Annotated in this window: 41 protein-coding genes (1 of these 41 only partly in view); 5 read left to right on the top strand and 36 right to left on the bottom strand. The window is 40.1% G+C overall.

Going from position 1 to position 48,559, the window contains the following annotated elements:
* Positions 1–71, bottom strand: partial view of a YitT family protein gene (locus AR334_RS18600; protein WP_066315022.1) — the 5' end (the start) only. 796 nt of this gene lie to the left of the window's left edge; only the first 71 of its 867 coding nucleotides appear in the window; its start codon is at positions 69–71; its stop codon lies off the left edge, out of view.
* Between the two features lie 354 nt (positions 72–425).
* Positions 426–1,527 (bottom strand): peptide chain release factor 2 gene (gene prfB, locus AR334_RS18605; protein ID WP_156431312.1). Its coding sequence is split into 2 segments (ribosomal slippage): positions 426–1,454 and positions 1,456–1,527, totalling 1,101 coding nucleotides; the frame shifts between segments, so codons are not numbered across the junction.
* A 644-nt stretch (positions 1,528–2,171) separates the two neighbouring features.
* Between prfB and AR334_RS18615 the strand changes: the two genes are divergently transcribed.
* Complete coding sequence (locus AR334_RS18615; protein WP_066315034.1) at positions 2,172–4,043, top strand: YecA family protein; 1,872 nt, start codon at positions 2,172–2,174, stop codon at positions 4,041–4,043.
* Between the two features lie 34 nt (positions 4,044–4,077).
* Here AR334_RS18615 and AR334_RS18620 read toward each other — a convergent pair whose 3' ends face one another.
* From AR334_RS18620 to AR334_RS18645, 6 genes are all read right to left on the bottom strand, one after another.
* Complete coding sequence (locus AR334_RS18620; RefSeq protein WP_066315037.1) at positions 4,078–5,988, bottom strand: cytochrome c3 family protein; 1,911 nt, start codon at positions 5,986–5,988, stop codon at positions 4,078–4,080.
* Between the two features lie 279 nt (positions 5,989–6,267).
* Positions 6,268–8,010, bottom strand: a complete 1,743-nt coding sequence (locus AR334_RS18625; RefSeq protein ID WP_066315039.1) for a cytochrome c3 family protein — start codon at positions 8,008–8,010, stop codon at positions 6,268–6,270.
* A gap of 104 nt (positions 8,011–8,114) precedes the next feature.
* A complete protein-coding gene (locus AR334_RS18630) occupies positions 8,115–9,083 on the bottom strand; it encodes a 6-bladed beta-propeller (protein WP_066315043.1) in 969 nt (322 codons plus the stop codon).
* Positions 9,084–9,109: 26 nt separating this feature from the next.
* On the bottom strand, positions 9,110–9,796 hold the full coding sequence (locus AR334_RS18635) for a lipopolysaccharide assembly protein LapB (RefSeq protein WP_066315046.1): 687 nt from the start codon (positions 9,794–9,796) through the stop codon (positions 9,110–9,112).
* Positions 9,797–9,806: 10 nt separating this feature from the next.
* Positions 9,807–10,970, bottom strand: a complete 1,164-nt coding sequence (locus AR334_RS18640; RefSeq protein ID WP_066315049.1) for a NapC/NirT family cytochrome c — start codon at positions 10,968–10,970, stop codon at positions 9,807–9,809.
* Between the two features lie 27 nt (positions 10,971–10,997).
* Positions 10,998–12,377, bottom strand: coding sequence for a NapC/NirT family cytochrome c (locus AR334_RS18645; RefSeq protein WP_066315057.1), 1,380 nt, complete (start codon positions 12,375–12,377; stop codon positions 10,998–11,000).
* Positions 12,378–12,870: 493 nt separating this feature from the next.
* Between AR334_RS18645 and secA the strand changes: the two genes are divergently transcribed.
* Entirely contained in the window at positions 12,871–15,384 is a 2,514-nt protein-coding gene (gene secA, locus AR334_RS18650; RefSeq protein WP_066315067.1) for a preprotein translocase subunit SecA, read from the top strand.
* Between the two features lie 308 nt (positions 15,385–15,692).
* Here the strand turns inward: secA and AR334_RS18660 are convergent, their stop codons facing one another.
* From AR334_RS18660 to raiA, 3 genes are all read right to left on the bottom strand, one after another.
* A complete protein-coding gene (locus tag AR334_RS18660; RefSeq protein ID WP_066315076.1) occupies positions 15,693–16,928 on the bottom strand; it encodes a DUF5667 domain-containing protein in 1,236 nt (411 codons plus the stop codon).
* 152 nt (positions 16,929–17,080) lie between these two features.
* Positions 17,081–17,929, bottom strand: coding sequence for a DUF1028 domain-containing protein (locus AR334_RS18665; protein ID WP_066315082.1), 849 nt, complete (start codon positions 17,927–17,929; stop codon positions 17,081–17,083).
* 147 nt (positions 17,930–18,076) lie between these two features.
* Positions 18,077–18,613 (bottom strand): ribosome-associated translation inhibitor RaiA, encoded by a 537-nt coding sequence (gene raiA / locus AR334_RS18670; protein WP_066315084.1) that lies wholly within the window; start codon positions 18,611–18,613, stop codon positions 18,077–18,079.
* 274 nt (positions 18,614–18,887) lie between these two features.
* On the opposite strand from raiA, the gene AR334_RS18675 reads away from it, so the two are divergent.
* Positions 18,888–19,385, top strand: coding sequence for a spore coat protein (locus tag AR334_RS18675; RefSeq protein WP_066315086.1), 498 nt, complete (start codon positions 18,888–18,890; stop codon positions 19,383–19,385).
* A 122-nt stretch (positions 19,386–19,507) separates the two neighbouring features.
* Here the strand turns inward: AR334_RS18675 and AR334_RS18680 are convergent, their stop codons facing one another.
* The 6 genes from AR334_RS18680 to AR334_RS18710 form a co-directional block, all read right to left on the bottom strand.
* On the bottom strand, positions 19,508–20,233 hold the full coding sequence (locus tag AR334_RS18680) for a ComF family protein (RefSeq protein ID WP_066315090.1): 726 nt from the start codon (positions 20,231–20,233) through the stop codon (positions 19,508–19,510).
* 102 nt (positions 20,234–20,335) lie between these two features.
* Positions 20,336–21,826: a DEAD/DEAH box helicase gene (locus AR334_RS18685; RefSeq protein WP_066315094.1), complete on the bottom strand. Its 1,491-nt coding sequence runs from the start codon at positions 21,824–21,826 to the stop codon at positions 20,336–20,338.
* Positions 21,804–22,826, bottom strand: coding sequence for a nuclease-related domain-containing protein (locus AR334_RS18690; RefSeq protein WP_253701321.1), 1,023 nt, complete (start codon positions 22,824–22,826; stop codon positions 21,804–21,806). The genes AR334_RS18685 and AR334_RS18690 overlap by 23 nt, the downstream gene beginning before the upstream one ends.
* A 554-nt stretch (positions 22,827–23,380) precedes the next feature.
* Entirely contained in the window at positions 23,381–24,220 is an 840-nt protein-coding gene (locus AR334_RS18700) for a DegV family protein (RefSeq protein ID WP_066315124.1), read from the bottom strand.
* 141 nt (positions 24,221–24,361) lie between these two features.
* The gene (locus AR334_RS18705) at positions 24,362–25,045 is read right to left on the bottom strand and encodes a response regulator transcription factor (protein ID WP_066315132.1); all 684 of its coding nucleotides are present in this window, start codon (positions 25,043–25,045) and stop codon (positions 24,362–24,364) included.
* A 170-nt stretch (positions 25,046–25,215) separates the two neighbouring features.
* Positions 25,216–26,358 carry a sensor histidine kinase gene (locus AR334_RS18710; protein ID WP_066315139.1) on the bottom strand — a complete coding sequence of 381 codons (1,143 nt, stop codon included), beginning with the start codon at positions 26,356–26,358 and terminating at the stop codon, positions 25,216–25,218.
* A gap of 262 nt (positions 26,359–26,620) precedes the next feature.
* Between AR334_RS18710 and AR334_RS18715 the strand changes: the two genes are divergently transcribed.
* The gene (locus tag AR334_RS18715) at positions 26,621–27,265 is read left to right on the top strand and encodes a YigZ family protein (protein ID WP_066315159.1); all 645 of its coding nucleotides are present in this window, start codon (positions 26,621–26,623) and stop codon (positions 27,263–27,265) included.
* 129 nt (positions 27,266–27,394) lie between these two features.
* On the opposite strand, the gene AR334_RS18720 is transcribed toward AR334_RS18715, so the two are convergent.
* From AR334_RS18720 to AR334_RS18770, 11 genes are all read right to left on the bottom strand, one after another.
* Positions 27,395–28,459, bottom strand: coding sequence for a glycosyltransferase family 4 protein (locus AR334_RS18720; protein WP_066315160.1), 1,065 nt, complete (start codon positions 28,457–28,459; stop codon positions 27,395–27,397).
* Between the two features lie 152 nt (positions 28,460–28,611).
* Complete coding sequence (locus AR334_RS18725) at positions 28,612–29,709, bottom strand: glycosyltransferase family 4 protein (protein ID WP_066315162.1); 1,098 nt, start codon at positions 29,707–29,709, stop codon at positions 28,612–28,614.
* A gap of 326 nt (positions 29,710–30,035) precedes the next feature.
* On the bottom strand, positions 30,036–30,875 hold the full coding sequence (gene rfbD, locus AR334_RS18730) for a dTDP-4-dehydrorhamnose reductase (protein WP_066315167.1): 840 nt from the start codon (positions 30,873–30,875) through the stop codon (positions 30,036–30,038).
* A complete protein-coding gene (rfbB, locus tag AR334_RS18735; protein WP_066315171.1) occupies positions 30,875–31,897 on the bottom strand; it encodes a dTDP-glucose 4,6-dehydratase in 1,023 nt (340 codons plus the stop codon). Before rfbB ends, rfbD begins: the two co-directional genes overlap by 1 nt.
* Before the next feature lie 11 nt (positions 31,898–31,908).
* Positions 31,909–32,469 (bottom strand): dTDP-4-dehydrorhamnose 3,5-epimerase, encoded by a 561-nt coding sequence (gene rfbC / locus AR334_RS18740; protein ID WP_066315178.1) that lies wholly within the window; start codon positions 32,467–32,469, stop codon positions 31,909–31,911.
* Between the two features lie 14 nt (positions 32,470–32,483).
* Positions 32,484–33,362 carry a glucose-1-phosphate thymidylyltransferase RfbA gene (rfbA, locus tag AR334_RS18745; protein WP_066315180.1) on the bottom strand — a complete coding sequence of 293 codons (879 nt, stop codon included), beginning with the start codon at positions 33,360–33,362 and terminating at the stop codon, positions 32,484–32,486.
* A gap of 124 nt (positions 33,363–33,486) precedes the next feature.
* On the bottom strand, positions 33,487–34,194 hold the full coding sequence (locus AR334_RS18750) for a glycosyltransferase family 2 protein (RefSeq protein WP_066315182.1): 708 nt from the start codon (positions 34,192–34,194) through the stop codon (positions 33,487–33,489).
* Positions 34,195–34,206: 12 nt separating this feature from the next.
* The gene (locus tag AR334_RS18755) at positions 34,207–35,043 is read right to left on the bottom strand and encodes a glycosyltransferase (RefSeq protein ID WP_066315187.1); all 837 of its coding nucleotides are present in this window, start codon (positions 35,041–35,043) and stop codon (positions 34,207–34,209) included.
* On the bottom strand, positions 35,012–36,247 hold the full coding sequence (locus AR334_RS18760) for an O-antigen polymerase (protein ID WP_066315189.1): 1,236 nt from the start codon (positions 36,245–36,247) through the stop codon (positions 35,012–35,014). The genes AR334_RS18755 and AR334_RS18760 overlap by 32 nt, the downstream gene beginning before the upstream one ends.
* Before the next feature lie 62 nt (positions 36,248–36,309).
* The gene (locus AR334_RS18765) at positions 36,310–36,930 is read right to left on the bottom strand and encodes a YveK family protein (RefSeq protein WP_082693014.1); all 621 of its coding nucleotides are present in this window, start codon (positions 36,928–36,930) and stop codon (positions 36,310–36,312) included.
* A gap of 57 nt (positions 36,931–36,987) precedes the next feature.
* A complete protein-coding gene (locus tag AR334_RS18770) occupies positions 36,988–37,773 on the bottom strand; it encodes a glycosyltransferase family 2 protein (protein WP_066315196.1) in 786 nt (261 codons plus the stop codon).
* Between the two features lie 314 nt (positions 37,774–38,087).
* Here AR334_RS18770 and AR334_RS18775 point away from each other — a divergent pair, with 314 nt between their 5' ends.
* Entirely contained in the window at positions 38,088–39,155 is a 1,068-nt protein-coding gene (locus AR334_RS18775) for an LCP family protein (protein ID WP_082693016.1), read from the top strand.
* 97 nt (positions 39,156–39,252) lie between these two features.
* Here the strand turns inward: AR334_RS18775 and AR334_RS18780 are convergent, their stop codons facing one another.
* From AR334_RS18780 to AR334_RS18815, 8 genes are all read right to left on the bottom strand, one after another.
* Positions 39,253–41,946 carry a YfhO family protein gene (locus tag AR334_RS18780; protein ID WP_066315199.1) on the bottom strand — a complete coding sequence of 898 codons (2,694 nt, stop codon included), beginning with the start codon at positions 41,944–41,946 and terminating at the stop codon, positions 39,253–39,255.
* A 27-nt stretch (positions 41,947–41,973) separates the two neighbouring features.
* Entirely contained in the window at positions 41,974–42,366 is a 393-nt protein-coding gene (locus tag AR334_RS18785) for a GtrA family protein (RefSeq protein WP_253701322.1), read from the bottom strand.
* Entirely contained in the window at positions 42,359–43,294 is a 936-nt protein-coding gene (locus AR334_RS18790; RefSeq protein WP_066315208.1) for a glycosyltransferase family 2 protein, read from the bottom strand. The genes AR334_RS18785 and AR334_RS18790 overlap by 8 nt, the downstream gene beginning before the upstream one ends.
* 5 nt (positions 43,295–43,299) lie before the next feature.
* Positions 43,300–43,719: an FdtA/QdtA family cupin domain-containing protein gene (locus AR334_RS18795; RefSeq protein WP_066315213.1), complete on the bottom strand. Its 420-nt coding sequence runs from the start codon at positions 43,717–43,719 to the stop codon at positions 43,300–43,302.
* Positions 43,706–44,221, bottom strand: coding sequence for a GNAT family N-acetyltransferase (locus AR334_RS18800; protein ID WP_066315219.1), 516 nt, complete (start codon positions 44,219–44,221; stop codon positions 43,706–43,708). The genes AR334_RS18795 and AR334_RS18800 overlap by 14 nt, the downstream gene beginning before the upstream one ends.
* Before the next feature lie 12 nt (positions 44,222–44,233).
* Positions 44,234–45,328 (bottom strand): DegT/DnrJ/EryC1/StrS aminotransferase family protein, encoded by a 1,095-nt coding sequence (locus tag AR334_RS18805; protein ID WP_066315223.1) that lies wholly within the window; start codon positions 45,326–45,328, stop codon positions 44,234–44,236.
* 113 nt (positions 45,329–45,441) lie between these two features.
* Positions 45,442–46,839 carry a hypothetical protein gene (locus tag AR334_RS18810; RefSeq protein ID WP_066315227.1) on the bottom strand — a complete coding sequence of 466 codons (1,398 nt, stop codon included), beginning with the start codon at positions 46,837–46,839 and terminating at the stop codon, positions 45,442–45,444.
* Positions 46,840–47,015: 176 nt separating this feature from the next.
* Positions 47,016–48,559: Ig-like domain-containing protein (locus AR334_RS18815; protein ID WP_156431323.1), on the bottom strand; the 1,544-nt coding region annotated here is incomplete at its 5' end.

Consider the following 48,559-nt stretch of genomic DNA (forward strand, 5'->3'; position numbering starts at 1 on the left):
AGCACCAATATGTAATCAATCGCGATTCCCGCTTTTGGATTTTTGTCCATGATCTTGCTCAAAATATTCATGTATGATTCCCCTCTAAAAAGCTTTATTGGAAAAGGGGCGGAGCGTCGCAAAAGCACTCTGGTTTAGACAAGGTAAGTGCAATATACAATTTTTCGGCTTGAATTTTAGTTTAGCCTGGCTCTGCTCACACCGCCTTATTGGCAAGGTTTGGTACACTTATACCATTGTTCATATGATTATGGTTGGAACTCCGGATTGAATTTCAGTAAAGTACCGAAGAGAGTATAGCATGGGCAAATTTTGGTGTAAATGGCATCGGGTTAACGTGGTGAAGGGGTAAATTTTTATTAGCATTTACTAACTCCTAAATAAAAATAAGCCTTTGCCGATAATCCGACAAAGGCTTATTAGTATTATGAAATTCTTGAACGTAAATAGGCGTTAATAAACTGATCCAAATCCCCGTCCATCACCGCCTGGACGTTGCCAGTCTCAGCTGAGGTACGGTGGTCCTTGACCATGGAGTACGGGTGGAACACATAGGAGCGGATTTGGCTCCCCCAACCGATTTCCTTTTGCTCTCCTCTAATTTCCAGAGCCGCTTTTTCCCTCTCCTCGACTTCCCGCTGATACAGTTTGGCTTTTAACATATTCATTGCCCGTTCGCGGTTTTGAATCTGTGACCGCTCCGTCTGGCAGCTAACGACAATCCCGGAAGGAATATGGGTAATCCGGATGGCCGATTCGGTCTTGTTGACGTGCTGGCCGCCGGCACCGCTGGAACGGTACGTATCAACCCGGAGGTCCTCAGAACGAATCTCGATTTCAATATCCTCATTTAATTCCGGCATGACTTCACACGACACAAATGACGTGTGGCGGCGACCAGAAGAATCAAACGGCGAAATCCGGACGAGACGGTGAACGCCTTTTTCAGCCTTTAAATAACCGTAAGCATTATGCCCCTTAATGGACAGAGTCACGCTTTTGATTCCGGCTTCATCACCAGGTAAGTAATCAAGCGTCTCGACTTTAAAGCCCTTTTTCTCAGCCCAGCGCGTATACATCCTGAGCAGCATCGAGCCCCAGTCCTGGGATTCCGTTCCGCCGGCACCCGGGTGCAACTCGAGGATGGCATTATTTTTATCAAACTCCCCGCTTAAGAGAAGCTGCAATTCAAATTGATTCAAGCGGCTTGTTAACTGCTGGAGCTCTTCCTCAAGCTCAGCCTGCAACTCAGCATCGCTTTCTTCTTTTACAAGCTCATAAGATACTTCCAAGTTTTCATACACTTCATTGAGTCCGTAAAACTCATGAACCTGGTCCTTTAAGGCGTTTGCTTCGTTGATCACAGCTTGAGCCGCATTCTGGTCATCCCAAAAATTTGGCTGCAGCATCGTATCCTCCAGCTCTGCTATGCGTGCCTCCTTATTTTCGAGGTCAAAGAGACCCCCTAAAGTCCGCTAATGTTTTAGCCGTTTTTTCAAGTTCATTCCGAATTTCTGCTAATTCCATCTTCGTCACCTCTATTTGAGAACTATAGTATAGTTTATTCTAAATTCCCTTGATAGTCCTTGTCCATTATAACGTGAAAACCGGAAAAAATTCAAAAATTGGTTGGTTTGGATGTGGCATATGGGTGGGAAATTTGGATATTACCATATTTGCACGCGAAATCAACATTTTTCTCAAAGATATCGACACATTTATTGTGGATATCAACACTTATTCGAAGGATATCGACACATTTTTAATGGTTATCAACACATTTTACGATTATATCAGCAATTTAAAGTCGGCCGAGGTGGGAATTCCACACAAGAACCAAATAATTCTACGTACTTTAGTAGAAATTCTACAAAATGCTGCAACAATTCTACGTACTTTAGCCGGAATTCTACATGATCCCAGAGCAATTCTACATAATCTAGGGGGAATTCTACAAAAGCAGCCTCTTCTTATATTTCCTTCACAAAACATTGCAATGATTCGTGTATTTTCGCATCTCATTCCGTCAAAAATGGTACTATTAAAGAAAAGCGAGTGTTTGCTTTGGATTTGTTGGATGAACTGATTGATACTTATTTAATGAACAATATGGACTATGCCTAAGAATGGCTGGAACTTATAGGAATAGAGATATAAAGGAGCAAAGTGCCATGGAGAAGATGAACCGGAATGCCCCCTGTCCTTGCGGGAGCGGGAAAAAGTATAAAAAATGCTGCGGTGCAAATGAAGCTGTTTCGATTACCCAGTTGCTCGAAAGTGAGATTGATGGACTGCAAAAGCAAATGATACAGTTTGCGTTTACCTACTTTGGAGAAGAGATTGAAGAGGATTTTGCGTTGTTTGAGGAGAACAGTGAAATCCAACTGGACGACGAGCAGGAGCGCGAATTTTTCGAAATGATCCATGGTATTTGGTTCTCGCTGTTCGAGGAACTGGATGATGGAAAAACGATTATGGAGAAATTCATTGCATCTGAGGCTGGAAAAATTAGACGGCCGAAGTTACGGCAAATTTTACAATCGTGGGCGAACCCACGAGCGATTGCCGGGAAGGTAATCAAGAGCGAACACAACAAGCTGACGTTTGAGGATGGTTTTTCGGGAGAGCAGCTGGATGCAATTGTGACAGGCACTCCGGTTGAGCTGGAGGCAAACTCCTTTTTCATGGGGATGATTGTCCCGTTCGAGCAGAATTACGTGTTTTTCCCGACACCGTTTGATTTGCCTGATCTGGGAGCTGAAAATGCCTTTGCCTTCATTGCAGACAGTGCGATGGCGAACGGTTACGACTCTCCTCAAGAGTATGTGACCGACTTTTTTATGGAGGTCATGAGCGATTTGCCGATGGTGGGTGCGCAGGTTGACATTGAAGATCTGAACTGGCCGGCACCGGTTTACAAAGAAGTCGCTGATATTTTAAAAACAAGGCTCGATTCGCTTGATATATTGCCTCCGTTTGTGGATATGGGCGTCGTGCTTTGGTACTCCTATTGCCAGAAAAAGCAGAAGCGGATTCAAAATCCAAATGCCACTGCTGCCGGTTTGCATTATTTGATTTCGAAAATTGCCCCTATGGAAAAAGCTTACACGCAAAAAGAGCTTGCACAAATGTACGGCGTATCGGCCGGGGCCATTTCGTCGAATGCCTCAGATTTGGAAACCACCCTGAGTCAGGAAATTGAGGAGATAATGGGGATGTATTCTGATGAGGACAGACCACCAGCTCAGGTAGGGTCCGTGATTGAGTTTCCGACTAAGCGGAGGATCAGTGAGCCAAGACCGCCTAAGAAGTTGAAGAAAGTATCCCGCCGAGACGAAGAACAGGCCCAAGAATTGATCTTTGAAGCACTGCAGGAAGAAGGCCGGAAACGGTATCAATTGGCGGAACAGGCACTGGAGCTAAATCCATTCTGTGCCGATGCCTATGTGATTCTTGCTGAAGATGTAGAATTCCTTGAGGATGCAGCTGTATTGTATCGGAGAGGGATGGAAGTCGGGATACAAGCACTTGGAAAAGAATTTTTCGAGGAAAATAAAGGCCATTTCTGGGGCTTGATTGAAACTAGGCCATATATGCGTGCCAAGCAACATTATGCCGAGGCGCTTTATCGTTTGGGCGATGTGGATGGCGCGATTGGACAGTATGAGGAAATGATTGTGTTAAACCCGATGGACAACCAGGGTGTGAGGGATTCCTTGTTTGTTGCATACGTGGATAAAGGCGAACTCCAAAAAGCCCGCGGATTAATGGAAAATTATGATGAGGATACTACGCAAAACGCGTATAATCGGCTATTGCTTGAGCTGCTTGAGAACGGATTTACAGTGAAGGCCAAAACATTGCTTAAAGCAGCGAAGCAGATGAACAAGTTTGTTGTTCCATATTTGGTTGGGAAAAAGCGGTTGCCAAAGGTTGAACCTGATTACTACGGGTTTGGAGATGAGAATGAGGCGATTGTTTATGCGGGGATGCATTTAACTGCTTGGAAGAAAATTGACCAACTGGAAAAATGGTTGAAGTAAACGGAAAACGAGAGGCTGCTGGCCTCTCGTTTTATTATGGCAATTTTACAGGTGCATGAGCAGCCTCAATTAGTGATTTGGATTCCCCTCCATGGCAGGATGAACAGCTGGTATCCTTATCTTCAACCAATCGATGCCCTTCAATAATGTTACCTATGGCATTTAATTCTTTAAATTGAGCAATCCTTCCGTACATCTCAATCGAATTATTATGGCATTTCAAACAGAAATCTCTCTCTTCGGATGGAAGCCAAGCACCACTGCTCTTGTTAAAGGTTTGTTCCGTTTTTACGTTTCCAAATTTTTCTCTTAGCAATTTTATATTGTTAGAACCATGAGTATCATGGCATTCCGCACAAGGTATTGCCCCTTTAAGATAACTTCCGTCAAGATTTGGTTGATTTCCTTCAGAAACCAAGAAGTGACCTGAATTAGACTTTATATAATACGACTCGATATTTTTATTTTTTTCCGTGTTATGACACCGTAAGCACAAAGAATAATCCGATATCGTTTTGGTAGTAGGGGTGATAATATTATTGGTCAGAGTGCCTTCAGCGGTTATGGACTTCTTATATGAAAACACCTCTTTTATAACATTAGGATATTTGTTTGTATCATAAATGGAATTGTCTTCATGGCATTCAATACACGATGTTTCCAAACTATCGATTGTTAAAGTATTTAATCCCCTTTCAGGTACTAGCTTCTCATGTTTATATACAAAATGGTCTTTTAGCAAATTGGGATTTTCTTCTGACCAGCCTGTATGCGGATTATGACAAGATGTACATGATTCAGCATTTTTTAATTCATTTATTCCTCCACCTGAGTAATCAGCAGGGTTATTATGGTGGTAAGTCTTATCAATTTGGTCAATCATCGGTGCGTTCATTGTGCCATCATGACAAGCCATGCAATAGTTGGATGAAGGGTCAGCCTGAAGTTCACCTTTGAATCTATCTTTATAGGAAACCCCATTTAAAGTACTATCCGAACCTCCTTCATGTGAACTATGGCAGGCCGCACACATATTTGTATTTGCTAAATAATGTCCATGCGGATTATCAGATTCACTCATTTCACTCTTGGTTGTAAATTTAAAGGTCTTGGTATAAATAGGGTTCTTCACATCATCGAGTAAGTCAGGATCGATATATACCTTATAAGTAGAATTCAACTTCCAATATACTGGATCGTCGGGTGTAAATAAAATTTCATACAAATAATTATTATCATTTTGTTTTCCTAAGTCATTTATTTTTGTTGTCCCGCTTACTTGATTCGCACCAAACATTACAATGATTGGATTATACGGAGCGGAAGTTAAATTTATTTTATTTACAAGATTAGTCATTGGGTAATCATCAGAAACCGTTATTTTAATTTTGGCTTCAAGTGGCACCCTGGTGAAATCCTCTCCGATTAGGAAAGTTTTATCAGGAAGCTCAATTCCCGATTTAGTTATGATTGGTCTTACAGTGTCTAAGGGACCTATGGTAATTGTCACAGATTCTTTATCTATCATCGCTCCAGCATCCGGGATATTCTCCTTGATTTCTATAGAAATATTGTGATTTCCTTCCGTAAGCCTACTAGTAGAAAAAGTCCAAGTTTTATCGGTGCCATTATCAATAATTTCCCATTTATCCCCTTTCAAATTATCACCGACTAAGGAAGAGTCTGAAAAAGCTGTATCATTATCGTACGCAGTAAAAAGAAGCTGCTCCATAGAGACATTGTCATCACTGTAGGTTCCTTGAAAGACAATCTCTTTTGTATGAAGGACTTCATTATTAACTGGAGAATTAATTTTAATTGTTGGCGGATCACCTATAGCAGCATTTACTTGTATTTTCGGAATAGCAAAAACTGATGAACATACCAGTAGAAGAATTAAAAAAGCCGGAAAAACTTTATTAAAATATCCGATGTTTTGTTTCATAGACAGTCAACTCGTTTTCATTTAATTTATGTTAGATAATACGCTAAAATATTTTTCAATAGGGATTATATGTATATTATAGCAGTAAGATAGGGTAGAAATTGGGGCAGAAATAGAGCGATTTATTGACGAAAATGTGAATAAAATTTTGACAAATTTGTGACAATGTGGAATAATGAAATAAAAGCAGGGTAACAAATTATGCTACCCCGCTTTTTACTAATCTAATAAGAACTTTTTTCTTAAGCTAACAAGTAGTGGCGCTATTTGTTGGCTTTTTTATTGTTTTACACCTGGTTGTAATGGGCTGTAATTGCTCCAAGTTGTTTCATCGCTTGCAATCGAGCCGTCATGGCATCCGAAGCATACAGACATACCAGTGTAACGTTTTAATGCAGATGATGGGTTTGGATCTTTCAAATAATCTGTAGCTGCTGCTTTAGCTGCAGTTGCATCTCCAGCATATTTTGCAGGGTCAAATGGTGCACCTGCTACAGTTAATTCTGTAAGTCCTCTATCTAAAGAGTCTTTCATGATTGTTGCATCTGTACCGTGGGCATAGTGACAGCGTACGCAAGTTAATCTATCGGTATCTGTTTGGTGACGGTGTGCAGTCGTGTAGACTCCAGTTTCGTTAGAATAAGTTGCAGATAGGTAGTCAGTATGACAAGACGCACAGAATTTGCTCATTTGAACGCCGCTATCTTTTACGTATGTTGAAGCAGCACTATCAAAGAAGTCATAGTTATTGGATACTTTATCAATAGCTGAACCAATTAGGAATGTTGCACTGTCAATGCTTGCAGCTGTTGTATCACTGTTTTTGCTGTATGCGAAACCGTCTTTCCAAACGAACACAAAGTCTGCGGTTGGTTTTTTAACATCAGCACCAGCTTTTAGCTGTGTATCAACAGCTGGCCGGCCACCGTCAGAACGTATCCATAAGGATGAGTCTTCAATGTACTTTTTACCTTTATAATCCCACTTGTATGTGGAAATGACTACAGAACCCGCTGGAACGGCTGCTCTCTTGAAGAATACGTTTGCATCAACTGCAGCTTGGTCTGCTAATGTTTGTCTTACAAGAATGTAATCTCCAACATTTGATGTAGGAAGAGAAGCTTTTTCATAAATGCTGCGGTTGGTAAACTTCATCCCGCCGTTTGTTTTACCGGAAGTGATTGCATTCTCAGTTTTAATCCAGCCAGCAGGGTCAGCTTTAAGCAAGCGTGTACTGTCAGAGCCGTGTGGATTGTGGCAGCTTGCGCAAGTAAACTCTTCAGCCCATTTGCCTGTGTCAGAATGATTTCCACCTGGTGCTGCTTTAATATCTACTGAGCCATCGGATAAGTGGACAGACATATTGTTTGCATGTGAACCGCCAAATGTACCTGCATTAGTCGGTGCACCAAATACGGAGTTAGCCCCCATTGTACCATCATGGCATGCGGCACAAGTGCTGTATGTTCCATCCCTGAACAACAGGTAGTGGTCTTCACCTGTGTGAGTTTGGTGACAGCTAGCACAGGAGTTGGTGTTGTTTTGATAAGAGCCGTGCATTTTTTGCCCAGATCTTTTTTTGCTTAGACCTTCGAAGCCAGTTTCGTTGGCGTTCATCAGGTTTGTGCTGTGGTCAACCTTACTGGTGTCAATAATGGCATTGCTATAATTGCCAACAAGCACCGATGTACTTGCAACTACAACAGTAGGAGCTGATTTATAAGCAAGTTCAACTGTGTATCTTGCTCCTTCTGTTAATGTTGGAGTTGTATAAGAACCAGTTTTGTCAGCAGCAGTAGTGATGTCTTTAGTTTCTACAACCGCATTAGCTGCATCTCTTAATGTTACAGTAAATTCCGTTCCAGCTGCATCTGTAGATAAACCTTTAAATGCAACATCAAAAACACTTCCATTTTGGACCGCTTCAAAGCCGAATGGGCTCTTCGCAAAAGCGCCAGTTGCCAGAATTCCCACTAGAAATAATGCTAGAACTAGTGAGAAACTGAGTTTTGTCTTACTCATTCCAAAAACCTCCCATGTTTCTCTTTTTTCTCTCTCTTTTTTTATAAGCTTATAAAACTATTACCTTCTTCTTTCGGTGCACCACCTCCTTAAATCATAGTTTCCTAGAAGTAAACTGCCACACGTTGATTAAATGTATCTGTTATAAATAGCTGACTCTTTTCGTCGATAAATAATCCATTTGGCAGGAAGAATTGTTCATTATCTCCGCCTAGGCCGCCAAATTGATAGACTTGTTCTCCCTTTTTATCGAATCCATAGACATAGTGTGTCATGTTATCAATCATAAATAGGGTCCCTTTTGAATCAACAGCAAGGCCTCTCGGGTTAACAAACTTAGAATCTCCTTTGGCATCCTTGTTTCCGTTGATAGCGCGCTCGAATTTTCCCTTTTTATCAAAGATGACTACTCGTTGGTTGCCTGAATCTGCTACATAAATATTTCCATCTCGGTCTATGGTTACTGCATTAGGTGAATTCAATTGATCTTCTTCGCTAGAGGCGGACGCAATCTCCAGGAGCTTTTTCCCCTCTAGATCAAAGACAAAGACTTTTTTACTTTCGATATCTGTAGCATATACCTTATTATCAAATATTCTTAGACCAGCAGGACTTGTTAATAATGTTGTTGCATCATTTTTGTCTCCGAAGTATTTAATGAACTTTCCTTTTTTATCGAAGATTGATATCTTGCCATTATATAAGTCTGCTACATACACATTTCCCTTTTTATCACCAGAAATTCCATAAGGAAATTTAAATTCCCCTTGGCCTTCCCCTTCTTTACCAAACTTAAATATTGGGGTGCCTGATGTATCAAATACTTGAACCTGTTTATTATTTGTATCCGTTACGTAAACATATTCTCCAATTTTCGAAACATCCATTGGTTTATCTAAGGGTGTTTTAAAATCTCCTTGAATAAAATAACTGAAATGTGGCGGGCCGCCTTTTACCGTATTTGCTACTTTATCTACATCATTTCCTAAATTTAAAAAGTAAATGACCGCAAAGAGAACAACGGATAATCCGGCAATGGTGCCCATCAATTTATAAACGGTTTTTCTTTTCAAAGGGTCCAACTCCTTTTATCCCAGGTTTATTCTTTGGATGATAGTCGATCGAGTGCTTTTAGCGCAGGTTTATAAAGTGGATCATAGGCCAGTGCATCTTTAAAGATTGCCTCTGCTTCTTTTTTCTTCCCCTGGTCCTCAGCAACTAGACCAATCTCATAAATTGTATCGGTGTTCCCCTGATTTAATCGATCGGCCTCATTCAAGGCTTTATTTGCTTCATCGTACATTTTTAATTTTCGATAACTTCTTCCTTTTAACAGATGGCCTTTATAGTCTTTCGGAGAAATTTCGGTTGCTTTTATTGCATTTTGCAAGGCTGCATCCTGGTCTCCTTTTATATCGTAGACAATGCTTAAATTTAAATAGGCATCAAAGTAATTTTTATCTAGTGATTTTGCAATTTTATATTCTTTAATGGCTTCATCGTAATCTTTTGCTAGAAAATATGAATAGCCTAACTGAACTCGGTTTTTAGGATCATTGGGACTTTTATTAACTTCAGCTTTGTAAAATTTGATTTGCTCAGCAATTTTTTCAGTATCGGTATCCGGCCATAAATATTTTTCACTGATAAAATACCCAGCTACCAAGCAAATGGCTAAAGTCCCAACCAATAGAAGCGTTGATTGCCACCAAGTGAATCGATCCTTCGACTTTTTTTCACTTCTTTTCTCAGGTTCTTTTGTTTGAAGATTTTCCTCCGTTTGCATACGAACCCTCCTACTCTTCCTTATGACATGATGAACATTTTTTTTCATTGTGGCACTGGTAACATGTCTTTGATACCTGGACATTTTGAGGTAATTTAATTGGATGTGTTTCTCTCCACTCTTTACCATCATGACTGCTAGGATGACAGCTACTACATGTGACATTTGAAGTTTTATTCTTTCCGGTCTTTTGATAATCATGGCAGGTTAAACAGGTTTGTTCGTTTTTGTTTGCTTCGATTCCATGATTGCTGATAAAACCTTTGTTATGGCTTGCCGGACGTTGTAAATGACATTTCTGACAATACGTATTTTCTTTTGCGTAATCCTGATGACTTACCTTTTTCGTTTCGATCTTTTCGTTGTTTAAAAATTTTGTGTAGGCTGGCTTATCGTTAAATAACGTAATATCGCCATCAGACATATATTGATGACATTCATTACATTTGGTAATTTCCTTTTCGGCTAGATTACCGTGCGTCTCCAGTTTAAAATCCTCTTTTTTGTGTGTTTTAGGATACATCTCTGATGTATGACATGCTTTACACTCTGTGGTAACTTGACGTGCTCTATGACATTCCATACAAGTATCCATTTTAGGACTAGTAAACTTTTTATCACTCATCATTGATTTTCCGAGCTGTTCATCCCATTTTCCATAGTCTGATTTAAATGTCACTTTACGTTCAGCAATTTTACCGTGGGCAACGCCGCTATGACATTGTGTACACTTGATATCCTTATCCATGTGTTTATCATGGGGAATAATTAGGTCGCCTGAAGCTGTTACGTCCCGCGTTTTCATATTATGGCAGGATTCGCAGGCCGAGTTCGGTATGTCCTTTGGCATCTGAATTGGAGCAGTGTAGGTGTCTGTTGTTTTTTTATATAGTTCAACTACCCCTTCAACCTTAGCCTTTGCTAGATTTTTAGCCCCAGGCTCAACATGACAGCTTATACATTCGACTTCACTGTGCGTGGAGACTTTCCACGTATAGTACTCCGGCTTGATTTCATGGCATGATGAGCAAAATTCCGAACTGGAGGTGGCTTTTAGCCCTAAACCGCCTAAGGCAAAGAATAAGGCTAAAAACAGCACCGTTAACGTTCCAATTTTAAATAGTTTATAGCGAAATTTGGGAGGGGCCAGCAGCTCGTTATGTTCTTCTTCCATACATGAGTCCCTCCTTTTCAATAATAATTAATTCTGAGTGTCATCCTTGAAGCCTGTTCTGTGGCAGTATTGGCAGTATACATCTGTTGGCGCTTTAATCTCATCAGCTGCACCAGTTGGTTTGTCGCGGTCATGGCACACGAAACATTCAGCCTTTTGTTCCGCTGTTGCACCATTTTGGGCGTGACCTGTCAGCCAATTATTGCTCTTATCATGACTTGGCGGACGGTCAGAGTGACAAGCACTACAGAACTTGTTGATTCGGGATTCATCTTTTACAAGCGTCATGTTTGCGGTATATTTACCCGTTTCTTGTTTTGCTTCTTTCATTTTTAGTAATGTCATAAGGTCTTCTTTAGGGATATCTCTAATCCACTTAGAATCCTGGTGGCAATCCATACATTTATCTAGTTTTTGAATGGCTGTGCTTCCGTGTGACTGGTTCCATCCCTCAGTCTTGTGATCCTTTGGAACTTGAACTTTTTTATGACAGGTTTCACATGCCATTGAGAGTTTAACGTCTTTCTGCTGTTTGCCGATTGCTTGTAAAATCAGGTCTTGTGTTTTCTGGTCATGAGCAGTTGCTGCTTCTTCGGCATTTTCGCCCTCTTTTGCAGGTTCAGTAGAAGTCTTTTTCGCATTTTCATCAAGCTTTTTCTCGACATGTTCCGGATTTGGCGGAACAAGATAAGAAACGTCTTTCCAAGGCTTCTCGCCGTTGTTTACTTTGTCGTGGCAATCGATACAGGTTCCCATATTCGGAGCCATGTATTTCTTTTCCATGATTTTTTGTGCGGTTTCTTCAGTGTAATGACCACGAACTTCTTCAGTGTTAATGCCGCGGGCAACGATTTTTGCGTGTACAACCCCCGCGTGACAACTGATACACGGTACGCCTTCTTCAATATGTCCTTTGTGGTTTACCTTTAGGTCGCCAGATGCGGTAACCAGACGGTTTTTCGAGTGACATTGCAAACAGTTTTCATTGGAAATTGCTTCGCTCTCAGTTTGCACGATTTGCTCAGGTACACCAGTTACATGGTAGTATACTTCCTTAAGCGACTTCATCTTGTGAGTCAGCATGTTGACTGCACCCGGTTTGATATGGCACTGCACACACGTAATGTTGTTGTGGGCACTGGCTGTAAAAGTTGAATATTCCGGTGCCATTTCGTGACAGCTTGAGCAGAATGTAGGAGAGTTAGTAAATTGGATTACTCCCCATCCTCCGCCGCCAACCACAATCAGTCCAATTAATGAAACAAACATGACTTTCCAGCGGGTGACCGGATCCTTCCAATCTATGTTTCTGACTTTTTGCCAGAGTTTACGGAATAAGCCAACTTTCTTTTTGTCTTCTCTCGACTCGGGATCGGTCTCTTTTTTCTTTTTCCCCCAAATAGCCACTTTCCTCACCCTTCCCATACTTTATTGGTTCTCTATTTATTTTCCATAGTTACCTCTCTAAAGTTAGTATCTAACATTGCGGGGGTATAATCCAATGTACAATTTGTGAATATTTTTTCAAGGAAGTCACTTAGGTGTTTTTACCTAAAAACAACATAACAATGTTGCTATTAAAGGGTTCTATTAACACTGTTTCAATAGTAATAAAGTGCGCGTGAATTTATAATTATACATAAAAACTGCCTATTTATTCACCCGACGAAGGGTTTTCCGAGGTGCTTGCAGTGTGTTGGTGAATTTGACATAAATTGTCACTTTACTGTCAAATTTGACAATAAATCGAATATGTTAGTGGTGTCTATTGTCAATTTTTCCTGCGGTAGGAACATTGTTGTCACTACACCGCTTAAAATGGTAAGATGAAGTGTGTATATTAATTGCAATTTTTCAAGAAAAGGTTTTAGGACTCTGGATATAAAGGAGCGTTTATCACATAATGGGGATCTTAGATAAAGTCTTTGATTTGAACAAACGCGAGCTGAAACGGTTGGATAAGCTGGCAAATAAAATTGACGCGATTGCCACCGAAACGGAGCGAATGACGGACGAGCAGTTGCGCGAAAAAACGGCAGAATTCAAGGCCCGCTATCAAAAAGGTGAAACACTTGATGACTTATTAGTAGAAGCGTTTGCTGTCGTTCGTGAGGGTGCCCGCCGCGTGCTTGGCCTGTATCCATACCATGTTCAGCTGATGGGCGGTATTTCTCTTCATGAGGGGAATATTTCCGAGATGAAGACCGGTGAAGGTAAAACATTGACCGCAACAATGCCGGTTTACTTAAATGCACTGTCCGGAAAAGGCGTGCATGTTGTAACCGTCAACGAATATCTCGCAAGCCGTGACGCTACAGAGATGGGCCAGTTGTATGAGTTCCTTGGGCTTACAGTCGGCTTGAACTTAAACAGCATGGATAAGGACGAAAAACAAGCTGCTTATGCTTGCGATATTACCTATGGTACAAACAATGAATTTGGTTTTGACTATCTACGCGATAACATGGTGCTTTACAAGGAACAAAAGGTACAGCGCCCGCTTTTTTATGCCGTCATTGACGAGGTCGACTCGATTCTGATTGACGAAGCGCGGACACCGTTAATTATTTCCGGCTCGGCGCAGAAATCTACGATTCTGTATATGCAGGCGAATGCGTTCGTCCGGACGCTGACAAGGGACGTTGACTATACGTACGATGAAAAAACCAAGGCCGTTATGCTCACCGAAGAAGGCATCAGCAAGGCCGAGAAGGCATTCGGCATTGAAAACCTGTTTGATATGAAACATGTAACGTTGAACCATCACATTAACCAAGCACTTAAGGCAAACGTGACGATGCACCTTGATGTCGATTATGTCGTCCAGGACGGCGAGATTGTCATCGTTGACCAGTTCACCGGCCGTTTGATGAAGGGCCGTCGCTATTCAGAAGGACTGCACCAGGCGATTGAGGCCAAGGAAGGCGTCGAAATTCAAAACGAAAGCCAGACGATGGCGACCATTACGTTCCAGAACTACTTCCGGATGTATGAAAAATTGGCCGGGATGACTGGTACGGCGAAAACGGAAGAAGAGGAATTCCGCAACATTTATAATATGAACGTTGTCGTGATTCCGACGAACCGCCCGATCATCCGTGATGACCGCGCCGATTTGATTTATTCAACGATGGAAGGCAAATTCCGTGCGGTGGTTGAGGATATCGCCGAGCGTAATGCGAAGGGGCAGCCAGTGCTCGTTGGTACGGTGGCGATTGAAACGTCTGAATTGATTTCCCGAATGCTTTTGAAAAAAGGCGTTCGCCATAATGTCTTGAATGCGAAGAACCATGCGCGCGAGGCAGAGATTATCTTGGAAGCAGGTCAGTCTGGTGCGGTCACGATTGCGACGAACATGGCCGGCCGTGGTACTGACATTAAGCTTGGCGAGGGTGTTATTGATCTTGGCGGTCTTGCTGTTATCGGTACCGAGCGCCACGAGAGCCGACGCATTGATAACCAGTTGCGTGGACGTTCCGGTCGTCAAGGTGACCCGGGTGTGACCCAGTTCTACTTGTCAATGGAAGATGAACTAATGCGCCGCTTCGGTTCCGACAATATGAAAGCAATGATGCAAAAACTTGGCATGGATGATACACAGCCGATTCAGTCGAAAATGGTTTCTCGTGCCGTTGAGTCTGCTCAGAAACGCGTTGAGGGCAACAACTTCGATGCCCGGAAACAACTGTTGCAGTATGACGATGTTCTTCGCCAGCAGCGCGAGATTATTTACAAGCAGCGTGATGAGGTAATGGACTCCGAGAACCTCCGCGATATTGTCCAAAACATGATTTTAAGTTCTGTGCAGCGACATGTCGGGGCCCTCGCTCCTGCCCATTTGGATGAGGAAGAATGGAACTTGCAGGGCATCGTTGATTACGTTCATGCGAACTTGCTGCCTGAAGGCGATGTGACGCTTGATTCACTGCGCGGCAAAGATACGGATGAAATCGTTGATTTGGTTATGTCAAAGGTGAAAGAGCGTTACGAGGAGAAGGAGCAGATTCTGTATCCAGAGCAAATGCGCGAATTCGAAAAAGTGGTTACACTGCGCGCTGTCGACTCCAAGTGGATCGACCACATCGACGCGATGGATCAGCTTCGTCAAGGTATTCACTTGCGCGCTTACGGACAAATCGATCCGCTGCGCGAATACCAGCATGAAGGTCTGGCAATGTTCGAGGCAATGATTGAGTCGATTGAGGACGAAACTGCGATGTACATCATGAAGGCAGAAATCCGCAACAACCTTGAGCGCCAAGAAGTAGCCAAGGGTCAGGCCGTCAATCCGAAGGAAGACGGAGAGGCAGTAAAGAAGCAACCGAAGGTTAACAAGGTCAACGTGGGCCGCAACGATCCGTGTCCGTGCGGAAGCGGGAAGAAGTATAAAAACTGCTGCGGGGCGTTGAAGTAATTTTTCAGGAAATAGTGTTGTTATGAAGGCCGGCGATTTGGTGATCGCTGGCTCTTTTTGTATAAAATGATAAGTTTTAATTGGAATTGGTAATAGAGAAAACTGCTTTGGCGAATATATATTGAAATTCGGCGAATAACTCGTAGAATTTGGCGAATTTCATGCTAACTTTGGCGAATATCCAGTCAAATTCGGCGAATACTTGACCAAGTTTGGCGAATATCAAAACTACAAGGATATTCCAACATAATAAGATACGATTTACATAAAAAAAAGCCAGGCACGCAGCCTGACTTAGGTAAATCCTTTTAGTTATTCCCTTTTCCGTTCCCTTTTCCACCTTGGTTACCTTGGTTGCCTTGGTTGCCATGGCTACCTTTAGCGGCGCCGTTTTTCTTTTCACCGGCTTGCGCTTTCTTTTGCTCGGCTTTTGCTTGATTTCCCACCGCTTTAGCCTGCTTTTCAACTGTATTGGCGGCGGCTTTAGCTTGCTTGTCTGGAGCTTTATCGGCAGCAGTATTGTCAGCTACCTGTTCCGTTTCAACAGCTTCGGCTGGTACTGCTTCGCCAGTTGTAGTTGTGGTTTCTTCAACTCTTGTTGTCTCTTCTGCCTCAGCAGCTTTTTCCTTCTTAACCTTACCTAAGGCTTTGCCTTTTTTGACCTTTTCGAAAACGGCTGCGTCATCTGAAATTTGCCCGTCTTCAACCTTTTCTTCCGTTTGCTTTACTTTTTCAGCAAACTTCGCATCCTTCGCTTCAAGTTTTGCTAACTTTTTGTCTAGCTTTTGAAATGATTTTTGCAGATTTTTCATAATTGCCTGCTGGGCTGTTTCATTTTTGACATTGCCAAGAGCATTTAATAGACCATTTACGTTACTCAAAAGCTTGACCTCGGCAGTACCATCAGTTTCAGTGCCTTCTGCTTCAGTTGCTTCATCGGAATCAGCTAACTGGTCGCTTGCAAGCTCTTGAGTTGCAATCGCCGTTTTTAAAAGCTCGGCAGCCTTTTCGGTATTGCCATCAGCTAGCAGAGCTTTTGATTCCGCAATCCGCTCGGCAGCGAACTCCGCCAGAAGCTTGGCTTCTTTATAATCATCAAAAGTGACCGCAAGACGGATTTTTTCAGCCATGATTTTTACAAAATAGAAGAAATCACCCGGTACGAGAGATGGAGCCTTTTCTTCGTCTACTGTAGTAGTTTCATCCTCAGTAGCTGTTTCGTCCTGGACTGCTTGGTCTTCTTCTGTCGCGCTTTGATCTTGGGTCGCTTGGTCTTCGTCGACCGCAGTTTCATCGGTTACAGTGCCAGCATCGGCAGTTGCTTCGTCAGCTCCGGTTTCCTCAGTGGTTGCTTCTGCGTCAGTATCGAACGTTGTTTCCTCAGTGACCGTTTCACTTTGCACTACAGTGGTGCCTGTAACTTCTGTCTCGGTGGCTGCCGTTCCATCTCCCTCTGCGAAAGCCGCACCTGCCCCTACAGAAAAAATCAGTGTCGATGCCAATAAGCTGCTGATTACTAAATTTGTTAGTTTCTTTCCGTTCATGTCGCCATTTGCCTCCTTAGGGTTCTATTACAAAATTACGGCCCCACAAAAATCTTTCTGTGGGTTATTAAAAAATTTTTATCTGGAAAACAAATGAAATGGCCATCCCGTCTCAAATATTTGAAAAACCCTCCAATAACGGAGGGCATCACTTATAGATTGTAATTTTTCATAAATTCCAAAACTTCTAGGTCAATCGATCCCGTCTTCTGCTCGCGCATCTCAAAGTTTTCAGTGTGAATGAACGTGGTTAGCGCCTTATAGATTTTTTCAGTGCCAGTGTCTTCGGCTGAGAGGTAGCCAAGTCGTGTCAATTGATAGACAACAGCTGATTTAACCTCCCCTTCTACCGTCGCTATTTTTTCAGGCTTTGATGGTGAAAAGTAGAGCTGCTGGAGTCGATAGATGCGAATCAGTTCTTTAATCGGGGCGGAATGGTCGTCCACCCGGAGGTCGATGTAACGGTCATTGAAGCCGCCGTACCCACCTTTATCTTTGACGACATAAAGGGCAGCAGATTGTTGACCGCGGCTATCGCCTCCTGATTCCTGGCCAGCGTCTAATGCGGCAAGCAGCCTTTCGGCGAGCGTGCCTTCGACTTTTTGAAAAACTTCTGCCATCGCCTGAACGGTCTTTTCATCAACAAGGATGTTCCCCTGGGCGGCAAAATTTGGCCCAGTGATTCCTCCAGCCCAATCATAGCAGGCCGAGCCGGTAAACGTTGCAGCATTGCCTTCCGCGTCAATAAGTCCGACCTGGCGCATGTCTTTGTCAGGGTCGTCTGCCAAAAGCAGTTCCAGCGTTTCGTGGGCTGACTTGCCTTGCCCCATTAATTCGAGTGCTTGAGGGCCATATGCGGTGTTGGCGTAGGACTGGGTGGCAACTGCGCCCGCACCGGCTTTCGCCCATGGGACAACCGCCCCTACTCCCAGAAATTTTGATTGAACGGCAATGCCCCATTCTTTTTCGATGGGATCATATCCGACGATGGAAAATGTCATGATTTATTCTCCTTTTATAAAAATTCTTTTGAGATTTCTTATTTTATTATAATGAAGATTCAGAATTTAGTACATCGAAATAGTTGACTGATCTTTCATCAATCAAAAGAGCGCTGCCCTCAGGCAGCGCTCTCTTATCCAACAATATTATTGGGCTTCAATTAAGCCGTAGCGGCCGTCTTTGCGCTTGTACACAACGTTCGTACGGTTGGTTTCAGCATTTGTAAATACGTAGAAATTGTGGCCCAGCAGGTTCATTTGCAGGATGGCTTCTTCACTGTCCATTGGCTTCAGGTCGAAGCGTTTGGTGCGGACCACTTCCAGGTCTTCCTCGTCATGCACTTCTGAATTTGAGCTGACTTGGAATGGAACGGTACCTGTTTCGCGAAATTTGCGGTTTACCTTGGTTTTGTGCTTGCGGATTTGGCGCTCTAGTTTATCAGTAATCAGGTCAATCCCAGCATACATATCCCCGTTTGTTTCTTCAGCACGTAGAACTAATTGCGGTAGCGGGATGGTTACCTCGACCTTCGATGTTTTATCAGGATTGAATCTTAAATTCACATTAACTTTCGCATCAGGTGCTTCCGTAAAATAACGCTCCAATTTGGAGATCTTTTTTTCTACATACTCTCTGATTGCTGGAGTTACCTCAATGTTTTCACCACGAACGTTATAATTCATTTGTGGACTCCTCCTTTTAATTAAAGCTATATGTTTACATTTCTATTTTACCCTATGATAATCCTGCTAAATCGATATAAAAATTTTGTCGAATTTTTGACAAAAACATCAGGTAAATAGTGTTAACGTTGGAAACAGGGTTTGACTTTTAGCTGACTTTTTGAATAAAATGAATGATTGTTCATCTTTATTGTAATATTAAATGGGACAATTTACCACTAAAACGCCTTGGGCATATCGTAAATTGATGTGAAAATGAAGGAGGATATGCCCAATGAGCCATGAAGAGAGAAAGCCCCTAGCCTGGCACGAAACATTGGAATTGCACGAATTGGTGGCATTTCAGTCCACAGGATTAATGAAGCTAAAAATGTCGATTAGACAAGTGAAGGACCAGGAGCTTAGAGAGCTTTACAGAATGTGCATTACGGATCTTGAAGGAAATTTGAGGGAGCTGCTCCGCTTTTATCCCTCAGCCCAAGGCTTTCAAACACGTGAGGACGAGGAAGTACGTGAAGATATTGGCTTCTTCGCCGCCGATTTGCTGGTGCTTTCGAAAACGATGGTCCGCAATCTTGCGGTAGCGATTACCGAAACGGCGACCCCGGCATTGAGGAAAACCTTCACGAATCAATTGGTTGGCGCCATCCAGGGCCACGAGCGAGTTTACAATTACATGCTCAAACACCAGTACTACCCGTCCTACGATATTGGTGCTTTATTAGGGCATGACATGGAACTCGCCCAGAAAGCACTTCGGATGCGGTCCTAATAATATTGGTGTCAGGCACCGATAACACCATTGCCGACTTGGAAAATGGTGCGGATCCCTAATTAAGGGTTGTCCATGAGAGGCGGACAACTGTCCACGTTTGGTGCCTGACACCAATACTCCTATCTAGCCAGTGTCAATGAGGTAATCCTGTCAGCGCCTGCCTCTTTTAATAGTTTGGCGGCGTGGCGGAGGGTGGAACCGGTGGTGTAGATGTCGTCGATGAGGAGGATGGATGCTCCTTGGAAGTCGGTTACGGCGGTTTCCGGGCACAGTTGAAATACTTGAGGCAGATGGATGCGTTCGGTTCTTGATTTTTTGGATTGCTTTTCGGAGTGGATGCGCGACAGTACTCTGCTTGGAACCAAGCCAGACTCCCTAATTAGCGCCTCGGCCTGGTTAAAACCTCTTTCATATAGTCTTTCCTTACTTAATGGAATCGGGACGTAATAATCAGCATTTATTTTCTGAATTTGCAGCTTTACAAACTCTGCAAACACCTTTGCTAGTACATAATCGCCACGAAATTTATACCTAGCAATGACCTCCTTAATAAAGTCATTATAAAGAAATATAGAAATGTTTTTTTCCAGATATCCTTGCCACTTCGGTTCCTCCTCCCAACGAAAACAATCGTGGCATAGATCGCCGTCGCGAAATTTATCGTCGAGTACCAGAAACGGCCGGCAACAAATCCGGCATGTATCCCCTTCGATTCTCTCCAGCTTCCCTTCACAGCAGGAGCATAGAAAATGGCCATTGTCTGCTGAAAAAAGGGCTTGCCAGCCGATATCCGGACTAATTGGTTCATGGCAGATGAAACATCTGTCTTGCCGGAATAGGTTCATAAAAATACATTCCTTTCTAATTAAGAATTGAGCCCCCCTTTTGCTCTCGCCTAAACAAATTAAGGATAAAGTAGCCTCCGTTTGATGCATCCCCGATTCAACTTAAGGATCAAGCAACCCCCGTTTGCCTCCTTCCCGATTCATCGAAACAATTTGCCGCCTCGCTTTCAGCATTGCGTCAGTTTTTCCATAATGAAAAAAGGTCACGACCCCATCCGGATGATCTTTGCTGCGGCCGGCCCTCCCGGCAATTTGCACAAGCGCGCTTTCGCTAAAAATCTGATCCTCTGCGCCGACAACAGCCACATCAATATTGGGAAAGGTGACACCTCGCTCAAGGATAGTCGTTGTCAGCAGCATCGGGATTTCTTTGTTCCGCATCCGCTGTACTTTTTCTTTCCGTTCTGGGTCTTCAGCATGAACCGCCTCAATATTAGGATGGAACTGGCGCAGAATCGGCAAGGCTTTTTCCATTAGCGCAATATGGGGGAAAAAGACTAATGCCTGTTTGCCGTTTTGAAGTCTGTCTTTAATCCATTTAAGGACATTTACCGGTAACCGGCCTTTTCCTACTCGCTTCTTCCAGTTGCCGCACCAGACAAATACGGGAACGGGCAATGGATGGCGGTGGAATCGGGCCGGAATGGTCACATAGGTACGCTTCCCTGTGCGGCATTCCCGCTGCCATTTCGCGTTAGGAGTGGCGGTTAGGTAAATCATCCCCGAATCAGGTTTACGAGCTTGGACAGCGGCATGCTGCAGCGATTCCTCTACCGTATAGGGAAAGGCGTCGACCTCATCCAAGATTAGGGTGTCGAAGGCATGGTAGAAACGGAGCAACTGGTGGGTGGTGGCAATTGTCAGTGGCGCAAATAGATGGCGGTCCTCGCTACCGCCATAGAGACTAGAAATTGGTATCTGTGGGAACGCGGCCTTTAACCGGGGAGTGAGTTCTAGAACAACATCCGTTCTTGGCGTGGCGATACAGACCCTTTGGTTCTCGGCAAGAGCGGCCTCAATTCCGGCAAACAGCACCTCGGTTTTCCCCGCGCCGCAGACGGCCCATACAAGAACCTCTTGTTTGTTTAAGATGGCTTCCACCACTTTGTCCGACGCTGCTTGCTGCCCTTTTGAAAGAGTACCCTGCCAGGCCTTGATTTTTAGTGGCAGCATGGTGTCAGGCACTGGGCCATTCCATCCGAGGAGCGGTGTGCATTCGCTTATACGCCCCATCATAAGGCAATGCCGACAATAGAGACAGGTCTCGCCGCACCGTGCACAAGGGTAGGATGCGAACCATTGCGGGTCCTTGTTCCCGCAGCGGGTGCAGACAGGCTTTTTCCCGTTGTACTCTATACCTTTTCGGAAAGTCACATAGCCATTGTCATAATGTGTTTGAAGTTCGTCGTGTCGGAATGGAATGTCGTCTAGGAGAAGCTGTTTGCCGGTAAGGAGCTTTTGAAGGTCGTGATTATATGGGTAGTTCGAACCTGGCGGCTGTTGGGGGATTGCTGGAATTTGCGAGATTTTGAGCGAATCCTCCGTGAAGAATTTTTGCATGATGAGCTTGTTATTTTTTATTATGAAACGCATGGGGCACCTCTTTTAATGCTTCAGGAATAGACAATTTTTCTGATGGGGAAAGATATATACGATTTCTTGTATTGCCTTTGGAGGGTAGGTTCAATAACAAAAGTACTTTTTGAGCAGTATCAACCGTTGGTATATGAAGAAAGTTTCGGCATTCTGTGTTGGTAATGGACGGTTTTATTAGGAGAAAATAATCTTGGATCCCACCAATAAAAGAATCCTTCGTAATAAAATCGCAATTCTGACAGACCCATTTTCCTCTTTTATAAATCATTGGGATATGAAAACACTTAAGACAGCGAGAGCCAGTACGAATATCATTAACTGAAAGGCTATACTCTTTCAAAATATCGACCTTCTCAGGTTTGTGATTGCATAGTAGAAATTTGCTTAGCCCATGGATCGTTTCGTCATTCACTCTGCTTTGACTGTAGCTCTTTTCCATGCCATCAATTTTGTTAAAAAGGTCCCTGCCTTTGCAGACTTCTTCTAAGGCAGTGTAATCTGTAGTATTAGTTTTTAAAATCGTTTTTGTGCTGCTGCTGAAAAATACTAAGGTATCAATCGGAAGGAAATTGAAGCCGTTTTTAGCCAACCACCCGCCAAGAAGCTTACGCAGTCGCTTCACTTGAACACGGGGGTCCTCAAACACATCTTCCGTTCCGTCAGCGTTGTAGCGAATTAACTGATTAAACACATTATCAAAAATTAATGTACCTATAATATTTTTTGCTTCGATAATAAGAATGTAACTTCGGGAAATGAGAAGAGTGTCAATTTGGAAGTGGACACCATTGTGCTCTAGCTGGAGGTCGTGAAATATATAGTATTTTTCTTGAGGCAGTTCTTTGACATAATGGCTTAAAATAAGCTCGCCTTTATAACCGGCTTTTCTTTTTTTGAGGTCTTTTACAATTTCAGACTGTTTATAATGGCATGGGATGATGCGATGGTGTAATATTTCGGTCAATATTAGTCTGAGCGGGACAGAAAGGTCTTTCATAAGCAATGGAATCATCACTCCAAACTGTTTTTTTGATAAATTTCTACAAAAATCAATAGAATTCCTTCAGAATTGTATGGACATTATGTGTCGGTTTCATTTTTAATATTGTTATGCCTTGTTCGACTAGACTCTACCCGGGCATTTCGCTCAATTGGTCTTGGTTTTCGCCGAAACCATAGGTTATTTCGCTAATTCGGGACCAGATTTCGCAGAAAACTAGCTGCATTTCGCCGATTTCCTTGATGTTTTCGCCAAACCAGTTCAATGATTACTTTTTCAAAAATATCTCCTTCCCAGTTTACGACTTGTTCGAAGGCTGGCGCCCTTCCTGAGTGCATTTCGCCGATATCGCCTTAGTTTTCGCCGGAATCATGAGGTTATTTCGCCAATTCGGGGCAGAATTTCGCCAAAAACTTGGTTCATTTCGCTGATTTCCTGGATGTTTTCGCCAAACCATATTTTCCAGAAGAATACTCCTCCAAAAAACGTACCCCCAGTTACATACAAAAAGCCAGGCACCGAAGCCTGGCTAAAAGGTAAACTCTTAAAAACTATTTCCTCATCCACCCTAAGCCCATGGCGCCCTCGCCAAGGTGGGTGCCGATAACAGCCCCAAAGTAGCCGATCGAGAAGTCCACGTTCGGGTACTGAGCTGCAAGTTCGGCCTTCCACTCTTTGGCTTCTTCCTCGCGATTGGCGTGGATAATGACAGCCTGGTAGCGGCCTCCATCCATAGCATCCTCGCCGAGAAGCTCCTCAATTCGCTTCATTGCTTTTTTCCGGGTGCGAATTTTTTCAAACGGGACAATGACCTTTTCCTGAAAGTGCAGGATGGGTTTCACTTGCAGCAAGCTGCCGATTAGCGCAGCAGCACCTGACAGCCGTCCGCCACGCTGCAGGTGGGCCAAATCGTCGACCATAAAATAAGCCCTAGCCGAGTGCTTCAACTCTTCCAACCGAGCGATAATCTTCTCGGGCTCCACATCGCGAGACGCCCATTCCGCCGCCTCAAGGGCATAAAAGCCCTGAACCATGCAGCTGACATCCGTGTCAAACGGATATACCTTGATGCCTTCTACCATTGTTCCGGCCGTGATCGCACCTTGATACGTCCCGCTGATGCCGCTCGATAAATGAATGCTGATGACGGCATCGTAATCTTCAGCCAACTTCTCAAACAATTCGACAAACTGGCCGATTGGCGGCTGGGACGTGGTCGGCAACTCCTTTGTCTTTACCTCTTCATAAAATTGCTGCCAGGTGATATCGACTTCTTCCTGATACGGTTCGTCGCCGAAAATCACATTTAGCGGGACCATATGGATGTTCCATTTGTCCCGTATTTCTTTCGGTATGTACGCGGTACTATCCGTGACAATTGCCGTTTTCATATATAATTACCATCCTTATTTTTTACGAAAATATGTCTGTAGAATATTGTATATGAAACAGACATAAAATGCATTCTTTTCCACAGAAATCGAGCAAATAAAAAGGACACGCAATGTCCTGCGTGCCCCTCTCAACCATATTTAGCGTACTTCCACCCAGCCATTTTTAATTGCAACAACTACGGCCTGGGTGCGGTCGTTGACGTTCATTTTTTGCAAAATGTTGGATACGTGGTTTTTAACTGTTTTTTCACTGATATATAACGATTCGCCAATGCCGCGATTGCTTTTTCCATCGGCCAGCATTTGTAATACCTCGCACTCGCGGCGTGTCAGCAAATGCAATGGACGGCGGATTTCTACCGTTTGGCCATAGGAACCGCCACGTGTAACACCTGCGGCAAGCTTGCGGTATTCATTGACCAAATTATGGGTCACCTTAGGATGAAGATAAGAACCTCCATCAGCCACAACACGAACCGCTTCTATTAAAGCATCGGCATCCATTTCCTTTAGCAGGTAGCCGCATGCGCCCGTTTGCAGGGCATGGGTCACATAATTTTCATCGTCATGAATTGATAGAATGATAACCTTTGTGTCCGGATATTTTCCAACCAGCTCACGAGTTGCCTCGACGCCGTTCATTTGCGGCATATTAATGTCCATGATGACAACATCGGGACGGTGTTCCTCGACCAGCGTCACTGCCTCACTGCCATCATCGCCCTCGGCCACAACTTGGAACGATTTCTCAAACTCTAATATTCTCTTAACACCCTCTCTAAAAAGCTGGTGATCATCAATAATAATAATTTTGGTTGTCATGTGTAACTCCCCCTAATCTGTTCAAATTTCCCATTGGAGTAAGTGTTACGAATCGATAATATTTTTAAAATGGTACCCGGTGCCTGACACCAATTACTGACTAGGCACAGTGTTAACTGTGCCATGGGTGCCTGACACCGCCATCAAGGAACCTAATTTTTAAATATTTGTTAAGAACTAAGCGGAACCTGGATTTGGACTGAGGTGCCCTTGCCGATTTTGGAGTCGAAGGTAATTTTCCCTTCAAGCAGTTCGGCACGTTCGCGCATGCCAATCATCCCGAAGGAGCCTTCCTTTTTCTTGCTGGTATCAAAACCGATGCCGTTGTCTTTGATCAGCACGTTGACCGCGGTGTCGGTGATGTCTAGTCTAACCTTGATTTCGCAGGCATTGGCATGTTTCAACGAGTTTTGCACGGACTCCTGAATCAGTCGGAACAGAGCGACCTCGTACTTGGCAGGCAGTCGGCGCTCCTGTCCAATATTTTCAAATTCAATGCTGGAGTTGTTGTGATATTCTTCGATGGTGCGTAAATACTTTCTGAGAGTCGGAACGAGCCCCAAATCATCAAGAGCCATCGGACGCAGGTCATAAATAATTCTGCGTACTTCATATAGGGCTGATCGCACCATTTTTTTAAAGCTCTGGATTTCGGCAAGTGCTTCGTCGCCTCCCCGCTCCCGATAGACGCGTTCCACCAAATCGGAGCGGACAATCACATTGGCCAGCATTTGTGCCGGTCCATCGTGAATATCCCGAGACAGCCGTTTGCGTTCTTCCTCCTGGGCTTCTATCACTTTCAAGCCTAGATCCTGTTTGGCTTTTGCCGTTTCAAACGCTTCGCCAAATTGTTTCAGGTCACTTTGCAAATAATTCATCACGACACTAATTTGCGAAATCAGCTGCTCAGCCCGTTCAATCGTTTGATGTATGCTGTTCAGCCGGCGCTCAAGCTCATCGCGTTTTTCCAGCAGCTGCTTTTTGTACTGGAGATTGATCGATAGGTCCATTTGCAGCTGATGCGCTTTTTCGTATGCCTCACGCACTTCTTCTTCGGAATACTTTTTAAAATTCATGCTTACTTCCGAGAGTTTGTGCCTTGCTGCTTTGACCAGTTCCTCCAGCTGGGTGCCTTCCTCGTTAAGCTTCACCATCACTTGCTTAATCGAAGCCAGTTCATTTGTAATGTTGTCATAGTCCTGACGGCATTGTTCGCTGATTCGGAAGATATCACTTTTGCTGACCGTGACCGTATCAAGCATTTCCTCACGAATTTCATCGATCGATTTAATGTTCATTTGCATCATCTTCATTACGGACTCCTCCGGGTCGTTCATTTTCCCTTTAGGTCTTTAACATACTTTACCACTGTTTCAATTTATTGGCTAAGGTTAAGACTCATTTTTGCAGACCGTTGCCTCATTTTCGTAAAAAAGTAGTATACTTATTATACTAAACTACTCCCTTAAACCTATGAATGTGGTTTTACAAACTGTATTTATTATATCATTCGAACTTTACACCTATATTATAGGTATATTACATTATTTTTTTTCAAAAAAGAAAGGAGATCACATGCTGCCACGATATCTAACGGTAAAACAAACCGGTGAACATGAAATTGTTATTCAAAAATCACGATTTATTGCCCATATAACCAGAGCAGAAACAGAACAAGCGGCCCAGGAATTTATTCAGGCGATTAAAAAGCAGCACTGGAACGCGACCCACAATTGTTCGGCCTACCTCATTGGAGAGCACGATCAAATTCAAAAGGCCAACGATGACGGCGAACCGAGCGGAACCGCCGGCGTCCCGATCTTAGAGGTGTTAAAAAAGCGGAACCTAAAGGACACAGTCGTTGTTGTCACCCGCTATTTCGGCGGGATTAAGCTTGGCGCAGGAGGCCTAATCCGAGCTTACGGCAAATCGACATCAGAAGGTCTCGATGCAGTCGGTATCGTCGAAAGGCGATTAGTACAAATTATGCATGTAAAAATTGATTATACTTGGCTTGGGAAAATCGAAAAGGAACTGCGCGCCTCCGAGTATACAATCAAAGAAATTCACTACTTGGATGTCGTCAAAATAGAAGCCTACGTTGATGAAAACCGCATCCAGGCCTTCACTGACTGGATGATTGAATGTACCAACGGCCAGGTCAGTTTCCAACATGGCGCTACGGTTTACCTTGAGGAAGACTTTGTAAGATCCCCATAGGTTTCTTTATGTGAATTATAGATGGACTGAATAAAGAACGCAATTGGGAAAAAAATCGCATGAATGACTTCTAAAAACAGTTTATCACAGACATGAAGAAAGGACTCATATTAAAGATGAGTCCCTTTTTTATGACCTATCCTTGGCTAGGCTCGTCCGGAAAGTCTGCATAATGTTTAACAGCGGGCGATAATTCCTGCCGACCAAGCCAATTTTTTCTGCGACAATTTCAATAATTAGGATGACTATTACAATTAAAATGAGCGCGCCGCCAATCCTTGCCTGGGAAAAAATAACGGCTACCAATCCAAAAAATGCAGACATCGCATAAATCAGCAAGACAGTTTGTCGATGGGAGTAGCCCATTCGCAACATACAGTGGTGAAGATGCTGCTTGTCGGGTGCACCTAAAGGTTTTTTATGAATAATTCGTCTCAAAATCGCAAAAAAAGTATCAGAAATCGGAACGGCCAAAATAATAACGGGAATGATAAGCGAAATGAAGGTAACATTTTTAAAACCAAGGAGAGATAAAACTGAGATGATATAGCCTAAAAAAAGAGCTCCTGTATCCCCCATAAAAATTTTTGCAGGATGAAAATTATAAATTAGAAAGCCCAAAGTGCTGGCAATGACAATTAGTCCAACAGTTGCCACATAAATGTTCCCCTGAAGAAATGCAATACCGGAGATGGTGATCAATGCTATGGAAGACACCCCCGCTGCCAACCCGTCAAGGCCGTCAATTAAATTGATGGCGTTCGTGATTCCTACAATCCACAGAATCGTAAAAGGAATACTTAAGAGGCCAAATTGAAGTTGAGCTCCAAATGGGAGGTTGATAAACACAACCTGCAGATCTCCCCAAAAAACCACCGTACAAGCTGACGCTATTTGACCAATAAGCTTATAGCGTGCAGGCAATTCAAGAAGGTCATCCAAAAGACCAGTGATGATGATAATTAGACAGCCAGCAAGAATCGCCAATGAAAACTCGTTTACTGGACGCAGGATGATTAAGCCTATTAAAAAACTAATAAAAATCGCCAAACCGCCCAGTCTAGGCATTATAGACTGGTGTACCTTCCGATGGTTAGGCCTATCTGTAGCACCAATCAAAAAAGCAAATTTTTTTATAAGTGGTGTAATGATAATCGAAATGGCAAAACATACTATCAAGGTAAGAAAAAACATAGAAATCCTCCTTGTTTTAAGTTTGCCCAGTTACAAGGAATAGAAAACACTATATATGTTGTAAAAAAACGGAAGTCTTTAAATGATTTTAGAATTACTTAAAAATATCACCAAAATAAAAAAGAGGGTACAAAACCCCCTTTTTAAAATGTTTACTTATTACGCATACTTGCCGGTCTAAATCCTTGAATCAGTTTTAGTAGCGGCTTGTAATCTTCTCGTACAAGACCAATTTTCTCAACGAAAAGCTCTATAATAATTAATATTGTTATGAGAATGATTACTGACCCACGAATTGTTGCTTGTGAAAAAATAAATCCAGCTAGTCCAAAAATGGCACTCATTGCATAAATCATTAAAACTGTCTGTCGGTGAGTGTATCCAGATCTTAGCAAACAATGATGTAAATGGGATTTATCAGGAGCAGATAAAGGCTGCTTATTCACAAGTCTGCGGATAATCGCAAAGAAAGTATCAGAAATTGGAACTCCAAGGATAATTACTGGAATAACCAGTGACATAACCGTAACACTTTTTAGGCCTAACAAGGAAAGAACACTTATTAAGAATCCTAAAAACAAAGCCCCTGTATCACCCATAAAAATCTTAGCCGGGTGGAAATTATAGATAAGGAACCCTAGGGTAGAAAATGCAGCAATTAATGCTATAACTGTTACATATGGGTTACCAGTCATATAAGCTATTCCTGCAATAGAGAATAAGGCAATTGAAGAAACCCCGCCTGCTAAACCGTCTAATCCATCAATTAAATTGATCGCGTTTGTAATGCCAACAATCCAAATCATGGTAAACGGTATACTAAAGATTCCAAAATCCAACTGTCCTCCGCCAAATGGCAGGTTGATGAACTCTACTTTAATATCACCGATAACGATAATAACTAGAGAGGCAAGTATTTGTCCCAGCAATTTTACTTTCGCTGAAATTTCCTTCACATCATCAATTGCTCCGGTAAGGATAATGATAAAACTGCCGAGTATCAGGGCTACGTGTACATTTCCAATTGGGTTTGTCAGCAGCGTATTAAAATTATCGATTGGCTGAATAATCAATAATCCCAATATAAAGCTAATATAAATAGCCAATCCACCTAAGCGGGGCATAATTTTTTGGTGAACTTTCCTTTGATTTGGTTTATCAGTCGCGCCAATTTTAAAGGCTAATTTCTTTACTAACGGTGTAAGGAAGATCGAAGCACAAAAACATAAAAATAAAGTGAAATATAACATATGGACCCTCCGAGTTTTTACATGGTCATTTTTATTAACACATTGAAATTTTTATTTTTTCAATGAATAAAGATGCCAAATTTCGATAAAATACTCCTAATGGATTATAGCACAGTCTTTGTATCAATGAAACTATTAATTTTGCCATCGTCTGGAATTTACAAGAAAAGATGGGTTCTTATGTACAATCATCCCGCCTAATGGTAAATGACTTAACCTATTATTTAGACGAAACATTGTGAAGAAAGTTACCTACTTTTTTATAAATTTTTAAAAAAAGAAAAAGGACACATTAATGTTACCATAATGCGTCCTTTTTTTCATTTTCAAACTTCTTTTAAATATGCAGTTAAGGCATCTTGCCAATTTGGCAGAGGCGTAAATCCTTGCGCTTCAATTTTCTTCTTGCTTAAAACCGAATACTTCGGCCTTTCGGCTGGCCTTGGGAATTGCTCAGTTGTCAACGGATTGACCTTCACATTCAGGCCAGCCTGTTTAAAAATTTCTACGGCGAATTCATACCATGAGCAGACGCCGCTGTTTGTGGCATGATAAATCCCGTACTTTTCAGTTTCCATAAGTTCCACCATAAACTTAGCCAAATCGACAGTATAGGTTGGCGAGCCCACCTGATCATGAACAACACCAACCTCACCGCGTTCTTTGCCAAGGCGAAGCATGGTTTTCACAAAATTGTGGCCATGGGCACCAAAGACCCATGCTGTCCGAACAATAAAGAATTGCTCCAACAGTTCCTGGACAAATTCTTCACCGGCTAATTTCGTTCTTCCATATGCCCCTAACGGCTTTGTCGGGTCGTCAACCTCATATGGGTCAGTGCCTGTACCGTCAAACACATAATCTGTACTGATATACAGCATTTTAGCGCCTATTTGCTTGGCTGCAAGGGCCAAATTCTTAGTCCCGAGTCCGTTGACCCGGTAGGCTGTTTCTTCATCCTCTTCCGCAGCATCCACATTGGTATAAGCAGCGCAATGAAGAATGACGTCCGGCTTCACTTCAGCGATAAACGCTTGTACATCCCCTTCAATCGTTATATCTAAGTCAGCGCGGTCAGTACCGATGGCTTGATGGTTTTTTCGCTCCAATTCCAGGAGTACATCCTGCCCTAATTGGCCTGCAGCACCTGTAACTATAACTTTCATTATTCTACACCTAGTCTCTCGCCATATTGGGATTTGAAGTAATCCTGGTATTCGCCAGAAATGATGTTTTCCCACCATTCGCGGTTATTTAAATACCAATTAATTGTTTGTTCAATGCCGGTATCAAAATTATACTTTGGCGACCAGCCCAGCTCTGTGCGCAGCTTTGTTGCATCAATTGCGTAGCGGCGGTCATGTCCCGGACGGTCTTTTACAAATTTAATCAGCGATTCAGGCTTGCCAAGATGATTAAGAATCGTTTTGACAATGTCAATATTGGTCCGCTCGTTATTGCCGCCGACATTATAAACCTCGCCATCACGGCCCTTATGTAGGACAAGGTCAATGGCCTGGCAGTGGTCTTCCACGTGCAGCCAGTCACGGACATTCAGTCCATCGCCATACACCGGAAGCTCCTTGTCATTCAAGGCATTGATAATCATTAACGGAATCAGTTTCTCCGGGAAATGGAATGGTCCATAGTTATTGGAGCAACGGGTAATATTAACCGGGAGCCCGAAGGTTTCATGGTAGGCGCGCACTAATAAGTCAGCCCCCGCTTTACTGGCACTGTATGGGCTGTTCGCAGCCAATGGCGTTTCTTCTGTAAAATAGCCTGTTTCACCCAAAGTTCCGTACACTTCGTCCGTTGAAACCTGAAGGTATTTTTTCACGCCAAAGGTTTTGGCCGCATCCAATAATGCCAATGTTCCTTGAATATTTGTTTGCACAAAAATTCCTGGGTCGGTTATGCTGCGGTCAACGTGAGATTCCGCTGCAAAGTTCAATACATAATCAAACTTCTCTTCTTGGAAAAGACCCTGAATAAAATCGCGGTCAGCAATATCGCCACGGACAAACTTGTAGTTTGGTTTGTTTTCAATATCCTTTAAATTCTCAAGGTTGCCTGCGTAAGTTAATAAATCCAAATTGACAATCGTATATTCCGGGTATTTATTTACCATATAGCGGACAAAGTTGCTGCCAATAAAGCCAGCCCCGCCTGTTACTAATAACTTCATATTCCTGCCTCCTATTTTTCAAACACAAAGTTAAGATGGGATGCATCCTTTAATCTTGGATGCTTTGTATCTTTTTCCGAAAGGATTGGATTGTTGGTTGGCCAATCAATTCCCAAATCCGGGTCATTCCACAGAATTCCGCCGTCATGCTCAGGTGAATAATATTCATCGACCTTATAAGCAACAGTGGTGTCAGGCACCAATGTGCAAAAACCGTGCGCGAATCCCTTTGGGACGAGCAACTGGCGTTTATTTTCAGTACTAAGGATGACGCCTACCCACTGACCGTAGGTAGGAGACCCTTCGCGAATGTCGACTGCAACATCATAGATTGCACCCGTAATGCAGCGGACAACTTTTGTTTGTGCCTTCGGATTCAGCTGGAAATGCAAGCCCCTCAATGTGCCGGTTGGTGCTGATAAGGACTGGTTGTCCTGAACAAAATCATAATGCAATTCCAACTTCTCAAACATTTCTTTATTATAACTTTCCATAAAATAACCACGGTGGTCACCAAACACCTTTGGTTCTAAAATCTTTACACCAGGTAATTTTGTATCAATGATATTCATGAGTCCGACCTCACTTATAAATTACTTGTCTGATTCGCAATTTTAATCAGATATTGCCCATATTGATTTTTCTTTAACGGTTCTGCCAATTCAATGAGTTTCTCTTTTGTAATATAACCCATTTTATAAGCAATCTCTTCAAGACAAGCAATTTTTAATGATTGTCTCTTTTCAACCGTTTCAATAAACTGAGATGCTTCCAATAAGGATGCGTGTGTCCCCGTGTCCAGCCAAGCATAGCCGCGGCCCAGCAGTTCCACACTTAATTCGCCCATCTCAAGGTAGGCTTTATTAACATCGGTAATTTCCAATTCCCCGCGTGCAGAAGGCTGAATACTTTTTGCAATGTTAACCACTCGGTTATCATAAAAATACAATCCTGTTACTGCATAATTAGATTTTGGAACATCCGGCTTTTCCTCGATGGAAACAGCTTTTCCGTTCTCATCAAACTCCACTACGCCGAAACGTTCTGGATCGTTGACATAATAGCCAAACACCGTTGCTCCTGTTTCACGGGCTGCTGCGTTTCTCAATAAATTCGTTAACCCATGGCCATAGAAAATGTTATCGCCGAGGACCAAGGCAACGTTATCATCACCGATAAATTCATCTCCAAGAATAAAAGCCTGGGCCAGTCCACCTGGTTCTGGTTGAATCTTGTATGTAAAGTTCATGCCCAAATCCGAGCCGTCTCCGAGAATTTGTTCAAATCGCGGTGTATCCTCCGGAGTCGAGATAATCAAAATGTCCTTTATCCCAGCCAGCATCAATACGGATAATGGGTAATAAATCATCGGTTTATCGTAGACAGGCAAAAGCTGTTTGGACACTACCCTTGTTAACGGATAAAGTCGCGTGCCACTGCCTCCCGCAAGAATGATACCTTTCATAAAAAGCCAACTCCTCTTTTTTTGATATAACAAGCAACAATTGTCCTTGCATCCTTCCCCATTATAAGGAAGGATGGCTATAAAAGCCAAAACCGAACAAAAATGTAACAAAAAAGTTATAATATTAACCTTTATAGCCCATTACCGCTGAAATGGTCCGCAGTCTTCCTTTAATTTGCACTGATAACGGGCGTTTTTTTATCCCGGTAACATTTCCGCCATGGCGGACATATTTCATTAATGGCTTTTCGATAAAGACAATTTTCCTTTTTTTCATCATGCACACAAGTGCAATCCATTGGTCATGCATTTCAATAGTGGATGGAAATGGTAAGATGTCAGACACTATATCCCGTTTAAAGGCCATAAAAGCCCCGGTATAGGCGTTTTTTAAAATATTCCCAAAAATTCCTTGGTTTATGTTGTTATGATTATAATCATTCCATGATGGATTTAGGATGTTGAAATCACCGTCGACCACATAAGCATCATGGACCACAAGGTCGGCGTGCTGATCTTCAAAAGCATTCAGAACGGTCTCCACTTTATCGTCTTCCCACACATCATCCTGGTCACACAGAAAAAGGATATCCCCTCTTGCCAAGGATATCGCCTTTTCAAAACTCTTGATTGCGCCCAAGTTTTTCTCATTCACATAGACCTGAATCCGATTCCCATATGTATCCTTCACAACCTGAACAGTCTGATCTTTTGAGCCGTCATCCACCATTATAATTTCATCATCCTGTTTAAGCTGCTTTATGATGGAATCCAGTTGTCTTTTTATGAAGTTTTCACCATTATAGGTTGCAATACAAACAGATATTTTCATGGAATAGCTCCTTTAAATTGAAAACAGCTTACGAAGTGTGTACATGGCAATATGTTTATTTTTCACGATTAAAGCCTGTTTTAAGAATCTTTTCATGAGCTGTTTTTTGTAGGCTGGAAACAAATCCTTTTTATAATTTTTGTAAAACTTTACTTCGGAATTAATAATGCTTTTATAACGGTTTAATGAGACCTTGCTGTAATCCATCACGGATAAATCATGCTCAAGCGTTGTATCCATAAGGAAAACTTTCTTTCCCTTTGCATAGATTTCATAAAATAGCCAATGGTCTAGATAATCTAGAGGGAATTCCTCATTAAAACCGCCAATCTCGTTTAAAAATTCGATCCTCAGAAGCGACCCAGAATTAATGGCCATAACTGGCTTCTCTTGAACGCCCGGCTTTGGTTTTTCAATCTGAAGCGGACGTAATGAATGACTGAAAACTGGTGAAATCATTGTATTTCCACTAAGAACTTCAGGAACAACCGCCACAATGTCAGTTGCTAATTGCGGCAAATGAAAGGCTTGATTGAGATAATTTCCAGTCAAATGAGTATCATGGTCCAAAAGAAGAAGCCACCCGCTTCCATTTTCTTTCGCTTGTGACCAAGCAAAGGTATAGGCTGCTGCTATTCCTCGGTTTCTGGAGTCATGTTGATAGATGACTTCAATCCCTTTGAAATCGGCTAAATCAATAACTTGTTTTTCAGGGCTATTATCATAAATAACAATAGAAATATTTTTAAAACGAGCACTGTCTTCGTTCATAGCATTTAACAGGGAACGAATTGTAGAGGATTGATCGATTAAGGTTTTATACACCACTATTACTAAGGTTATCTTCATCACTAACAGCCTTTGGAATGAATTTTTTTTCACTAAACAGCGTGAACAACAAAGGATAAACTAACTGAAAGCTTAATCCTGTAAAGGAAAACATGTTGCTAAAAGTCGTAAAAACAAATATGGAATTCATAATCGCAACGCCAATAATCAGATAGTCACTGTTCAGCTTTTTCAAAAACAAGATATATAAAAAGGCAAATGCGAATGCGAATATCGAATAAAATGTGATTCCCACCCAGCCCAGCAATACAAAAGGCTGCGCAAAGGCTGTCGATACGTTTAACTCGGGAGTTATTTGATACCCGGCAGGAATGACCATATTATATAAAGGCACTATCCTCTTACTAATAAAATCCGGCAAAGTCTGAGTGATCGTGAACACAAAAGAATCGTAAAAGTTCACATCTTCCTCAAAGGTAAAATTGTTTATGGTCTCTTGGAGATTAGCAAGCGGGGAGGCCAAATAGATATAGCCCCAGAAAAACTCCTTCGGGATGACAGAGTCTTTAAATTCATTAGTTGCCCCGCCTATTTGCAAGAAGAGGCTATTATCAAACAGGGATGTATTCGTTTGATAAGAATTGTTCACCCTCATATTCCCCAAAACACCAAACAGATACAGACCAATAATCATCAATACGGTCAACCCGGCAATTTTGTTAAAAGTAATTTTCGACTGATATTTAATTAGATAGATGAACACACAGCTCATTAAAATAATGAGCAGCATCCCTCTATTTAATATTAAAATTGAAGGCACTAGAGTAAGGATAAATAGAACTAATGATATTTTTCTCCGCTCCGCTCCAGAGAGAACAATTTGAAACAAATACAGCGAAAAAAACGAATTAAACGTAACCAATAAAACATGAAATGTTGGTATTCCAAATTCGGTATAGCTAAGCTGAGTATTTGTAAACATGGCTAATAATGGGAAATTCCGATGATATAAAAATTCCAATAAATAACCGGCTAATATTCCATAAGTGACAAGCTCCAAGTTCTTCTTGTACTTTATATTATTAAAGGAAATAATCTTTTGCTTCACAAAAATTCTTCCTAGAAAAAAGGCCACTGCCATTGAACTTCCTAAAAACAGGACTAACGGCAGCCCTAAATCCGGAAACAGGTTTGACCATCTAAATAGATAAGCGATCAATACAGCAAGGAAGGATAGTATATAAATAAAATAAGGATTAATCAAACCCTTGCATGCCCCCTTTCCAACCTATGAATATGGTACTGCTGAATACTGCGGTAGACATTCTAAGCTTTTTTTAATGGTTTTATAAAAAAGAACAAAACAAGCGAAAGAAAAACGCCCAGTATTAATCCGATAACCGTTCCCATTATAGTATTAGCCTTTGTTCGTGGGACTTGGCTGATTTTATCCTCTTGTCCTTTTTGTGCTTTTTCGACTATGTTTACTTTTTCAACTTCTAAAAAACTTCCTATTTCTCGTTTAAAGACGTCCGCAACTCCATTTGCGATTCTGGTTGCTTTATCAGGACTTTTATCGTTAACAGTTATTTTTATGACATGTGAGCCGTTTTCATTGGATACCCTTACTTTACCAGCCAAGGCCTTAACATTGTCTCTCAGTTTCAACTCTTTCTTCACAGGGCCAAGTATAGCATTGGTATTAATAAGGGTTTGAGCAGTATTTAAGAAACGAACCGTTTCATCTGTCTGATTAATAATCGTATTCGTTTCATTCATTAACGGTTTAATCAACACCAGTGAAGAAGCTTCATATGTGGGAGGCGGGGCTGCACTAGTCAGCATCCTTCCAGAGACACCTCCTATTAATCCAAGAAGAATAATCAACCAAAGATATTTTTTAAAAACTTTAAGTAAATCAACGATATAAGTAGTGCCTTCCATCATGTACCTCCGAATGAATTAGTATCATTTCTAACTTACGCCTCACAATATTCTCTTTTTCTAAAAAAACCTCCATCCCCATTTATTAAAATACTTGAACATGGATTCGATGAAAATTTTAAAAAGCTTCGAATTTTTATGTGCACCTCTTTCATAATAATGGACCACATCGGAAAAAGGCGTATAGACAATTCGTTTATTCCGCTTTCTTAGTTCCAAACATAAGTCATAATCCTCAAAATACATAAAATAGCGGTCATCAAAACCATTAACTTCTTTAAAGTCTTCCCCCCGCACCAGCATAAAGCACCCTGAACCAATCCTGATATCGACATATCTGTCATTTGGTATATCTCTTAGTTCATATGATGCGAGTCTTTTGGAAAACATTTTTTTAATAAATCCAAATGGAACAAAACGTAAAAAATAATCAAATACTGAAACCCTGTTGCGCATTAAATGCTGCTGCGTTCCATCTGAGTTTAGGACTTTTGGCACCAATAAAGATATGCTTGAATCACTCTCCATAACCTCAAGCATTTTTAAAAGGTCCGCTTTTACCAAAATAATATCCGGGTTGAAAATCAGGAAAAACTCTTCGGAGCATTTTAACAGATTATAGTTATGTCCAAACCCAAAACCATTGTTTTCATGATAAAAGGTGATTTCTACAAAATCCGCATATTCCTTTAACCGTTCACGATATTCAGGAGTCGAATGATTGTCAAAAATCAGGAAACGAAATTGGCTGTCCCGGCCAAATTCCTTTTTTAGGTTGTTTAGCACCTCAAATATATGCTTGCTATTATACGTCACAATACTAATTGCAACTTTTGCTTCAGCCATTGATTCACACTCTTTCATTTAACTAGTGATAGTAATTTTTCCTTATAGTGTAACAACTTTTTTCCGCTTTACGTCTTCTCTTTGTATGTATTTTTTGCAAAATATATTGAATCATTCATTCCTTGATAAGGAGCTGACAATAAAAATGAGGGGTCATTCCCATACCAAAAATAAATTATAACATCATATTGTCAGATTTTGTACTTTTATGGTGGATTTTTTTTGATTTCCAGTTGAACAATGAAACATCGGAGATTATAATTGGGGTTATGGTCATGTACTAAAATAATCCTTATAGAAGGGAATTATATAGTATGAAAAATACTAGATTAGGAAATAAAAAAAAGAAAAAGAAAATGTGGCTTCGACTCTCTTTAGTCATTGTCTTTTTCTTACTTATCGGCGGCGGCCTTTATTTTTATAATGTCTATACAAATGTAGCAAGTGCAGTCAACAAGATGAATAAACCGATTCACAGAGAGGTTTCTAAAAAAAGGGAAGTAAAGGTTGAATTTGAGCAAAAGGACCCAATTTCCATCTTAATGGTTGGTGTCGATGAACGGGAAGGTGACGGCGGGCGTACCGACTCTATGTTAGTGTTAACGGTGAACCCTGAAAACAAAACTACTAAAATACTAAGTATTGCTCGTGATACCCGGACAAAACTAATCTATCCAGATAAACCAGCTAAGACTAAGATTGACAAAATCAATCACGCCTATGCTTTTGGTGGAATCGAAATGAGTATCGAAACGGTTGAACATTTTCTGAATATACCAATTGACTACTACGTTCAGGTAAACATGGAAGGATTTAAAGACATTGTCGATGCGGTTGGCGGAATTGATGTCGATAACCAATTTGCTTTCGAATTGGACGGAGTATATCTAAAAAAGGGCCCGCAGCATTTAAACGGTGAAAAAGCATTACAATATGCACGCATGAGAAAAGCAGACCCAAGAGGTGATGCTGGTCGTCAGGAAAGACAACGCGAGGTTATTTCGAAAATCATCGAACAAGGAAAATCAATTAAGACGTTAACTAATTACGATAATATTCTTGGTGCTCTCGAAAATAACATTAAAACTAATCTCACCTTGGAAGATATTATTGGAATTCAAAAAGACTATAAGCCTGCAGCAGATACCATTGAAAGAATTGAAATCCCCGGCGACGGCATGTTGACCAATACTGGCTGGTTTTTCTTTGTCAGCGACGAAACAAGACAACAGCTTTCAGACCAATTACGGGAACAATTGGGTTTGCCATCTCAACCTGTTGAAAAATATAATTTAGGTGCCCAAAATAAGAATGATAATAGTAAAAGTTCTACAACCAAAGGGAAAATACAAAGTGATCAAACTATTGATAGCGATCAATAAATGCCTTTAAATACTTTAATACAGTCTCAAAAACGGATCAATAATAAAAACACCTTTACTTTGAAAAGGTGTTTTTATTATTTTTACACTGAACCGTCTAAACTTCCACTCTTGTTTTTTTTCTAGGAATTATACTTGCAAGAATAATCGCCCAACAAAAAACAGAGATAATAATCCCGATTTTTAACATCGGTTGGTGATATTCCAGTTCAAAGCTGTGAGATCCTTTTGAAATGAATGCACCTGTAAAACCCATATTTACTCTTACTGTAGGAACTCTTTTCCCATCAATTTTTAGCGTCCAACCTTTATCATAAGGAATTGAGAAAAATAATAGCTTATCCTTATCTATATTAAAGTTTCCCTTAATATTATTGTTCGAAAACTTCTCCAAAATAACTTTGTCATTTACTAAGGATCTTATTGCTTCCTGTTTTTCATCGTCCCCAACTGGGACAATTTTTAAATTCTTTATTCTGTACTGACCTGGGTCTGAACCAGGGTCGATTCGAAATTCTGATAAATTATTATTATTTATTTCATAAGCAACTTTTACAGGAATATCACGAACTTCAAATGCAATTGAATCTTCAATGTTAAAAACGCCATCTTCACTCTTCCAAAAGATCTCGCCTTTTGTGTTATTAGGCCCTTTTATTTCAAATTCAATCCTCCAGCCTCGTTCCTTTTTAGGTAAACGGACACCCATCCAAGGGTCATTTGATTCCGTGATCAATAAAAACTCCTTATTATTTTTTTGACTTTTTATCTCACTATTCACTAATGTTAATGTTTTAATGTTAATGTACTGCTCGTTAAGATGTTTTTTTGGGTTGAATTTTTTTAAAAAGTTTTTCGTATCTGATACAGCAGCATGTAATAAAACATTGTCTTTTTCAAATGGCATTAGCTTATCAAATTCTTTCTCAGTTATATATGTATCATATAAATAGGCAATTGGCATTGAATTAGGATTTTTAAATACATGTACATCTCCAAAGGTTTTTAACTTAATGTATTCGTTTGGCACATTTTCATCTTTGGATAAAACATACTTTACCCCAGTCATATCACGAAGGATTGGCCGTTGATTAAAACCACTCCCTAAATTGCTATCATAAACGCCGGTATTTAACCTTTTAAAGAAAGAAATATAATTAGGCTGATTTAATGAATTGTATGATTTTACTCCGTTGTAATTTTGAAACAAGGAATCATTATAAGAGTAGGAATTATAGTTCTTATCAATTCTGAAAAATCCCTCATCTTGAGTCTTAATATATTTCACTGCTTCATTTGTATAATCAAAATAACCTTCTTTTTTCTTCTCAATATCTACTGAAACAGTAAGACGATTATTAATCGTAGGATAATTCGATATGACTAATTCAATCGATACTATAAATAGTAATAATATCCAAAGTATTCTATTAGTTTTACGAAAGATAATAAATATTATTACATAGACAATGAGAAATCCAGCTACCTGAAAAGCCAAATGGTGTAAATACCGTTCTTCCAGAAAAGACGAAGGAATCATGCTTTGAAATATCATTATCTTATAGCTATAAAACCACCCAATTATTACGAATAACGCACTTAGTGAAATCCCAAAGTAAGAAATTCTCTTCTCTTTCGAAAAAAAATAAAGCATGTAGGCTATAGTCAATACATTTAAAAAGACTAATAAAAAATTCCACCGATAATTAAAGGAAGAAAATGCACTAAACAACTTTGAAAAAAACGGAAATAAAAGAAGCAGTGAATATAGAGCTCCTGATATTATGATTCCAACTTTATGTTTTATTCGTATTTTCACAAATAATAATTGAGGGAGGGCTATAATAAAAAGTAGGCTACTGAAAAGCATTGGACCTTCATAATAATTTATTGCCCCATAATAATTAATTCCTATGCCTAGAGTGTTATTAGAAAATAAACGCATGAATATCGAGATATATTCCTTAAAAGTTGACAATTCGAAAATGTTCCCATATAATTGGCTCCCACTTAAACGAGAACTGGTTAAGATTAAGTAACTCACTGGTAAAAAAACAATTGCGCTGGCTCCTAGCCCAATAAAATAGGCTCCAAAAAAACGAGCTAAACGGGAAAAAAGCAACTTAAATGTAAAAGTGTTCTCTGTAAAAACATGATGAAAAATAACATAGAAGAAAATAAATAAACTAATCATGAATAAAAAATATGGAGAATTAATCCCCATTATCGCAATACTAATTGGAAAAAAGAATTTCTTCTTCGCCCTTAACCACAATTCTAATGAAAGCATAATAAATGTAAATAGAACGATCATAGTGGCAAACCAATAATGTTGCCCCCAAAGCATCATATACCCGTTAAACGCCCATATCAAAGAAGCAATGACAGCAGGATATTTCTTTATTGAGAGTAAATTTAAATAAAAATAAAATAGAACACCTGAAACAAGTATTTTAGTAATTGAAATTAATAAGATACCATACGTTAAATACTTTAATGGCAACAACAATAATAAAATAATAAATGGGTCAAACAAAAATGAATACAATGTAAAGGTACTTGTACCTAGACCAATTTGGAATGACCATGAATTTAACGACCCATTCCTAAAAGATTCAACAATATAATGATACATCGGCCAATAGGATTGCCTTGTATCCCCGCCAACATCATAAAAAATATATAAACGCTTATTGGTGAGAAAGTCAAAAAAAAGAACTTCTGAAATAATGCACATGAATAGGAAGAGGACCCAAAAATATTTATCCTTTAAAAAAAATTTTTTCTCCATTGTTAACACCTCTTGGTTATACTCAAGCTAGCTTTTAAAAGTCCAAAATTTATTTAAACAATAATTGTAAACAACATTGAAACCAGTTACTATTAATTGACCAAAAAGCTCGGCAATATGGATAATATCTACTAGGATAAAAAGGAAACCCAAATTAATTAACAGTGATGATAGGTAAACGCCTATAAACTTTATTCCCTGAACAAAACTGAACTTCTTTTTAAATACATACGACGAACTGAAAATATATCCATTAACAATACCGGCTAGATAAGCGACTGTACTAGCCATTAAGTAATAAACACCATAATGCAATAGTATGGAAAATACAATTAGAGAGACTCCAGTATTGATAACACCGACAATACAAAATTTAATAAACTGTCCATACTTTTCAATGGACAGTTTGTACTTATTCATATTCAAAGCCTACTTTCTCCTCAATAATAAAAACTGGCCGTTTCCTCGATTCATCCATATTTCTCCATAAATATTCCCCAATAATTCCTATCATAACCATTTGGATACCTGCAACAAAGAGAAATACTACCATCAATGAAGTCCAGCCTTGCACTTCCACTCCATTAATTAATTTATTGATAATTAAATAACCTCCAGCCAAAAATGACAGAAAGGAGACAATAACTCCAATTAATGACATAAAGCGGATTGGTACATACGAGAATGCAAGGAATGAATCTATAAACAGCTTGATTTTTTTGGCTAACGTCCAGCGTGATTTCCCAATCTCCCGTTCTTTTCTGACATAATAAATTTTTTCCGTTTTAAAACCTGCCCAAAGAATTAGCCCCATTATTGTTGTGTTTTTTTCTTGAATATTCTTCAAAATATCAACAACTTGCCGGTCTATTAAAAAGCAATCAAAACCTCCCTCAGGCATGTTGGGTAATGCATATCTCTTCATTAAATTATAATATGTGTTTGAAAACAATTTTTGAGAAAATGATTCTTCACGGTCTTCCCTGACGGCGAGCACGACCTTATTTCCTTCCTTCCATTTCTCAAACATTCGGTTAATAATTTCTGGAGGGTCCTGCAAATCAGCCGAAATTACTGTTGCACAATCCCCAGTTGAATATGTTAATCCCGCTAAAATTGCTGTATGGGAACCAAAATTACGTGATAGTTTGATTAACTTTACCTTCGAGTGCCGATTCTTAAGTTTCAATAATTCCGCGTAAGAGTTATCACCCGATCCATCATCAACAAATATTAATTCATGATCATATGCTGGGTTAGTAAGTATATCTTGATTCAACTTATCAAAAAGAAAGGGGATATTTAGCTCATTAAAGTAAACCGGGATGATTATAGATAACTTTGGCATATCGTTCACCTTTCAATGAGTTTCCTACCGGAAACTTCACGGAGAAATTCTTTATAATCACTGATATACTCAGATTTATCATACAGTTCACTGGATAACACCAAAAGAATCGAGTCACTGGAGAAGTCAAACATTTCCTTCCAAACCATCCTGTCTAAATAAACACCTGTATGAGGCTTATCCAATACTATTACATCACTATTAAATCCGTCATCAATTAACACCTTACAGGAACCCCTTAGATTGATTAAGACAAATTGAGACCTTCGGTTGGCATGCTGCCCCCTAGCTACATTCCCCTTGGTACCATAGATATAAAATATTCGTTTCAATTCAAAAGGGATTTCCTTTAACTGTTCAACAACAACAAGTTGTCCCCTTTCATCCCCTAATTGTGGAAATTCAAGCAACTTATATTTTTCCATTGATTATTCCTCCATTAAACATGGCGAACCAACACAAATTTTGAAGTTCGCCATTAACATAAACATGTTTTTTAAATTCTCCCTCTTTTATAAAACCCATTTTCTCATAAAAACGAATGGCTCTTTTGTTTTCGGAAAGTACATTCAAATACACTTTTTCAAGACCCAACTTTCCAAAAGCAATAGTTAGAAGTTGTTTTGTTGCTTCTTGTGCTGCTCCAGTACCAATTGCTTTTTTTCGCATTGAAATAGCATATTCTCCGTTTTTATTTTCAAAATCAATGTTTTTTAAACTAATAGTTCCTAAATACTCATCTTCTTCTGCTACGACAGCATAATGTTTATTTAATATGTCATTTTGAGCTGCAGCAATAAACGATTCTACCTTCTCTATCGTCATTTGAGAACCATTAAATCGAAAATTCTTCATTAATTCAATATCATGCATCCACTCTAACATTCCATCCGTATCTTTTAACTGAAGTTTCCTTAAATTAATCATGTATTTTCATCCTTATTCATAAGAGTTTAATGCCTCAATCACGGCCATTTGTTCCTCTTCTGTCATCCCATTATACAATGGCAGACTTAGTACACTATTTGCATAGTCTTCTGTTATTGGGAAATCTCCATGTTTGAATCCTAAATATTCATACGCCTCTGATAAATAGGGAGGGATCGGATAATGAATTACAGTTGAAATTTCTCTATCAAACAAATAGTTCTGGAGTTGTTCCCTTTCCTTGGTGTAAATAACAAATAAATGCCAAACTGCACTCGCATTCTCCCTAATTTTGGGCAGGAGAATTTTGTCATTTTTTATCATTTCCAAATATCGTAAAGCTAAAAGTTCTCTCTCCCTATTGAGCTCATCTAAGTGACCTAGTTTAACTCTTAATAATCCTGCTTGAAGTTCATCCAGACGAGAATTAAAACCAACTACTTCATTATAATATCGCTTTTGGCTGCCGTAATTCCGCAAAACCTTAATATTCCGTGCCAGGCTTTCATCATTGGTCGTTATTGCCCCTCCATCTCCATAACAGCCCAAATTTTTACTGGGATAAAAACTGAAACATGCGATATCCCCAAATGAGCCTGTTTTCTTCTCTTTATACAATGAACCATGGGATTGGGCACAATCTTCAACTACTTTAAGATTGTGTCGCTTGGCAACACTTAGAATTTCATCCATATCAGAGGTTTGACCATATAAATGAACAACCAAAATAGCTTTTGTCTTATTTGTAATTTTTTCTTCTATTTTGGATGCGTCCAAGTTATAAAAAGTATCTGGTTCAACAAATACTGGAGTTGCATTGTTAATGGTAATCCCCATTACACATGCAATGTAAGCATTGGCTTGAACTATAACTTCATCTCCCTCACCAATCCCCAGAGCTCTGAAGGAAATAGTTAAAGCATCTAGCCCATTAGCAAGTCCTACACAGTACCTAGTTCCTATATATTGGGCAAATTCCCGCTCAAAGTTCTCTACTTCCTCCCCAAGAACATACCAACCATTTCTTAAGACCTTTAGTGCTTTCTGTTCATATTCAGATTGGTACTTTTTATACTGCCGATCTAAAATATTAAAATTTACTCGCATATTCGTTGGTTCCTTCCCACAAAACTATTAAATATTTTAAAATAAATAAATTTTATTAATGGTCGCGAGTATTATTATACCCTATAATTCGACAAATGCTATATGCTTAACTGTTAAGGCAAAAATGGAAATACAGTTTTCCAATCAATTTTGCCTGTATAAACATCAAATTTAAAAGAAAGAAGAAGCAAAACCGCTGCTAAAATTACAAATAATACCAAATAGCCTAATGCTTTAATAAAATATAAAAAGGAGTTTTTACTTGATTTTATCGAATTAAAAACATATTCTGCTCCCCATCCGGAAAAGGCCAAAAGCAAAATAAAGATAGGATATCCAAATCTTGACTCAACAAGTGTGGTTGAAATAAAACTCGTATACAAAATGGAAGTAAATAAACATGCATTTATGGCAAGTCCCCCAGGACGCATCCTTGATTTAAAATTACCTTTAATAAATCCCTTTACCCAAAGACATATTCCTAACAAGATAAGGAGCCATGAAAGATAAAGAAATACCGAACCAAAAATTCTTGAAACGGGATAAAAATTTGTAATATATGTATCGATGTACCCCCAATCAAGGACAGCAAACAGATGTGCTGAAACAGTAAAAATAAATACACCAAAATTTTCAAACATCATTTGAAAAATGGTTGTAGTATCATCAGGCCGGAAAAGATGATATGGGTTATTATAAAACAATTGTGGATTTTCACTACTAGCAAGCGTAGCATATTTTAGAAATTGTGTAGCCCATATCGATTGTGTTGTATATAGTTTTTGAACAATTAATGGGGTCCATTTATTAAAATGAACAACATTATTATACAATTGAGGTAATAAAATTAATAATTGTGCGAAACCAAATACTAGTAATTTAAAGTTTAATTTGATTTCTTTTTTAATTAGCCTAATAAGTAAAATTATAAAGACTACGGGAAAAAAAATTGCATTTGAAGGCCGTATCATCAGGCTTACTACAAGGAGCCCGATAGAAAGAAAAATATTAACTCCTTTATTTACATTTGATGAAGCAGCAAAGACTATTGTTATTACTATAATGCAGGAAGACAAAAGGTCGGTTAAATATAATGTTGCTGATTGTATTAAATAAGGATTTAAAACACCTAAAGAGAAAATGGTATGAACGATTATTTTTTTCGGTTTGACAGCCCAACTAACATTTGCAATCAAAATAATTGTCATTATGTATACAAAATACTGAAAAACAGAAAAAATGGCCTTTGAATATAACTCATCCCCAAAATTAATAGCCCTAAAAACGGCTATTAATAAAGGATACATGTAAGTCCTTACAGGTTCTTTCAAGCTAAAGAGCCCTTCCTGTAAAATTTGGGTGCTAATCTGCAGGTATCCACCTTCATCATGCAAGCTAATATACATATTTTTCTGCAAATAATAAATGAAGATTAAAATCGAGAACAACCCGACAAAACACAAAAAAAGCTTTTCACTTTTCTTAGTTTCATAACCATTAAAAAATTTCATTAGAATTATTCACTTTCTTTCGTTGGTACTAGAATACAGATGTAATTTTAGAATTCCAAAAATAAAATGAATATTTATTTTTGTTTTAAGTTGAAGATAAATTATAAAAAATATTCATACAAAAAGGGAAAGTCCCACATTGTGAGTCTTCCCCTTATAGTTATGAAAATTTACAATTAATTGAAAGTGATTCCTCCACCATATATCCATCCTTCTTGACCATTCACCAATACCCTATACCATAGGTTATCGTAAGGATACTTAGTAGCATCTCCAGGGTAATACTTCACATCTGTGTTATATCCTAAAACCTTTACAACTGTTCCTACACTCAGAGTTTTAATTAAAGTCGACTGCATCGTATAAGGAATAGATCTAAACGATAACTTATCTGTTGTAACTTTGGCATATGTTTCCGTTGTGTAGTTAATTATAGTTTTTGTAGGAAACGGTTGTCCTGCAGGTATATCTCTTCCGAATATTGGTGCAGCTGTAGGCGAGCTAGGAAGGATGCTAGAGTTGAAATAACTAGATGCATCAAATGGTTTCATCTGCAGCATCAAATTCGCTATTTTATTTGCCCATTCAGGGTCCGAAGCATATCTAACGTTCATTCCCGGCAAGGTTGGACCATTATAATATTTTCCGTCCTCATTTAAATAATCTCGCCTTACAATATATCCTTCAAAATCGATTGCATCCTGAACAGTCGGGAAATAATAACCACAAGTAAACGGACATGGATCATAGGCACCATACCCAAATAGGTTATGCTTGTAAGTTTTTAAATCAGACCCCCCCCAGCCTGTTTCCAGGATAGAATGAGCAACAAGATATTGGGCATTAACACCATATTTTGCTTGGGCATTAATGAATTCTTGCGCATAATCCTTAAGAGGACTATCTGGACGTTTAGAATTAATGAAATTAATAATTTCATTAGCCGTTATATTAGACGGCTTTCTTAAGTCAAATTGGAGGTACGGGTTACCATTATATATATATATTGTGGTATTAATTGTATAAGTTGAACCATTTCCACTCGTTTCTTTAATAGTTAAAGTATGTTGGCCATCTGAAACTATTAAACTATTAAAAGTGAATTGGTAGCCGGAGTTTGCATTTCTATATTCCGGAAAGGCTTGACCCACATCAGGACGAGAAATTCCATACTGGGCTTCTCCTAGGCTCTTCCCATCAATCAACACTTCTACCTTGGATACATTACTCACATCAATAATCCAGCCTCTAACACTAATATCTCCTTTTAGTGTTGAACCATTTTCTGGTGAGTCAATATATCCTTTTACCGGAAGGTTTTGAATATTCACCAACTGACTTTGAATTTCTTTAACGGCTCCATTTTTTCCAGTCTCTCGTACTGTAATCCAGTGTTGCCCATTGGTTAGATTTCTAGTGTTTAACGTAAATTGGTAGCCGGAATTTGCGTTTTTATATTCAGGAAAGATATTTTGAACATCTAGTCGAGAGAGTCCATATTCCGCTTCTCCCATATTCTTTCCATCCACCAAAACCTCTATCTTGGATACGCCACTGTCATCTAAAATCCAACCTCTAACAACAACATTGTCTCTAATAACAGAACCATACGATGGAGCATCAATTGAACCGAGAACCGGAAGACTCTGGACATTCACGATTGTGTCAATATCATTGACTGCACCATTAGCCCCAGTTTCTCTTACGGTTAACTTGTGCT

Origin of the sequence: Bacillus sp. FJAT-29814, from assembly GCF_001510715.1 — a bacterium.
Classification (GTDB): Bacteria; Bacillota; Bacilli; order Bacillales; family Cytobacillaceae; genus Neobacillus.

Coding starts and splice junctions, on each gene's coding strand:
- AR334_RS18615 (WP_066315034.1), top strand. CDS start 2,172: ATGGAGAAGATGAACCGGAATGCCCCCTGTCCTTGCGGGAGCGGGAAA.
- AR334_RS18620 (WP_066315037.1), bottom strand. CDS start 5,988: ATGAAACAAAACATCGGATATTTTAATAAAGTTTTTCCGGCTTTTTTA.
- AR334_RS18625 (WP_066315039.1), bottom strand. CDS start 8,010: ATGAGTAAGACAAAACTCAGTTTCTCACTAGTTCTAGCATTATTTCTA.
- AR334_RS18635 (WP_066315046.1), bottom strand. CDS start 9,796: ATGCAAACGGAGGAAAATCTTCAAACAAAAGAACCTGAGAAAAGAAGT.
- AR334_RS18640 (WP_066315049.1), bottom strand. CDS start 10,970: ATGGAAGAAGAACATAACGAGCTGCTGGCCCCTCCCAAATTTCGCTAT.
- AR334_RS18660 (WP_066315076.1), bottom strand. CDS start 16,928: ATGAACGGAAAGAAACTAACAAATTTAGTAATCAGCAGCTTATTGGCA.
- AR334_RS18665 (WP_066315082.1), bottom strand. CDS start 17,929: ATGACATTTTCCATCGTCGGATATGATCCCATCGAAAAAGAATGGGGC.
- raiA (WP_066315084.1), bottom strand. CDS start 18,613: ATGAATTATAACGTTCGTGGTGAAAACATTGAGGTAACTCCAGCAATC.
- AR334_RS18675 (WP_066315086.1), top strand. CDS start 18,888: ATGAGCCATGAAGAGAGAAAGCCCCTAGCCTGGCACGAAACATTGGAA.
- AR334_RS18680 (WP_066315090.1), bottom strand. CDS start 20,233: ATGAACCTATTCCGGCAAGACAGATGTTTCATCTGCCATGAACCAATT.
- AR334_RS18685 (WP_066315094.1), bottom strand. CDS start 21,826: ATGCGTTTCATAATAAAAAATAACAAGCTCATCATGCAAAAATTCTTC.
- AR334_RS18690 (WP_253701321.1), bottom strand. CDS start 22,826: ATGAAAGACCTTTCTGTCCCGCTCAGACTAATATTGACCGAAATATTA.
- AR334_RS18700 (WP_066315124.1), bottom strand. CDS start 24,220: ATGAAAACGGCAATTGTCACGGATAGTACCGCGTACATACCGAAAGAA.
- AR334_RS18705 (WP_066315132.1), bottom strand. CDS start 25,045: ATGACAACCAAAATTATTATTATTGATGATCACCAGCTTTTTAGAGAG.
- AR334_RS18710 (WP_066315139.1), bottom strand. CDS start 26,358: ATGAAGATGATGCAAATGAACATTAAATCGATCGATGAAATTCGTGAG.
- AR334_RS18715 (WP_066315159.1), top strand. CDS start 26,621: ATGCTGCCACGATATCTAACGGTAAAACAAACCGGTGAACATGAAATT.
- AR334_RS18720 (WP_066315160.1), bottom strand. CDS start 28,459: ATGTTTTTTCTTACCTTGATAGTATGTTTTGCCATTTCGATTATCATT.
- AR334_RS18725 (WP_066315162.1), bottom strand. CDS start 29,709: ATGTTATATTTCACTTTATTTTTATGTTTTTGTGCTTCGATCTTCCTT.
- rfbD (WP_066315167.1), bottom strand. CDS start 30,875: ATGAAAGTTATAGTTACAGGTGCTGCAGGCCAATTAGGGCAGGATGTA.
- rfbB (WP_066315171.1), bottom strand. CDS start 31,897: ATGAAGTTATTAGTAACAGGCGGGGCTGGCTTTATTGGCAGCAACTTT.
- rfbC (WP_066315178.1), bottom strand. CDS start 32,469: ATGAATATCATTGATACAAAATTACCTGGTGTAAAGATTTTAGAACCA.
- rfbA (WP_066315180.1), bottom strand. CDS start 33,362: ATGAAAGGTATCATTCTTGCGGGAGGCAGTGGCACGCGACTTTATCCG.
- AR334_RS18750 (WP_066315182.1), bottom strand. CDS start 34,194: ATGAAAATATCTGTTTGTATTGCAACCTATAATGGTGAAAACTTCATA.
- AR334_RS18755 (WP_066315187.1), bottom strand. CDS start 35,043: ATGAAGATAACCTTAGTAATAGTGGTGTATAAAACCTTAATCGATCAA.
- AR334_RS18765 (WP_082693014.1), bottom strand. CDS start 36,930: ATGATGGAAGGCACTACTTATATCGTTGATTTACTTAAAGTTTTTAAA.
- AR334_RS18770 (WP_066315196.1), bottom strand. CDS start 37,773: ATGGCTGAAGCAAAAGTTGCAATTAGTATTGTGACGTATAATAGCAAG.
- AR334_RS18775 (WP_082693016.1), top strand. CDS start 38,088: ATGAAAAATACTAGATTAGGAAATAAAAAAAAGAAAAAGAAAATGTGG.
- AR334_RS18780 (WP_066315199.1), bottom strand. CDS start 41,946: ATGGAGAAAAAATTTTTTTTAAAGGATAAATATTTTTGGGTCCTCTTC.
- AR334_RS18785 (WP_253701322.1), bottom strand. CDS start 42,366: ATGAATAAGTACAAACTGTCCATTGAAAAGTATGGACAGTTTATTAAA.
- AR334_RS18790 (WP_066315208.1), bottom strand. CDS start 43,294: ATGCCAAAGTTATCTATAATCATCCCGGTTTACTTTAATGAGCTAAAT.
- AR334_RS18795 (WP_066315213.1), bottom strand. CDS start 43,719: ATGGAAAAATATAAGTTGCTTGAATTTCCACAATTAGGGGATGAAAGG.
- AR334_RS18800 (WP_066315219.1), bottom strand. CDS start 44,221: ATGATTAATTTAAGGAAACTTCAGTTAAAAGATACGGATGGAATGTTA.
- AR334_RS18805 (WP_066315223.1), bottom strand. CDS start 45,328: ATGCGAGTAAATTTTAATATTTTAGATCGGCAGTATAAAAAGTACCAA.
- AR334_RS18810 (WP_066315227.1), bottom strand. CDS start 46,839: ATGAAATTTTTTAATGGTTATGAAACTAAGAAAAGTGAAAAGCTTTTT.